At 45.6% G+C, this 53930-nt stretch carries 76 protein-coding genes and 1 pseudogene (1 of these 77 running past the window's edge); 20 read left to right on the top strand and 57 right to left on the bottom strand.

What is annotated here, in order from left to right; translation table 11 throughout:
• Positions 1-1796, top strand: partial view of a formate C-acetyltransferase gene (gene pflB / locus B9T16_RS02805; protein WP_410244047.1) — the 3' portion only. Its footprint begins 496 nt before the window's first position; the window shows 1796 of its 2292 coding nt (coding positions 497-2292); its start codon lies off the left edge, out of view; its stop codon occupies positions 1794-1796.
• 122 nt (positions 1797-1918) lie between these two features.
• A complete protein-coding gene (gene pflA, locus B9T16_RS02800; RefSeq protein WP_006618191.1) occupies positions 1919-2668 on the top strand; it encodes a pyruvate formate-lyase-activating protein in 750 nt (249 codons plus the stop codon).
• A 48-nt stretch (positions 2669-2716) separates the two neighbouring features.
• On the opposite strand, the gene B9T16_RS02795 is transcribed toward pflA, so the two are convergent.
• Together B9T16_RS02795 and B9T16_RS02790 are read right to left on the bottom strand one after the other, a co-directional pair.
• On the bottom strand, positions 2717-3169 hold the full coding sequence (locus B9T16_RS02795) for a DUF3611 family protein (RefSeq protein ID WP_014274140.1): 453 nt from the start codon (positions 3167-3169) through the stop codon (positions 2717-2719).
• Positions 3160-3351 (bottom strand): hypothetical protein, encoded by a 192-nt coding sequence (locus B9T16_RS02790; protein ID WP_014274139.1) that lies wholly within the window; start codon positions 3349-3351, stop codon positions 3160-3162. The genes B9T16_RS02795 and B9T16_RS02790 overlap by 10 nt, the downstream gene beginning before the upstream one ends.
• Before the next feature lie 58 nt (positions 3352-3409).
• Between B9T16_RS02790 and B9T16_RS02785 the strand changes: the two genes are divergently transcribed.
• Positions 3410-4888, top strand: a complete 1479-nt coding sequence (locus B9T16_RS02785) for a bifunctional orotidine-5'-phosphate decarboxylase/orotate phosphoribosyltransferase (RefSeq protein ID WP_062945566.1) — start codon at positions 3410-3412, stop codon at positions 4886-4888.
• 269 nt (positions 4889-5157) lie between these two features.
• Positions 5158-6162: an iron ABC transporter substrate-binding protein gene (locus tag B9T16_RS02780; RefSeq protein WP_006618195.1), complete on the top strand. Its 1005-nt coding sequence runs from the start codon at positions 5158-5160 to the stop codon at positions 6160-6162.
• A gap of 137 nt (positions 6163-6299) precedes the next feature.
• Here the strand turns inward: B9T16_RS02780 and B9T16_RS02775 are convergent, their stop codons facing one another.
• The 5 genes from B9T16_RS02775 to B9T16_RS02755 all read right to left on the bottom strand — a co-directional run bounded on the left by B9T16_RS02775 (position 6300) and on the right by B9T16_RS02755 (position 10866).
• Positions 6300-6758, bottom strand: a complete 459-nt coding sequence (locus B9T16_RS02775) for a hypothetical protein (protein ID WP_231852238.1) — start codon at positions 6756-6758, stop codon at positions 6300-6302.
• Between the two features lie 207 nt (positions 6759-6965).
• A complete protein-coding gene (locus B9T16_RS02770; protein WP_006618197.1) occupies positions 6966-7589 on the bottom strand; it encodes an exopolysaccharide biosynthesis protein in 624 nt (207 codons plus the stop codon).
• Between the two features lie 117 nt (positions 7590-7706).
• On the bottom strand, positions 7707-8987 hold the full coding sequence (gene ahcY / locus B9T16_RS02765; protein ID WP_006618198.1) for an adenosylhomocysteinase: 1281 nt from the start codon (positions 8985-8987) through the stop codon (positions 7707-7709).
• A 123-nt stretch (positions 8988-9110) separates the two neighbouring features.
• A complete protein-coding gene (locus tag B9T16_RS02760) occupies positions 9111-9821 on the bottom strand; it encodes a histidine phosphatase family protein (RefSeq protein ID WP_006618199.1) in 711 nt (236 codons plus the stop codon).
• A 109-nt stretch (positions 9822-9930) separates the two neighbouring features.
• Positions 9931-10866 (bottom strand): hypothetical protein, encoded by a 936-nt coding sequence (locus B9T16_RS02755; protein WP_006618200.1) that lies wholly within the window; start codon positions 10864-10866, stop codon positions 9931-9933.
• Between the two features lie 710 nt (positions 10867-11576).
• On the opposite strand from B9T16_RS02755, the gene B9T16_RS02750 reads away from it, so the two are divergent.
• Positions 11577-12158 carry a hypothetical protein gene (locus tag B9T16_RS02750; RefSeq protein WP_035735237.1) on the top strand — a complete coding sequence of 194 codons (582 nt, stop codon included), beginning with the start codon at positions 11577-11579 and terminating at the stop codon, positions 12156-12158.
• A 109-nt stretch (positions 12159-12267) separates the two neighbouring features.
• Here B9T16_RS02750 and B9T16_RS02745 read toward each other — a convergent pair whose 3' ends face one another.
• From B9T16_RS02745 to B9T16_RS02700, 10 genes are all read right to left on the bottom strand, one after another.
• Positions 12268-12447, bottom strand: coding sequence for a hypothetical protein (locus B9T16_RS02745; RefSeq protein WP_315642791.1), 180 nt, complete (start codon positions 12445-12447; stop codon positions 12268-12270).
• Between the two features lie 18 nt (positions 12448-12465).
• Positions 12466-12681 (bottom strand): hypothetical protein, encoded by a 216-nt coding sequence (locus B9T16_RS02740; protein ID WP_235181420.1) that lies wholly within the window; start codon positions 12679-12681, stop codon positions 12466-12468.
• Positions 12678-12977, bottom strand: coding sequence for a hypothetical protein (locus B9T16_RS02735; protein WP_006616106.1), 300 nt, complete (start codon positions 12975-12977; stop codon positions 12678-12680). Before B9T16_RS02735 ends, B9T16_RS02740 begins: the two co-directional genes overlap by 4 nt.
• Positions 12974-13156, bottom strand: coding sequence for a hypothetical protein (locus tag B9T16_RS02730; protein ID WP_353912551.1), 183 nt, complete (start codon positions 13154-13156; stop codon positions 12974-12976). Before B9T16_RS02730 ends, B9T16_RS02735 begins: the two co-directional genes overlap by 4 nt.
• A gap of 518 nt (positions 13157-13674) precedes the next feature.
• The gene (locus B9T16_RS02725; RefSeq protein ID WP_006615862.1) at positions 13675-14064 is read right to left on the bottom strand and encodes a type II toxin-antitoxin system death-on-curing family toxin; all 390 of its coding nucleotides are present in this window, start codon (positions 14062-14064) and stop codon (positions 13675-13677) included.
• Positions 14057-14242: a hypothetical protein gene (locus B9T16_RS02720; RefSeq protein WP_006615861.1), complete on the bottom strand. Its 186-nt coding sequence runs from the start codon at positions 14240-14242 to the stop codon at positions 14057-14059. Before B9T16_RS02720 ends, B9T16_RS02725 begins: the two co-directional genes overlap by 8 nt.
• Before the next feature lie 298 nt (positions 14243-14540).
• Positions 14541-14666, bottom strand: coding sequence for a hypothetical protein (locus tag B9T16_RS02715; RefSeq protein ID WP_410244046.1), 126 nt, complete (start codon positions 14664-14666; stop codon positions 14541-14543).
• Between the two features lie 586 nt (positions 14667-15252).
• Positions 15253-15417, bottom strand: coding sequence for a hypothetical protein (locus B9T16_RS02710; RefSeq protein WP_006615950.1), 165 nt, complete (start codon positions 15415-15417; stop codon positions 15253-15255).
• 5 nt (positions 15418-15422) lie between these two features.
• A complete protein-coding gene (locus tag B9T16_RS02705; RefSeq protein WP_006615949.1) occupies positions 15423-15662 on the bottom strand; it encodes a hypothetical protein in 240 nt (79 codons plus the stop codon).
• A gap of 193 nt (positions 15663-15855) precedes the next feature.
• Positions 15856-15981, bottom strand: a complete 126-nt coding sequence (locus tag B9T16_RS02700; RefSeq protein ID WP_286131288.1) for a hypothetical protein — start codon at positions 15979-15981, stop codon at positions 15856-15858.
• A 244-nt stretch (positions 15982-16225) separates the two neighbouring features.
• On the opposite strand from B9T16_RS02700, the gene B9T16_RS02695 reads away from it, so the two are divergent.
• The 9 genes from B9T16_RS02695 to B9T16_RS02655 all read left to right on the top strand — a co-directional run bounded on the left by B9T16_RS02695 (position 16226) and on the right by B9T16_RS02655 (position 21878).
• A complete protein-coding gene (locus tag B9T16_RS02695; RefSeq protein ID WP_014274124.1) occupies positions 16226-17053 on the top strand; it encodes a tetratricopeptide repeat protein in 828 nt (275 codons plus the stop codon).
• An 81-nt stretch (positions 17054-17134) separates the two neighbouring features.
• Positions 17135-18355: an RNA-guided endonuclease InsQ/TnpB family protein gene (locus tag B9T16_RS02690; RefSeq protein WP_006617786.1), complete on the top strand. Its 1221-nt coding sequence runs from the start codon at positions 17135-17137 to the stop codon at positions 18353-18355.
• A gap of 66 nt (positions 18356-18421) precedes the next feature.
• Positions 18422-19456: a CHAT domain-containing protein gene (locus B9T16_RS02685; RefSeq protein WP_410244045.1), complete on the top strand. Its 1035-nt coding sequence runs from the start codon at positions 18422-18424 to the stop codon at positions 19454-19456.
• 263 nt (positions 19457-19719) lie between these two features.
• Positions 19720-19968: a hypothetical protein gene (locus B9T16_RS02680; RefSeq protein ID WP_235181418.1), complete on the top strand. Its 249-nt coding sequence runs from the start codon at positions 19720-19722 to the stop codon at positions 19966-19968.
• 202 nt (positions 19969-20170) lie between these two features.
• Entirely contained in the window at positions 20171-20401 is a 231-nt protein-coding gene (locus B9T16_RS02675) for a type II toxin-antitoxin system Phd/YefM family antitoxin (RefSeq protein ID WP_006617784.1), read from the top strand.
• Positions 20398-20574, top strand: coding sequence for a type II toxin-antitoxin system VapC family toxin (locus B9T16_RS02670; protein ID WP_235181417.1), 177 nt, complete (start codon positions 20398-20400; stop codon positions 20572-20574). The genes B9T16_RS02675 and B9T16_RS02670 overlap by 4 nt, the downstream gene beginning before the upstream one ends.
• A 25-nt stretch (positions 20575-20599) precedes the next feature.
• Positions 20600-20788: a hypothetical protein gene (locus tag B9T16_RS02665; protein WP_235181416.1), complete on the top strand. Its 189-nt coding sequence runs from the start codon at positions 20600-20602 to the stop codon at positions 20786-20788.
• A gap of 191 nt (positions 20789-20979) precedes the next feature.
• Complete coding sequence (locus tag B9T16_RS02660) at positions 20980-21213, top strand: DUF433 domain-containing protein (RefSeq protein WP_006617783.1); 234 nt, start codon at positions 20980-20982, stop codon at positions 21211-21213.
• An 8-nt stretch (positions 21214-21221) separates the two neighbouring features.
• Positions 21222-21878 carry a Uma2 family endonuclease gene (locus B9T16_RS02655; protein WP_006617782.1) on the top strand — a complete coding sequence of 219 codons (657 nt, stop codon included), beginning with the start codon at positions 21222-21224 and terminating at the stop codon, positions 21876-21878.
• Between the two features lie 136 nt (positions 21879-22014).
• On the opposite strand, the gene B9T16_RS02650 is transcribed toward B9T16_RS02655, so the two are convergent.
• The 4 genes from B9T16_RS02650 to B9T16_RS02635 all read right to left on the bottom strand — a co-directional run bounded on the left by B9T16_RS02650 (position 22015) and on the right by B9T16_RS02635 (position 25789).
• Positions 22015-22686, bottom strand: a complete 672-nt coding sequence (locus tag B9T16_RS02650) for an alpha-ketoglutarate-dependent dioxygenase AlkB family protein (protein WP_353912550.1) — start codon at positions 22684-22686, stop codon at positions 22015-22017.
• Positions 22687-22759: 73 nt separating this feature from the next.
• The gene (locus tag B9T16_RS02645) at positions 22760-23656 is read right to left on the bottom strand and encodes an ABC transporter permease (RefSeq protein WP_006617780.1); all 897 of its coding nucleotides are present in this window, start codon (positions 23654-23656) and stop codon (positions 22760-22762) included.
• A 310-nt stretch (positions 23657-23966) separates the two neighbouring features.
• Positions 23967-24926 carry an ABC transporter permease gene (locus B9T16_RS02640; RefSeq protein ID WP_006617778.1) on the bottom strand — a complete coding sequence of 320 codons (960 nt, stop codon included), beginning with the start codon at positions 24924-24926 and terminating at the stop codon, positions 23967-23969.
• A 95-nt stretch (positions 24927-25021) separates the two neighbouring features.
• Entirely contained in the window at positions 25022-25789 is a 768-nt protein-coding gene (locus B9T16_RS02635) for a proteasome-type protease (RefSeq protein ID WP_006617777.1), read from the bottom strand.
• A gap of 604 nt (positions 25790-26393) precedes the next feature.
• Between B9T16_RS02635 and B9T16_RS02630 the strand changes: the two genes are divergently transcribed.
• Together B9T16_RS02630 and mutT are read left to right on the top strand one after the other, a co-directional pair.
• Positions 26394-27353, top strand: a complete 960-nt coding sequence (locus B9T16_RS02630; protein ID WP_006617776.1) for an RNA polymerase sigma factor, RpoD/SigA family — start codon at positions 26394-26396, stop codon at positions 27351-27353.
• 75 nt (positions 27354-27428) lie between these two features.
• Positions 27429-27845, top strand: a complete 417-nt coding sequence (gene mutT / locus B9T16_RS02625; protein WP_006617775.1) for an 8-oxo-dGTP diphosphatase MutT — start codon at positions 27429-27431, stop codon at positions 27843-27845.
• Between the two features lie 230 nt (positions 27846-28075).
• On the opposite strand, the pseudogene B9T16_RS02620 reads toward mutT, so the two are convergent.
• Positions 28076-29266: pseudogene (locus B9T16_RS02620) on the bottom strand (RNA-guided endonuclease InsQ/TnpB family protein).
• Here B9T16_RS02620 and B9T16_RS02615 point away from each other — a divergent pair.
• A complete protein-coding gene (locus B9T16_RS02615; protein ID WP_014275231.1) occupies positions 29254-29457 on the top strand; it encodes a hypothetical protein in 204 nt (67 codons plus the stop codon). The pseudogene B9T16_RS02620 and the gene B9T16_RS02615 overlap by 13 nt on opposite strands.
• Positions 29458-29637: 180 nt before the next feature.
• On the opposite strand, the gene rpmE is transcribed toward B9T16_RS02615, so the two are convergent.
• From rpmE to rplC, 31 genes are all read right to left on the bottom strand, one after another.
• A complete protein-coding gene (gene rpmE, locus B9T16_RS02610) occupies positions 29638-29889 on the bottom strand; it encodes a 50S ribosomal protein L31 (RefSeq protein ID WP_006621318.1) in 252 nt (83 codons plus the stop codon).
• Between the two features lie 194 nt (positions 29890-30083).
• Positions 30084-30494, bottom strand: a complete 411-nt coding sequence (rpsI, locus tag B9T16_RS02605; RefSeq protein WP_006618072.1) for a 30S ribosomal protein S9 — start codon at positions 30492-30494, stop codon at positions 30084-30086.
• Positions 30494-30952: a 50S ribosomal protein L13 gene (gene rplM / locus B9T16_RS02600; RefSeq protein WP_126277489.1), complete on the bottom strand. Its 459-nt coding sequence runs from the start codon at positions 30950-30952 to the stop codon at positions 30494-30496. The genes rpsI and rplM overlap by 1 nt, the downstream gene beginning before the upstream one ends.
• 15 nt (positions 30953-30967) lie before the next feature.
• Positions 30968-31804: a tRNA pseudouridine(38-40) synthase TruA gene (gene truA, locus B9T16_RS02595; RefSeq protein WP_006618074.1), complete on the bottom strand. Its 837-nt coding sequence runs from the start codon at positions 31802-31804 to the stop codon at positions 30968-30970.
• A gap of 56 nt (positions 31805-31860) precedes the next feature.
• Positions 31861-32211, bottom strand: coding sequence for a 50S ribosomal protein L17 (gene rplQ, locus B9T16_RS02590; protein ID WP_006618075.1), 351 nt, complete (start codon positions 32209-32211; stop codon positions 31861-31863).
• 103 nt (positions 32212-32314) lie between these two features.
• Positions 32315-33259, bottom strand: a complete 945-nt coding sequence (locus B9T16_RS02585) for a DNA-directed RNA polymerase subunit alpha (protein ID WP_006618076.1) — start codon at positions 33257-33259, stop codon at positions 32315-32317.
• Between the two features lie 140 nt (positions 33260-33399).
• The gene (gene rpsK / locus B9T16_RS02580; RefSeq protein ID WP_006618077.1) at positions 33400-33792 is read right to left on the bottom strand and encodes a 30S ribosomal protein S11; all 393 of its coding nucleotides are present in this window, start codon (positions 33790-33792) and stop codon (positions 33400-33402) included.
• A gap of 89 nt (positions 33793-33881) precedes the next feature.
• Entirely contained in the window at positions 33882-34265 is a 384-nt protein-coding gene (gene rpsM, locus B9T16_RS02575; RefSeq protein WP_006618078.1) for a 30S ribosomal protein S13, read from the bottom strand.
• Positions 34266-34551: 286 nt separating this feature from the next.
• Positions 34552-34665: a 50S ribosomal protein L36 gene (gene rpmJ, locus B9T16_RS02570; protein WP_006618079.1), complete on the bottom strand. Its 114-nt coding sequence runs from the start codon at positions 34663-34665 to the stop codon at positions 34552-34554.
• 502 nt (positions 34666-35167) lie between these two features.
• Positions 35168-35392, bottom strand: coding sequence for a translation initiation factor IF-1 (gene infA / locus B9T16_RS02565; protein ID WP_006618080.1), 225 nt, complete (start codon positions 35390-35392; stop codon positions 35168-35170).
• A 221-nt stretch (positions 35393-35613) separates the two neighbouring features.
• Complete coding sequence (locus B9T16_RS02560; protein ID WP_006618081.1) at positions 35614-36192, bottom strand: adenylate kinase; 579 nt, start codon at positions 36190-36192, stop codon at positions 35614-35616.
• Positions 36192-37508, bottom strand: coding sequence for a preprotein translocase subunit SecY (gene secY, locus B9T16_RS02555; RefSeq protein ID WP_006618082.1), 1317 nt, complete (start codon positions 37506-37508; stop codon positions 36192-36194). The genes B9T16_RS02560 and secY overlap by 1 nt, the downstream gene beginning before the upstream one ends.
• Positions 37509-37560: 52 nt before the next feature.
• Positions 37561-38031 (bottom strand): 50S ribosomal protein L15, encoded by a 471-nt coding sequence (gene rplO / locus B9T16_RS02550; RefSeq protein WP_410244044.1) that lies wholly within the window; start codon positions 38029-38031, stop codon positions 37561-37563.
• A 77-nt stretch (positions 38032-38108) separates the two neighbouring features.
• Positions 38109-38639 carry a 30S ribosomal protein S5 gene (rpsE, locus tag B9T16_RS02545; RefSeq protein WP_006618084.1) on the bottom strand — a complete coding sequence of 177 codons (531 nt, stop codon included), beginning with the start codon at positions 38637-38639 and terminating at the stop codon, positions 38109-38111.
• A 50-nt stretch (positions 38640-38689) separates the two neighbouring features.
• Positions 38690-39052 (bottom strand): 50S ribosomal protein L18, encoded by a 363-nt coding sequence (gene rplR / locus B9T16_RS02540; RefSeq protein ID WP_006618085.1) that lies wholly within the window; start codon positions 39050-39052, stop codon positions 38690-38692.
• Between the two features lie 3 nt (positions 39053-39055).
• Positions 39056-39595 (bottom strand): 50S ribosomal protein L6, encoded by a 540-nt coding sequence (gene rplF, locus B9T16_RS02535; RefSeq protein WP_006618086.1) that lies wholly within the window; start codon positions 39593-39595, stop codon positions 39056-39058.
• A 68-nt stretch (positions 39596-39663) separates the two neighbouring features.
• On the bottom strand, positions 39664-40065 hold the full coding sequence (gene rpsH, locus B9T16_RS02530; RefSeq protein WP_006618087.1) for a 30S ribosomal protein S8: 402 nt from the start codon (positions 40063-40065) through the stop codon (positions 39664-39666).
• A gap of 23 nt (positions 40066-40088) precedes the next feature.
• A complete protein-coding gene (gene rplE / locus B9T16_RS02525) occupies positions 40089-40634 on the bottom strand; it encodes a 50S ribosomal protein L5 (RefSeq protein WP_006618088.1) in 546 nt (181 codons plus the stop codon).
• 129 nt (positions 40635-40763) lie between these two features.
• Positions 40764-41120: a 50S ribosomal protein L24 gene (gene rplX, locus B9T16_RS02520; RefSeq protein ID WP_006618089.1), complete on the bottom strand. Its 357-nt coding sequence runs from the start codon at positions 41118-41120 to the stop codon at positions 40764-40766.
• 3 nt (positions 41121-41123) lie between these two features.
• Positions 41124-41492 (bottom strand): 50S ribosomal protein L14, encoded by a 369-nt coding sequence (gene rplN, locus B9T16_RS02515; RefSeq protein WP_006621334.1) that lies wholly within the window; start codon positions 41490-41492, stop codon positions 41124-41126.
• A 56-nt stretch (positions 41493-41548) separates the two neighbouring features.
• On the bottom strand, positions 41549-41797 hold the full coding sequence (rpsQ, locus tag B9T16_RS02510; protein ID WP_317270163.1) for a 30S ribosomal protein S17: 249 nt from the start codon (positions 41795-41797) through the stop codon (positions 41549-41551).
• A 104-nt stretch (positions 41798-41901) separates the two neighbouring features.
• A complete protein-coding gene (gene rpmC, locus B9T16_RS02505) occupies positions 41902-42117 on the bottom strand; it encodes a 50S ribosomal protein L29 (RefSeq protein WP_006618092.1) in 216 nt (71 codons plus the stop codon).
• Positions 42118-42196: 79 nt separating this feature from the next.
• Entirely contained in the window at positions 42197-42616 is a 420-nt protein-coding gene (gene rplP / locus B9T16_RS02500; protein ID WP_006618093.1) for a 50S ribosomal protein L16, read from the bottom strand.
• Positions 42617-42726: 110 nt separating this feature from the next.
• Positions 42727-43455, bottom strand: coding sequence for a 30S ribosomal protein S3 (gene rpsC / locus B9T16_RS02495; RefSeq protein WP_006618094.1), 729 nt, complete (start codon positions 43453-43455; stop codon positions 42727-42729).
• A 67-nt stretch (positions 43456-43522) separates the two neighbouring features.
• Positions 43523-43876: a 50S ribosomal protein L22 gene (rplV, locus tag B9T16_RS02490; protein ID WP_006618095.1), complete on the bottom strand. Its 354-nt coding sequence runs from the start codon at positions 43874-43876 to the stop codon at positions 43523-43525.
• Positions 43877-43959: 83 nt separating this feature from the next.
• The gene (locus B9T16_RS02485; RefSeq protein ID WP_157888690.1) at positions 43960-44097 is read right to left on the bottom strand and encodes a hypothetical protein; all 138 of its coding nucleotides are present in this window, start codon (positions 44095-44097) and stop codon (positions 43960-43962) included.
• A complete protein-coding gene (rpsS, locus tag B9T16_RS02480) occupies positions 44075-44353 on the bottom strand; it encodes a 30S ribosomal protein S19 (protein WP_006617591.1) in 279 nt (92 codons plus the stop codon). Before rpsS ends, B9T16_RS02485 begins: the two co-directional genes overlap by 23 nt.
• A gap of 47 nt (positions 44354-44400) precedes the next feature.
• Entirely contained in the window at positions 44401-45264 is an 864-nt protein-coding gene (gene rplB / locus B9T16_RS02475) for a 50S ribosomal protein L2 (RefSeq protein WP_006617592.1), read from the bottom strand.
• 213 nt (positions 45265-45477) lie between these two features.
• Positions 45478-45789: a 50S ribosomal protein L23 gene (locus B9T16_RS02470; RefSeq protein WP_014275227.1), complete on the bottom strand. Its 312-nt coding sequence runs from the start codon at positions 45787-45789 to the stop codon at positions 45478-45480.
• Positions 45779-46411: a 50S ribosomal protein L4 gene (gene rplD / locus B9T16_RS02465; RefSeq protein ID WP_006617594.1), complete on the bottom strand. Its 633-nt coding sequence runs from the start codon at positions 46409-46411 to the stop codon at positions 45779-45781. The genes B9T16_RS02470 and rplD overlap by 11 nt, the downstream gene beginning before the upstream one ends.
• A gap of 19 nt (positions 46412-46430) precedes the next feature.
• Positions 46431-47120 (bottom strand): 50S ribosomal protein L3, encoded by a 690-nt coding sequence (gene rplC, locus B9T16_RS02460; protein WP_006617595.1) that lies wholly within the window; start codon positions 47118-47120, stop codon positions 46431-46433.
• A gap of 659 nt (positions 47121-47779) precedes the next feature.
• Between rplC and B9T16_RS02455 the strand changes: the two genes are divergently transcribed.
• Entirely contained in the window at positions 47780-48079 is a 300-nt protein-coding gene (locus B9T16_RS02455) for a putative quinol monooxygenase (RefSeq protein ID WP_006617596.1), read from the top strand.
• On the top strand, positions 48076-49494 hold the full coding sequence (locus tag B9T16_RS02450; RefSeq protein WP_006617597.1) for a hypothetical protein: 1419 nt from the start codon (positions 48076-48078) through the stop codon (positions 49492-49494). The genes B9T16_RS02455 and B9T16_RS02450 overlap by 4 nt, the downstream gene beginning before the upstream one ends.
• An 11-nt stretch (positions 49495-49505) precedes the next feature.
• Here the strand turns inward: B9T16_RS02450 and B9T16_RS02445 are convergent, their stop codons facing one another.
• From B9T16_RS02445 to B9T16_RS02435, 3 genes are all read right to left on the bottom strand, one after another.
• Positions 49506-50948 carry a sensor histidine kinase gene (locus tag B9T16_RS02445; RefSeq protein WP_410244043.1) on the bottom strand — a complete coding sequence of 481 codons (1443 nt, stop codon included), beginning with the start codon at positions 50946-50948 and terminating at the stop codon, positions 49506-49508.
• A 15-nt stretch (positions 50949-50963) separates the two neighbouring features.
• On the bottom strand, positions 50964-51641 hold the full coding sequence (rppA, locus tag B9T16_RS02440; protein ID WP_410244042.1) for a two-component system response regulator RppA: 678 nt from the start codon (positions 51639-51641) through the stop codon (positions 50964-50966).
• A 132-nt stretch (positions 51642-51773) separates the two neighbouring features.
• Positions 51774-52163, bottom strand: coding sequence for a NirD/YgiW/YdeI family stress tolerance protein (locus B9T16_RS02435; RefSeq protein ID WP_410244041.1), 390 nt, complete (start codon positions 52161-52163; stop codon positions 51774-51776).
• 141 nt (positions 52164-52304) lie between these two features.
• On the opposite strand from B9T16_RS02435, the gene B9T16_RS02430 reads away from it, so the two are divergent.
• Complete coding sequence (locus tag B9T16_RS02430; protein WP_410244040.1) at positions 52305-53168, top strand: nucleotidyltransferase; 864 nt, start codon at positions 52305-52307, stop codon at positions 53166-53168.
• 88 nt (positions 53169-53256) lie between these two features.
• Here B9T16_RS02430 and B9T16_RS02425 read toward each other — a convergent pair.
• A partial coding sequence (locus B9T16_RS02425; protein WP_410244039.1) for a JmjC domain-containing protein occupies positions 53257-53930 on the bottom strand: 674 nt, incomplete at its 5' end.

Here is a 53930-nt window from a genome sequence, read left to right as displayed (position 1 = left end):
ACACGCCAGAAATTCTCCTAGCGCGCCATTCTGGACTGGTAACGGGATTACCAGATGCTTATGGTCGCGGTCGCATTATTGGTGACTATCGGCGGGTGGCGCTGTATGGAGTCGATCGCCTAATTTTAGACAAAAAAGAGCAACAAGCGTCTCTGGAATTAGACGCAATGGACTCAGAAACGATCGCGCGGCGCGAAGAAATCTGCGAAGAAATCCGATCGCTCCAAGAACTCAAAGAAATGGCAGCATCATACGGGTTGAACATCGCCAAACCCGCCGCCACCGCCCAAGAAGCCGTACAGTGGACTTATTTTGGCTATTTAGCAGCAGTCAAAGAACAAAATGGCGCGGCTATGTCTCTGGGACGGGTATCTAATTTCTTAGATAWCTACTTCGAGCGAGATTTGCAAAATGGCACTCTCACCGAAAGTGGGGCTCAGGAAATTATCGACCATTTCGTGATGAAATTACGGATGGTGCGGTTCCTGCGGGCTCCTGAATACAACCAACTATTTTCTGGTGATCCTACCTGGGTAACAGAATGTATTGGTGGTATGGGTGAAGATGGTCGCCCCTTAGTCACAAAAAACAGTTTCCGGTTCCTGCACACACTCTACACCTTGGGTGCTGCTCCTGAACCTAACCTGACTATTTTATGGTCGGAACGTTTGCCAGAGAACTTTAAGCGCTACTGTGCTAAGGTCTCCATTGAAACCTGTTCTACCCAGTATGAAAATGACGATTTGATGCGGGCAGAATATGGCGATGATTATGGCATTGCTTGCTGTGTTAGCGCCATGAAAATCGGTAAGCAAATGCAGTTTTTCGGCGCACGGGCGAATTTAGCCAAGGCGCTGCTGTATGCGATTAATGGCGGTAAAGATGAGACAACTGGCGAGCAAATCGGCCCCTCATGGCTTCCAGTTAAGGGCGATTATCTCGAATATGAAGATGTGGCGGAGAAATTCGATCGCTGTTTAGAATGGTTGTCTCGGTTGTATGTCAACACCCTGAATATTATTCACTTCATGCACGATAAATACGCCTACGAGCGGATTGAACTGGCACTGCATGATCGTGATGTATATCGGACGATGGCTTGTGGTATGGCGGGTCTGTCTGTGGTAGCTGATGCTTTCTCTGCTATTAAATATTCTCGGGTGAAAGTGATCCGCAATGACCAAGGTTTGGTAGTGGATTATGAAATCGAAGGCGATTATCCCAAATTCGGGAATAATGACGATCGCGTTGATGATATTGCTGCCAATTTGGTCAAGCAATTTATGAACAAAATCCGTCAGCACAAAACCTACCGGAACTCAGTTCCTACCCAGTCAATTCTGACCATTACTTCTAATGTGGTTTACGGTAAGAAAACTGGTAATACTCCTGACGGTCGGAAAGCTGGCGAACCTTTTGCACCGGGTGCTAATCCTATGCACGCACGGGATACACAAGGAGCGATCGCGGCTTTGGCTTCTGTGGCGAAACTGCCCTATGAGCATTCTCAAGACGGCATTTCTTACACCTTTTCTATTGTACCACAAGCATTAGGAAAACAGGAAGGCGATCGTATTAGCAACCTGGTGGGAATTTTAGATGGTTACTTCGCCGACGACGGCCATCATATTAACGTCAACGTCCTGAACCGGGAAACCTTGGTCGAAGCCATGGAACATCCCGAAAAATATCCACAACTAACCATTCGTGTATCCGGTTACGCCGTCAACTTTATCAAGTTGACCCGCGAACAACAATTAGATGTGATTAATCGTACTTTCCATAGTCGCATCTAGAGATTTATACACCGGGTTAATCTACAGTTAAATGTGATTAACTCGGTGGTTATCCATCATTAGTTAGTCTGTAATAACCCGGTTTTAATCAATCCGGGTTTCTGTTGTCTATTATCATAATTATGTCTGATTCTCAAACTCAAATATCGGGTAACATTCATTCCTATGAAAGTTGCGGAACCGTAGACGGTCCAGGAATTAGATTTGTCGTGTTTACCCAGGGTTGTCCCCTGCGCTGTCTTTATTGTCATAACCCCGACTGTCAAGAAGTAGCAGGCGGTAAACAAGTCACAGTCGAAGAAATCATCCAAGAAGTAGTCAAATATCGCTCCTATATGCGGTTTTCTAATGGCGGTATTACTGTCACTGGCGGCGAACCCTTAATGCAGCCAGAGTTTGTGGCAGAAATCTTCCGGCGCTGTCGGGAATTGGGTATTCATACAGCCTTAGATACCTCTGGTTATATCCCCATTAATGTAGCCAAACCAGTGCTAGATTATACCGATTTAGTGCTTTTAGATATCAAATCTTATCACAGCGAAACCTATCGGAAAGTCACCTGTGTTTCCGTAGAACCAACCCTGAATTTTGCCAAGTATTTACATGAGATTAATAAACCGACATGGGTGCGGTTTGTGTTAGTACCCAATTTAACTAATGACATCAATAATATGGAGGCATTAGCTAAGTTTGTGTCCGGCTTCAGCAATGTAGAAAAAGTCGAGATTTTGCCCTTTCATAAAATGGGAGAATATAAATGGGAGCAAATCGGCTATGAATATAAACTTAAAGATACCGAAGAACCCACCCCAGAAGAAGTCAGCACAGCTATAAATATATTTCAAAAGTATGGTTTGGCGGTGGTCGCTTAACACTTACTCTCAGCCTTGATCACTTAATCTGAAAGCGATCGCTCCTCATTAACCCCCCAAATCAGTCACCCTTTTTTCCCGATTAGATAAACTTTGAGTAATTTGATAGAGCAGAAATAAAGATACAATAATCCCCACCAACTCCGCCGCCATAGCATTAACAGCAGCCTGTAGTGTAATCATATCCATAGGCACAATAATCGGACCGCTGCGACTTAAAATAGCCGCCCCCTCACTCGGATTATAAATCGTGGCGGCTCCCGGTGGCACAGACAGCATTCTAAATAATAGAGCCCCCACCTTCCACATTGCCACAACCATAGCACAAATCATACCCGCTATATTAGTAGCTAACCCAATCCAAAGAGAGCGAGTTACACTAGCCTTACTCGGACGACGGTCTGGGTCAGTCAGTTGATCACCAATTCGGGTATAGTGAAAACACCAATAAATGGTAAACCCTAGAGCCAACAAACAACCATAAGCCAAAACTAAACCCACAAATGATTGTCAAGCCGTCTATTTCTGGCGGGACTGAGAAATAACGCAAACAACAACAGAAAAATGGGTACAACCCCAAAAAAACCCTGCAAACATAAGCCGATTAACCCTCCCTTTCTAAAAGCCAAGGCAATTTGATTAATATGGGACGGAGATGATTGGAAATTAACTTGCTCAGACATTGCCCATAAATTCCTAGTGAATCACAGTATTCTAGCGGTTCGATTAAATGGAGGCAATATGAATTTTTCCGATAAACTAATTAGCAGCATTGACCGCAACCAAAGTTTGCTTTATGTGAACCTCGACCCGGACCCGGAAGTATATCCGCCTAACTTTGAGAATGAGCAGGGTCTAGGGCTAGTTGATGATGGTAAACTCGTGGAGGAGTGGTATCGATGGTTAAAGGCGATCGTACACCAAACCGCCTACTTAGTTTGTGCCTATAAACTAACTTTAAATGCCTATTTAGGGCTTGGCTTGTCCGGGTGGCATCTTTTACAGCAGATTTTAGACCAGATCCCCTCTACAATGCCAGTCATTCTCGATGCTAAACACGCCGACCTCAATAGTGCCAGCCTGTTTGCGCGCATGATTTTTAAAGAATGGGGGGTTGATGCTTGTACCGTATCCCCCTACACCGGACAGGATTTGGTCACACCCTTTCTCCTCTATCCTGATAAAGCAGTATTTGTCCTGTGTGCCACCTCTAACCCCTCCGCTAACCTACTCCAAGAACATCCTAACCCGGCACATCCACTTTACTTAGAATTGGTGCGAGCTACCCAAACCTGGGGAACTCCAGAACAGGTCGGGTTAGAAGTCGGGGTCATGGCTGATGTGTTAGCACGAATTCGTCGTCAAGCCCCAGAACGTTTGATTTTGGTTCAGGGAAATAGTGCTGAGGAAAACGATCTAACCGAACAAGATGATCTGATCCAAATTCTGGCGGCGGGTTTGGGTGCTGACGGTGCGGGTCTATTGCTACCCCTACCACCACGTTTATTACAACGGGGAACTGTGACAGAGGCGGTGCGGTCTTTGCGAGATGCTATCAATGACGAACGCCTGCGGGTTATGCAAGGTAGTCCTAGCTGTGACCTGTGGCTTCCTGATGTCTGTTTCTTGGAAAATGAACCCCACCGCGACCTGATTCTGCAACTTTATGATATTGGTTGCATTATGTTTGGCGACCATGTGCAATCGTCAGGAGAGGTTCTACCCTATTATATTGACTTGCGCCGGATTATTTCCATCCCCCAGATTTTTCATCAAATTGTCGGAGCCTATGGGGAAATTCTCCAAAATCTTAATTTCGATCGCATTGCGGGTATTCCCTATGGGTCTCTACCTACAGCCACGGGTCTATCTCTCCGCTTAGGACGGCCTATGGTCTTTCCCCGAAAGGAAGTTAAAAGCTATGGGGCAAAAAGAGCCATAGAAGGACATTTTCAGCCAGGGGAAGTCGTTGTCGTTGTCGATGATATCCTCATTACCGGCAATAGTGTCATGAAAGGAGCCGCCACATTACAAGCCGCAGGACTCAGGGTTGAGGATATTGTCGTATTTATCGATCATGGTCGCAACGTCATGGAAAGGTTGACAGAAAATGGCTATCGTGGCCATGCGGTATTAAGTCTCGATGAAATTTCCCAAACCTTATATCAGGCTAACCGCATTTCCTCTCAACAATTTGAACTATTACAACAGCACGTTTAGTTGACTATTATAGTCATTTATTCCCCCAGTTTGGCTATATTGACATTACTTATCAATAAACTTAATGCTATCTATTATGATATAATCAGCGGCTCTGTCTTGGTGGCAATGTATTAACACCTATTAACCAGCCTATGACCTGCGGCTCACTCTTCCTTTATTAATAAAAATTCTTGTTTAACTCCCCACAGGGTGATATAGTTTGTCTGGAATTAGATGCAACTAATTCTTAATAACTGTCGCTGACAAAAACTAGATGAGGGTAACAAATGTTCAAACGTAGACATTTTTTGGCGGGGATGCTCACCCTAGCCTTAGTTCTGGGTATAGCCCAAGTTAGCCAGTCTCAGAATCAGACTTTAACTATTTACTCTGGGCGAGGAGAAGCTCTGATTGGTCCATTAATCAAACAAGCGGAACAGCAGCTAGGTATTAATATTAGGGTCCGCTATGGTGATACTGCGGAATTAGCGATCGCTATTCTCGAAGAAGGACGCAATAGCCCTGCTGACATATTTTTTGCTCAAGATGCTGGAGCCTTGGGAGCCTTACAAAAAGCCGGTCGAACTCGCGCCATTCCCGCACAAATGATCAGCAAAGTAGATTCTCGTTTCCGTTCCCCTAACAACCACTGGGTAGGGATTACAGGTAGAGCGCGGGTACTAGCCTACAACACCAACCAGGTCAACCGCAACCAACTACCCAACTCCATCTCTGAACTAACCCAACCCAAATGGCGGGGGAGAGTTGGCTGGGCTCCCACCAACGGTTCTTTTCAGTCCTTCGTTACCGCCATGCGCCTAGTAGAAGGTGATGCTAAAACCCTGGAATGGCTCCAAGCCATGAGAAATAATGGGGCTGTGGTTTACCGGAACAATACCGCTATTGTTGAAGCTGTAGGTCGAGGAGAAGTAGATATGGGGTTAACCAATAACTACTACCTATATCGCTTCTTAGCAGATGATCCTAACTTCCCTGTCGCTCACCACTACACCCGTGGCGATACGGGATCATTAATTAATATAGCCGGAGTAGCTATTCTCGACACAGCCAGAAACGCCCAAGATGCACAGCGATTTATCCAGTTTTTACTGACCAATAACGCCCAAAACTTCTTCGCCCGAGAAACCAAAGAATATCCCCTAGTCGAAGGGATACCAGCCCCAGAGCGACAGTTATCTATTGATCAAATCAATCCGCCAAGAATTGACTTAGCCAATCTAGCTGACTTACAGGGGACCCTGGTACTGCTACAACGGGCAGGCGTGTTATAGAATTAGACTTTAGGGTGCGAACATATTGCTGCTTGACGCACCCTAGCTATTGATGATGAGAGGGCGATTAACTGGTAATTTCGCGATATTTTCGGAAATATGTTGGTAAGTATGATCATTATTGCACTTGCGCTCAGCTATAGCGACCAATATTTCGAGCCCGATTCTGAATCATAACAACTTGAACTGGTAAGCTGGCATAATCTTGATAGGGTTCTCACCTGTTCCCGATGGATAGGGGTAAACCACTGTAAATCAATCACCATAACTTCTAATGTCAATGTAACCGGGTCAAGACAAATTCCCGCCGCCCGTGTTTCGTCGATTTGAGCAGTCCAATATTCAATACCATCGATTTGGTCGGCCCTACCCTGACGAACTAATTCTAACAAAAGCTGTTCTTTGGGATTCCCCCAATTAGCATCGACCATGGACAAAGCGCGATCGATGCGACTTTCGAGAGTTTCAGGTTCCCAATTCTTGGTTTGGGCTAGATGGTAAATCTGTCTAAGTTCTATATTCCCGAATTTGGTGGACAGAGGGAGTTCTGCGAGTGAGCCATCCGGGTTGATATAAGTTTTGGTAGATGTAGTCATCACAATCATATTTCTCTCCAGGACAAGTAAGCGGCCAACCTTTTAGTATCTTCATCATCCCAAAGGTTTCCGAAAATCTCAGTGATTTCTCGGAGTGATTCTGGTGATGTTCATAGTGTTTCTGGGTGAGACTACGCAAATTAACTGATGACGCAATCAACTCAGTTGTGGTGATGGTGATCACTTTTTGGACCAGTGGAGGGGATTTTAGCGACTGATAGACAACCGTAGGTAATTAATCCCGGCTTTCACTGCTTCATAGCCAAACAGTAGAATTAAACCGGAAAGGACTGCTCCCATCAAACAAACTACTAATCCCCCCAAGGTAATGGCCCCATCATCATCTAACAGCCCAAATCCGGTAATAAAAATCCCGATCGCTGGTAGTGTATTAGTTAAGGGAATGGGGAGCATCATGGAGACTGCCATAATGGCGATCGCACAACCAATCACAACCCGTCCCACCGGATGAGTACAAATAAAACTCAAGCGGGGACGACAAACCACCTCAATTTTCTGTAACCAAGGAATCCCCACTTTTAAAATTCCCTGTACCTTTTCCAAAGACATAGGACGGTTGAGCCATGAATTTGGAAACCAAGGCGTTTGTGAACCCCAAATCAATTGAATAGCTAACAAAAATAATAAAATTCCAAAGGGAATCGAATAGCCAGGAGCCGGAATCGGGAGGGCGGAAGGCAGCGCCAGCACCACAAACAAAAACCCAAAAATCCGCTCTCCTGCCAGAGTAATAATATCACCCAGCGTTACCTGAGATGAACGCGACTCTTCCCAAAAATAGCGCTGAAGTTCAACAGAAAGTTTTGCCACAAGCCACAGCAAAGATAAAAAAACTAAGTAGAATCAATCAACCAGAATATAGTTAGGCAACCGTTTCCGGTTGCCATCACAAATACCTAAATTAAATCCCCAGAAAAACTTGACAGATTAATCAGTTCCCATAGTCCAGGAATTGCTATATTCAATCTGTTCTGGGGTCAAGGTATCAATAGCAATACCCATCGCCTTCAACTTCAGGCGAGCAATTTCCTGATCGACATCTTGGGGGATAGAGTGCAGACCGGGTTCAAGTTTGCCTTTATTTTTCACCAGGTATTCACAAGCCATCGCCTGGTTAGCAAAACTCATATCCATAACGGCACTAGGATGACCTTCAGCAGCAGCCAAATTGATCAAACGTCCTTCACCCAAAACGACAACAGATTTACCAGTTTTGAGCTTATATTGTTGGGTAAAGTTACGAACTTCCTTGATTTCTGTAGAACGTTCCGCCAGGGCTTTCAGGTCAATTTCAATATCGAAGTGACCAGAGTTACAAACCATAGCCCCATCTTTCATCACATCGAAATGTTCCCCACGAATAACGTGCTTATTACCAGTTACAGTAATAAACAAATCTCCCACGGCAGCGGCTTGTTCCATAGGCATGACCCGGAAACCGTCCATGACGGCTTCAATAGCCCGGACTGGATCAACTTCGGTAACAATCACATTAGCACCCAATCCACGAGCGCGCAAGGCGGAGCCTTTACCACACCAACCGTAACCGACAACGACGACATTTTTACCAGCGAGGAGAACATTAGTAGCGCGGATAATACCATCAAGGGTAGATTGACCAGTTCCGTAGCGGTTATCAAAAAAGTGCTTAGTATCCGCGTCGTTAACGTTCATAGCGGGGAAAGTCAGTTTCCCATCATTAAACATGGCGCGCAGACGCACAATTCCGGTAGTGGTTTCTTCGGTGGTGCCGATAATTTCAGGTATTTGATGCTGACGGTTTTTAACGAGGGTAGCAGTGACATCACTACCGTCATCAATAATAATATTGGGGCGGTGATCTAGGGCAATCTCGACGTGGCGCAGATAGGTGGCTGTATCTTCCCCTTTCATAGCGAAAACGGGGATGCCATAATCAACCACCAAACTAGCGGCTACATCGTCTTGGGTAGACAGGGGGTTACTAGCAATAAGTATAGCATCCGCGCCCCCAGCTTTGAGAGCGATCGCCAAATGTGCTGTTTCTGTGGTGACGTGACAGCAAGCGACTAAACGAATACCTTCAAAGGGCTTTTCTTGGGCAAAACGTTCTTCAATTTGGCGCAAAACTGGCATTTCACGCCCCGCCCATTCAATCCGTTGTTTGCCTTTTGAGGCGAGTGTTGGGTCTTTAATTTCATATTTGGCTTGGACGGTTGTTGAACTCATGCAGTTATTTCCTTTATAAATCGCGTTTTCACTGCCAAATGTTTGGCAAATTATTAGGGGCACCCAACTTATGGACGATTGGCCTTTCCGATTCTAGCACCATTAACCGCAACATATTATATATCATCGAGGTAATTCGGGCTGATATCGGTAAGCATATCGATAATAGCGGTAATATCTCAGAGCGGCTCTGAGTAGATGAGACTGGGAAGCCACCCCGGCTAGTTCCAGATGGCTAGTATCTCCGGCTAGTTCCAGGTTCCAACCATGATCATCAGCTACTAACTTGACTAGAGAGCAAAGAGAGGTTTTGAGTTTCGCTTTTCTCGTAATTAGTCCTTGGGTGAGTCCTTCGACTGAGGCTGCATGACCTACTAAGAGGAGATTTTGGGGGTATTGTGTGGTTAAGCGTTGGATAGTGCTGGCCATGCGTTGTTGAGCCATTGACCAGGTTTCGGGATACTGCAAACTTTGGGGGGATTGATAGTTAAGATTAATGCGGGGAAAATCTGCTTTGAGTTCTGATGGCGATCGCATTTTCGGCAAATAGGGGAAGGTGTAACCACTTAAAAACTCTCCCAGTCCCGGTTCTAGTTGCACTGGTAAATCGAGAACTTCGGCGACGGCGTGGGCGGTAGCAACGGTTCGCAGAAATGGGGATGCGAAAATGTAGTTAATCTTTTCTTCCCCTAGACGTTGGGCTAGGGCGATCGCTTGCTTCTCGCCTTTGGCTGACAACGGCGGGTCAAAGGGATTGCTACTGCTACGATACCAATTGGAATCGGCATGGTCTTGGCGATCGCCGTGTCGGGCGATCCACAGGGTTTGATTCATCTTAAGGGCAGGTTGTCACGCTTTTCGGGCTATTTCAATCATAACCCGATAGTCATCCCATCACCGACGCTTCCGGCTTTCCTATTACCTAGGTATCGATGAGCGATTATCACTTGTTATCCCTACTGGGAATATCGGTGTCGAGGGTGGGGCGCAACTGAATTAGGCGATCGCCTTGATGACTACGCGGCATCACCACCAACGGCGGGCGGCGGGTTTCATCGGGTTCAGGTAGGGCTGGGAATATATAATAATCCCCATCCACATCAATCAGCAACCGCCAGACGCGATTCTGGCTGGGGTTATTAATCGCCGCACTCAGCAGTTGCTGGTAGCTGCTTGGGTCACCAATAATGCGGATACCTTGAGGATTGCGGATATCATCGGGGTTCACCCCCAAGGGAAAACTATCCTCTCGCACAACCACCGTCACCACCGGGAGAGACGACGTTTCATTCACCGCATCCCGCCACGCATCGGCTTCTCCCTGCCATTGTGCCAGCCAGAAACAGCCCGCCAGCAGCCAACAGATAATCAATGTTTCATCCAGGAGCGATCGTAAAAAGCGCAGAGATTGATACTCCAACAGGTGGAACTCCAGAAACGACTTCAGCAGTTGCAGCAGTCCCCGATACAACCGAAACAGCCCGCGTTTCCAGAGGCGTTGAGGCGGTTGACCCCGGGTTAAACGAGTATTCAGACAATCCACTGTCCGCTGATAGATTTTCTGCATTCCAGCTTGGAACCTTTGGGAGGGTTGCCCTTCCAGTAACCACAGACTGCAATAAACCCCCACCACAATCAAGGCGATGGTTATAATAGTATGGATAATTGCGCGGAAACTGCCGAAAAACACTTGAAAGGCAGCAATATAAAACGACTCTAGGGGTAAAGGGAGCGTCGTCACTTCCAGTTGGAAAAATCCGAAATAGATCCAGCGATAAGTCCAACCCGTGAAGTATAGCACCGCCCCCAACATCACCAGTAAACTGGCAATTCTTCCCAGTGCAAAAGTTTCCGGGGGTAAACGCGGTGACTCACTCATCTCAACCTTATCCCAAAGATGACAACAAACCCTCTCGGGGCTACCTCTTACCGTTTGGCAACTCGGTCCTCATCCGCCCTCACCCCAGCCCTCTCCCAGAGGGAGAGGGAGCAAGAGGGGGAGCCAGATTCAAGGTTTCCGGGGGCAAACGCGGTGACTCACTCATTTCAACCTTCTCCCAAAGATGACGACAAACCCCATCGGGAGTACATCTTACCGTTTGGCAACTCGGTCCTCATCCGCCCTCACCCCAGCCCTCTCCCAGAGGGAGAGGGAGCAAGAGGGGGAGCCAGATTCAAGGTTTCCGGGGGCAAACGCGGTGACTCACTCATTTCAACCTTCTCCCAAAGATGACGACAAACCCCATCGGGAGTACATCTTACCGTTTGGCAACTCGGTCCTCATCCGCCCTCACCCCAGCCCTCTCCCAGAGGGAGAGGGAGCAAGAGGAAGAAGGAGAACCGGATTCAAGGTTTCCGGGGGCAAACGCGGTGACTCACTCATTTCAACCTTCTCCCAAAGATGACGACAAACCCCATCGGGAGTACATCTTACCGTTTGGCAACTCGGTCCTCATCCGCCCTCACCCCAGCCCTCTCCCAGAGGGAGAGGGAGCAAGAGGGGGAGCCAGATTCAAAGTCCCTCTCCCAGAGGGAGAGGGATTCAGGGTGAGGGATACCCCATCGAGTTCTAAACCAGTCTAATCTGTTATGAAACATCCAACTTGCCATATCTTGTCACTGGTTTTAATGGTTTCCTCCCTGGGAATAGCGGGCTGTGGCATGAGCTTTCCGTCCCAAACGGCTGAAGTTACCCCTACTGGGCAACTCAATCCATTACCCTCACCGCCAATTATTCAAGTCATGCTCCCAGTGAGTGTCAAAATTGAGTTAAAAGCGGGGGGGAGTGGCAACCATGAATTACTGGGATTTAACCCAGAAACCCGCCAACTGCAACTGGCGGGACTTTCTGAAGGATTGCCCCTGACGGAAATTGCCAAAATAGAGCGCGATCGCCAGAAAAATCAGGGGGTAGTTCTTGGAAGGGGGCCTAAAATTCGCGGCGAGGATCTCGGCAAGCCAGAAACTTGGCGGGTTCCCTTCTCTGCCATGCAGTCTGGGCAGGAAAACCAGATCACAATTCGGGGTCCAGAGGCTTGGGAGGATGATGATTTACAGGGAAAACTCGAACTCCAGGGCGATTATGATTTTATATTAGATCAGATCATCCCCTTGTCAGAGGATGAGATGGAAATGGTGGTGAGTAAAGTGCGTCGTGACGCGGCGGAGTAAGTCCTAGAGAACCACCATTTCGCTATTTAATGTGATGGGGTTTCTTGGTTCATTCACATCAATAAAGATATTCGTATCCCCTAACCTGACCAACATTGCTCTTGATGAATTATCCCGAGGACGGATGAATAGAAATCACTTTAATACTTTGAGTTCGATGGATAGATTTTAGGGTTTTTTCATTCGTTATAAATTCTGTAGCCCCAACGGAGACTGCCGCAGCAATATGTAAAGCATCCATTGCTCCGAGTCCAAACTGGCTAGATTCTTGATGAGCATTTTCAATCATCCTGTTAATGTCATTGGCTCAATAAGTGACCGCCTGAAAAAAGGTTTCATAAAACTTGATTTCGCTACTTTGCTGGTTATAAATTGCTTTAGGCAAGACCTCTAATTTTACAAAAATACTAGAGGCAAATTCTCGCCGATCATCTTCTAAAACTTGTAAAGCAAGTTCAGCGATTTCATTTTGACCCCGATCCGCATAAATTAGCACTCCCGCATCGATAAAAGTTCGGATCATGAGGGGTTTAGATATCCTCCACGACGTTCGGCTTTCTCCTGTTCGATTTCTTCCGGGGTTAATAATGGGGGTCCCGATTCTATAATTTCTTGGCGGATTTTTCTGAGTTGTTGTCCTAAGCGGGAACTAGATTGAGTCGGTTTTGGGGTTGGATGAATGACCTCAATAAAAGCAAGAACTTGTTGCTGTTGCTCAGGGTCTAAAGTTTTCCATTTTTCTAATAGTTGTTCGGTGGTCATTTTGCTAAATTCCTTAATCGAGTGGAGTTGATATAATCGGCTATCCAATCGGGTCACCGATCATATCCCAACGGCTCTAGTTTGCGACTCGCTGCCAGATACTCACAAGCAACTTGCCAGAGGAGAACAGCAATGGCTTTCTCGCCCGGATTTGAGATTTTAGGCGGAATGAGTCGGGAGGAATTGACCCATAATTCCACTTCCGCGCCTTCGGGCAAATGGCAATCTGTTTTCAAGATAAAGGTCCCGTTGTGATAGACCGCTTTTAAGGGGTGGGGCATGACCAGAGGACTCCTTTCGGGTGAAACCTAGGGCAGTGAAAAACGCCTAGAGAAACAGAGGCAAGTTGTGTCTATGATAGCAAACGCTATCATTCTCAGCGAACCCAAGGTTGAGTTGCTCCGCAATCCGTTGTTCTATTTCTGGGGTGAGGGATAGGTTCATGGCATCAGCAAGAGCGTGATTACCTTGATTATAGTAGTAGAGAAACGGCAGGGGCGATGAGACTCAAATCATGGCTCTGTCAGGACTTACGCATTGGGGAAGGACCAACCATCAATCTGTAGAGGCGAATTTGACCAATCAATCAATGTCACTGTATTTAATTATAGCGATTCTCAGACTCATTAGGTAAAGCCCTCACCCCAAACCCCTCTCCCATACGGGAGAGGGGCTTTAAAAAGTACCTCACCAATCCACCGAACCGCTATAAAGCCCTTCCCAACCCAATATTTATAAAGGGTTTTAACGCATTTTAAAACTTTTCTTGAATATGTTCCGTTAGATAAGCAATAAGCGTATCTTTGTTGATTTTGTGTTCAGCAACTTGAATCATTAAATCATAAGCCTTATCTTGAGAGAGTTGTAGCTGATAATGATTAACCTCCAGAAAGGCGATCGCCGTAGCCAGATCGGTTCGTTTATTGCCATCTAGAAAAGGGTGATTCATACAGATATGGAATAAGTAGGCAGCGGCTTGGGCGGGAATGTTTGGATGTAGATATTGCCCACCAAAGGTTGCTTGAGGTTGGGCTAGGGCAGATTCAAGCAGTTCTTGATCGCGGATGCCATGGAACCCACTAAACTGATCGATCTGAGCCTGATGGATTTTCAGGACGCTAGTCAGGGGTACGAATTTAGGCATCTGCAAGGCGACGATAAACCTCCTCCCATTGCGGCAATGTATCTAAATAGGCTTGGAAGAAGGGGTCTTCCTCAACTTTTTCTTGGGATTTTATTTGGCGAATATTTTCTAAAATAACCTCCAGGGTTGACTCAGGTAATGAGTCTAGTTCTTTGATAATTTGTTCTTTGAGGGTCATATTTTTTTATCGTTAATTCAGTAATAACATTGCCGAATGGTGAAACCTAGGGGGGTGAAAAACGCCTAGGGAAACAGAGGCAAGTTGTGTCTATGATAGCAACCGCTATCATTCTCAGCGAACCCAAGGAAGCCGCCAACAGGGGCCGCTTCACAGACAGAATTGGTTCCCATTATTGACCCGGGTTCGGTTGCTGTAAACGGTTGAAGATGCGATCGCAGACCACTTCTCCATCTATAAGTTGTCCCTGTTCAATTGGAGGGGCACTCATCGCAATTTCCTGACGCAGTTCACTCAGCTATTGCTGGTGTTGGTCCAGGAGTTCTAGGGCGGCTAAGATGACCTCATGGGTGGATTGGTCATGTCCTGGGTTGAGTTGAGCCGCAATCCGTTGTTCTATTTCTGGGGTGAGGGATAGGGTCATGGCATCAGCAAGAGTGTGATTACCTTGATTATAGTCGTGGAGAAACGACAGGGGCGATGAGACTCAAATCATGGCTCTGTCAGGACTTACGCATTTGGGAAGGGCCAACCATCAATCTGTAGAGGCGATTCGCGAATCGCCCCTACATTTAGGGGTCATGTCCTGTCTGTGGCGGTTGGGGCGACTCAATTTCTGCGCCTTCGGGCAATAATAAAGGAGAGGCAGTTACAGGGAGAGTTGAGCGATGACTGGACGTTTAATTCCTAATCTAATTATCAAAAATCTCATCAAAAATTTCTCGCTTGACTCGAAAATTTATTTCTGTGATTTTTTGATACAAAACATCAAAATCTGAAATATTAATCTGACCTTATAAGTGTAATTTGCGAACCACTGCCAAAGTTCCTTTAACATTTAAGCCCAATCTTTTAGCCTCCTTTCTAGCCGCAAAGTCATCAAGAATTATATAATCTGCTTGTAACTCTATTGCCAAAGAGATGGCCTCTGATTCCCCTCGGCCTAGCCTATCATTTAAACGATTCGCCAAAGATAGTAATTTAAGTTCTTGGACTAATAATTGCTGATTTTAAATCAGTCGATTAACGTATTTTGATGCTGAATCTGGTTTGGCATTGATTTCTAATTGCACCCCTAGGGGGATATAAAACTGATGGGCGTCATTGATAAAATTTTCTAGGAAGTCTAATCTAGCCAGGAAAATTAACGGAGAACAATTGAAAACAATTTTCATCGTTTTTACCAAGTTTTTTCCATTTTAATATCTTCAGGGGTAAGATAAGAGAAATCGATACTCATCATTTCAAAAATATTTAAAAGCATCTCCGGTTCCATCTCCATGATTTCTGCTCCTTTCTGAAGGCTAATTAATCGAGAAACTAAAGCACCCACGACGAAAACAAATTTTTCCTTTTGTTCGATATCATTAAAAAGTTGCACTTCGGCAGCAATTTCTTGAAATTGGGTTGTGTTTTTCATGATTTTTTCTGGTTTTTTCAGTGATTATGAATCCGAATACCCATTGATAGTCCGAGCAATATCGATGCTATCGGGTCGAGGAAAAATGATGTAAACGGTTGAGGATGCGATCGCACACCTGTTCTCCATCTATAACTTGTCCCTGTTCAATTGGAGTGGCACTCATCGCAATTTCCTGACGCAGTTCAGTCAGCTATTGCTGGCGTTGGTCCAGGAGTTCTAGGGCGGCTAAGATGACCTCATGGGCGGATTGGTCATATCCTGGGTTGAGTTGATCCGCAATCCGTTGTTCTATTTCTGGGGTGAGGGATAGGTTCATGGCATCAGCAAGAGCGTGATTACCTTGATTATAGTCGTGGAGAAACAGCAGGGGCGATGAGACTCAAATCATGGCTCTGTCAGGACTTACGCATTGGGGAAGGGCCAACCATCAATCTGTAGAGGCGATTCGCGAATCGCCCCTACATTGAGGGGTCATGTCCTGTCTGTGGCGGTTGGGGCGACTCAATTTCTGCGCCTTCGGGCAATAATAGAGGAGAGGAAGTCACAGGGAGAGTTGAGCCATGACTGGACGCTGGGTAAGTTCGCTGTTGACGGTTTCGCTGCTGTTGGGCATGGGGTCTCTGTCGCCTTGGGTGGAGGCACAGACGGTTTTGGTGCAGGGGAGACTGTCGCAAAGGGAGGTTGAGGAACTGTTACAGGAAGCCCTTAAACAGACACGACAGGGGCAACCTGTGCAGGCGATTGAGACGTTTGAGCGTGTTTTAGAAGCGGCTCGACAATGGCAACATCGGCAGTTGGAAGCTGTAGCCCTTTTAGGGATTGGTCGAAATTATAACCGGATCGGACAAAGACAAAAGGCTTTAGAGTTCTATGAACAAGCACTGATTCCTTTTCGAGAGACGAATAACAGATCAGGGGAAGCCACCATCCTCACTAACATTGGCTTGGTGTACAATGCCTTGGGCAACCGGACTAAATCTTTGGACTATTTCAATCAGGCTTTGCCAATTTTCCGAGAAGTGGGCGATCGATCAGGAGAAGCCACCACTCTCAGCAACATAGCGTCTGTCTACCGAGACACCAATCAACCGGACAAAGCCATCACCCACTGGGAAGACTCCCTCAACATCCTCCTCTCCCTGCGTAGTGAACTGCAAAAAGAATTCCGGGAGACTTTCCTCCAAACCAATCGCGGCCCCGCCGTCGCCCTGGTTGACATCCTCATCGACCAAAACCAGCCCCAACGCGCCTTTGAATGGGCGAACCGCTTCACCACCTACGAACTCGCCGATTATAACCGTCTCATCGGTGTGAGAGTCGCCAACCCCGAAGCCCAAGCCGCCCTCGATGACCGAAAAATTGGGTACAAGCCCCGTCCTTTAGCGTAGCGGAGGACGGCTTTTTGGGTTTAACTTTATCATTCTGTCAATTTGGTGTTAGTATTTGATGCAAGAGCAAGCGCTGTCAAAATGTTCGTACTCGAATACAAAGTCAAGCCCAAGCCACGTCAAATTGAAGCCATCAACGAAGCTATTCGGACCACTCAATTTGTTCGCAATAAAGTTTTGCGTTATTGGATGGACAATCGGGGTGTAGGCAAGGTTGAGTTATTTAGATACAACACGAGATTAAGAAAAGAGTTTAATTTTGTTAACGATTTAAACTCCCATGCTTGCCAAGCTGCTGTTGAGAGAACCTTAAGAGCAATTACTCGTTTTTACGAAAATTGTCAAAATAACGTCAAAGGTAAAAAGGGTTATCCTCAATTCAAAAAACACTCTCGTTCAGTTGAGTATAAAGTCTCGGGATGGAAACTATCAGACGATAAACGTCATATTACCTTTACAGATAAAAAGGGTATAGGTCAACTTAAGTTGATAGGTTCTAGGGACATTAATTACTACCAACCTGAGCAAATTAAGCGGGTCAGGATTATTAACCGTGCCGATGGATATTATGTTCAATTCTGCATTAAATTAGACCCTAGAGATACCATAAAACCTTTAAATCCCTCTAAACAAGCAACAGGTATTGATGTCGGTTTAAAATTCTTTTTGGTTGATGCACAAGGAAATCAAGTTGATTGTCCCCAGCTTTATCGTCAATCAGAAAAACAATTAAATCGTCTCAATAGAAGAAAGTCTAAAAAATACCGCAAAGGTCAAAAACAATCCCGGAATTATCACAAAGCTAGACAAGGATATGCCAAAAAGCATTTAAGAGTAAGCAGACAGCGAGAAGAGTTTGTCAAGAGCGTGGCACTCCGTTTAATCCAATCTAACGATTTGGTAGTTTGTGAAGACTTAAATATTCGAGGTATGGTTAAAAATCATCGTTTAGCTAAGTCGATAACTGATGCAGGATGGGCTACTTTTAGACGATGGTTAGAGTATTTTGGGGAGAAGTACGGCAAGTTAGTGATTGCTGTTCCACCTCATAATACTTCTCAAAATTGCTCTAATTGTGGGCAAAAAGTCGAGAAGTCGTTATCTACTCGTACTCATGTATGTCCTAACTGTGGATATATAGATTGTCGTGATAGAAACGCAGCCATCAACATCTTGCAAAAAGGATTAAGTATGGTGGGGCGCACCAAATCTCAAGCTTCAGGAGACTTGTCCTCTAGTTGTGTTGGAGAAATCCTGCTCAATTACGGTGAGTCTGTGAATGAAGAATCCCCCCGCCTTTAGGCAGGGGAGCGTCAAAGCCTCAGCGTCCAGAAAGTCCCCATCGATGCCGATGAATTTAACAACTGGGTGACAGACTATCGCCAGATGCTCCAAAGCCGCAATTCTGGCTATCGTCGGGTTTCCGCCTCCCTCTACGACCACCTGATCCGCCCGGTTGCCCAAGACATTGAGGCACTCAACCCCCAACAACTCGCCATCATCGCCACCGGGTCCCTGCGACAATTCCCCTTTGAAACCCTCCGGGACTCACAAACCGACCGTTTCCTCCTGCAACAGTACCCCATCCATTACCTCACTCGTCTCTCCAGTCGTTCCCTCCTCGCCAATCCTTCCCCCTCCCGGTTTCTCACCTTTCCCCTGTGGACGATTCCCCTCCTCCTGGGAGTCCTGGGCATTGGCGCGMCGGTCAAACACCATTGGAAACTGGGGGGAACTTTGCTCACCGTCGCCCTAGTCACCGCCACCCTTTCCCCCCGCTTCTCTGCGGACTACCGAGTGCTAGGCTTTGCCAATCCCCAACCCCTAGACCCCTTTAACCTACCGGGAACGGAAGCGGAAGTCGATGCCCTCCTCCGCCTCGCCCCAGAGAGTGAGATTTACCGCCACCAACAGGCCACCTTGGAGGTGTTCAAACGTCAATCCCCCCGTCATCGCTATCTGCATCTAGCCACCCACGGCTGTTTTCAGCAATTGGGTTGTTGTTTGCAGGAGAATTGTCCCGATTATAAACCCGATATGAAACCCAACACCCTGTTATTTGCCGATGGAGAATATCCCCTAGCGGATGCGGCGTTACTGGGGTTACAGGATACGCAATTGGTGGCCTTAACCGCCTGTCAGACCGCGTTACAGACCAATATCGATGGAGATGCGATTATGGGGATGGCTTATATTTGGGAACGTGCCGGAGCCCGGGCGTTGATGGCGACCTTGTGGAATGTGGATGACCAGGCGACAGAGGTGGTGACAACGGAATTTTATCGTCTGGTGATGCAGGAGGGGTTAACCAAGGTGGAGGCGTTGCGTCAGGCGAAGTTAAGTCAGTCTCACCGTCATCCGTTTTTCTGGTCGCCCTTGGTGTTGATTGGCGACCCCCGTTAGGGAGTCACCACCAGAACCAGAACTATAGAGTTGACTGGAGACCGTTGGGGTTCCCCAACTCTAAACTAGAAAAGAGTTACCTTGTAAGTTGTGGGTTCTATTTCTGACGAAACCCCATTTCTGGAAACCCTTAAAGATGGGCGCACTTTTCGCGCCTAATAGCTAGAATCTAGGAAGGAGGGCAACCCGACGTCAATTATTTGCTCTCATCGGACCACATTAGTTTTTGGCAAGGAGGGTCTCGACGAGAGTTTTCCCGTTTAATGAATCGGATAAGTCAGCATTCTCTATTGTCAGAGATTCTCCAATGCCTTGCCTCGGCTCCCATTTTACCCTTTGATGTGCAGGCGATCGCAGTTTTCCAGGAGCTACGAAGCGCAAAAAATTCGAGTATCTACAATGGATCTGAGAATGGCGGCGATCGCGGGATAGGGCGATCGGGTTTTGTTAACCCGAAACCTCCAAGATTTCAGGAAAGTCCCAGGCTTAACAATTCAAGATTGGACAGTTGATTAACGCGCCCATCAGGTCATCTCCCACTTATTCACGCATCCTGACCCGAAACCGGGTTTCTGGAACAACGGGTAATGGTTATTTAATCGGATTAGATATGACTTCGGAAATACCGTAGGTCAGGACTCCGGGAATTTCTAATCAGCTAAAATTCAGCGGTGCGACATTTACAAGATTTTTTCACCCTCCAGGAGGTAACCGATGACAGAAATTACGACCCATGAACTGCCTCAAATTCTCCAGAATCTCTTTTTAGAAGTCGAACGCACTAAAACCCCCATTACGGTCATCCATGAAGGCAAACCCTTAGTGATTATCTATCCCGCCACTCCCTCAGATGAACGCCCCGCTTTTGGGGTCATGAAGGGAAGCGGTGAAATTTTAGGAGATATAATTACTCCAGATCCTCAACCCTGGGATGTGCTGCAATGAAACTGCTGCTAGATACCCACATTTGGCTGTGGTATTTACTGGGAAACCAACGCTTATCAAGCCAACTTCAAACTACAATTGTCGCTCCTAATACTGAACTTTGGCTGAGTCCAATTAGCATTTGGGAAACATTGATTTTAGCAGAAAAAAAAACGGATATCTTTACATCCTGACCCGATTACATGGGTTAACTTAGCGTTGAAAACACTGAAAACTCGTGAAGCTGAGATGAATTATGCCATTGCTATTTTAAGTCGCCAGATTTCCCTACCCCATCAAGACCCAGCCGACAGATTTATTGTAGCCACCGCTATGTACTATGGGTTAACACTGGCTACAGTTGATGCTAATATTATCAGCAATTCAGCGATCGAAACCGTTAGTTAAGCAATAGTCTAGCTTGATATTGCGTCAGGCGAAATTAAGTCAGTCTCACCGTCATCCGTTTTTCTGGTCGCCCTTGGTGTTGATTGGCGACCCCCGGTAGTCCAGACGCTGGGTTAGGACTCGGGGAATTTCTAGTAAACTAAAATTAACGACACCGTGAATCGAACCGAATCACAAGGAAACCATCAAGTATGAGCGAACTACTTTCCAGAATTACCGTTAATCCTAGACAATGTGGCGGTCGCCCCTGTATCCGAGGAATGAGAATCCGAGTATCCGATGTCCTGGACTTGTTTGCCTCCGGTTTAAGTCAGGGAGAAATCCTTGAAGAAATGCCTGATCTCGAAGCTGGTGATCTCAAGGCTTGTCTAATCTATGCGGCTCGTAAACTAAACCACCCCCGTTTGAATCTGTTAAGCATTTAAAGATGAGCATGAATCCCCTCTCTAATCTAATCGCCAGTGATACCTGGGTTCCTGCTACCTGGAATGAGTACCTGAGTGCTTTGGATGACCCCGCCCACGCTAAATCCAAAGGCTATTACAGTAATGGGCGAATGCGATTAGAAATGCAACTCTCCGTAGGTTTTGACCACAGCAACAATCATGCAATTATCGCCCTTGCTATTAATCTCTATGGCATTTTGAAACGCATTCCATTCACAATTGTGGGCAACTGTTCTTTCCGCAAAACCGGCTATGTCGAATTTCAGCCGGATTTAGCTTGTTACGTTGGCACCAAAGCCACCGCTATCCCCAGGGGCACTGACATTGTAAACCTGGAAGAGTATCCGGTGCCGGATTTGGTGGTGGAGGTGGCAAAATCATCCCTGTGGGACGATCGCACGGTTAAGCGAGTGCTGTATGAAGAGGTGGGGATTGCTGAGTATTGGATTGTGAACGTGGAAACTGGGGAAGTATTGGCTTATCAAATGAGCGATCGCGGTAGTCAACGAATTGATGTCTCTTTGATGTTTCCAGGACTAGAGATAGCGACCCTAGACCAAGCGCTACAACGGAGTCGCAACCAAGACCAGTCCCAAGTTGGGGCCTGGTTAATGGCACAGTTTCAGTCCCCTGAACATGGATAATGGACATGGGAATAGTCCTGCATCCCAATGAGCCAAAGCCTCTATGCTGAAATTCACACCTAAATCTAGCTTAGGGGTGGGCGCGAGATGGTTTGGGACTAAGGCGATCGCCTCCTAAATATCTGATTTATTGTGATTATTTAACCATTCTAAAAGTTAAATTAATTCGCGGTTCCACAACTTGGGAAGTTTTGGGGATTTGATGTTGCCAAAAGTGCTGAGTCTCCCCTTTCATTAACAGCAGACTACCGCTGGTTAAGTCAATATTAAATTTCCGGTTTTTGTGGATTTTATGCTTCCCAGAAAATCGACGGGTTCCCCCTAAGCTGACTGAGGCGATTATCGGATTTTTCCCTAGTTCTGGTTCATCATCGCTATGCCACGACATACTATCTTTTCCATCCCGATAGAGATTAATTAAAACACTATTAAAAGTCACTTCCGCTATATCTTCAACCTGGGATTTGATTGATTTAAGTGTCGGGTTCCAGGGTTGTGCATGATGTTTGATGCCTGAATATGTATAGGATTTTCCTGCATCTGCATACCAAGCTGTCAGTCTCGGTATGGGTCTGATTTTTCCAAATATTTTAATCTCTTCTTGTCTCCAATTAAGGGATTTATACAACTCCCAAAATAAGCGATCGCTTTCTTTCAATGTCAAAAAATTGCCATACAATATGACCAAACCATCAGTATCAATAATCACTTTTTTGCCTAAATCTTTCACTGAACCAGGATGGCTGATATCTGGTTGATTATCCCACAGTCTCATTTGCTGATACATAATTCCACCAAAATTAATCACTGGGAAATGCTGCTTTTATCTGATTACCCATATTTTAGCATAAACGCCGATTTCTTAGTGCCAACTATCAGGATTAAACATGAGATTTTGGGTCTAGTGCATCTCGTAATCCATCGCCAATATAGTTGATACTAATTACTGTTAAAAAAATGGCTGCACCGGGAAATATAACCATGTGCGGCGCGGTTTCTATGTAGTTTTGGGCATCATATAACATCCTTCCCCAGGTGGGAATATCTGGGGGAAATCCTAACCCTAGAAAACTTAGGGTTGATTCCGTGATAATTGCTGTTCCTACTGATAGGGTCGCTGCGACAATAATCGGAGTCAGAACATTCGGGAGAATATGAACTAAAATTAAACGGTGCGGTTTAGCCCCGATCGCCTTAGCTGCTATCACAAAATCCATCTCTCTCGTTGACCAAAAACTCGCTCGCACTAATCGGGCTACAGACATCCAATTAAGTCCCCCTACTACTAATACAATTAAAATGAAAATTCCCGCTTCTGAACCGGCGATCGCTCTCATCGGTTCCCGAAATAAGTAAATCACTAATAATAATATCGGCAATTGCGGTAACGCTAAAAATAAATCCGTTACTCCCATTAATATACTATCTACAATACCTCCATAAAATCCGGCGATCGCACCTATGAAAGTTCCTAAAGCGATCGCCACTAACATCGCCGCCAAACCCACCGCTAAAGAAATGCGTCCACCCCTCAGAATCCTCGCTAATTGGTCTTGTCCTAAATCATTAGTACCAAAGGGATGCTTCCAACTAGGAGGTAACACAGAATTACCAAAATCAATCCGATCCGTTGGTGTCGTATAAATCATTGGACCGAATATAATAGACACTATAATCAGTAGTAACACACAACTACCAATTACCGCCATTTTATCCCGCCGAAATCTTACCCATATATCTGACAATACACTGCGGGTTTTCAACACATCATTAGTCATATCACCTTTAATATTTTGCCGATTAATTCATTAATCTTGATTTTATCTGATCAAGTTGATGTTTTCATCAATTAAAAAAAAATTGTTCATCCAGATCATGGCTGAGGGTTGACAAGTGCCGGGAGCTAATGATATTATATTGACAAATAGGTTAAATAATTGGGTATTGGCATAAATAAAAATTGTGCAAATATTCCGATTATGTAAAATGATATCACAAGTCAAGCCAAAAAGCCACCACCCCCGCCAAAAAAAAATTTTTTGCAACATTTCTTAACATTTCTTTACATAACTTAACAATCATCCTGAGCTATTTATATTGAACGCGAGGGTCTAAAAATCCATATAGGATATCAGCAATGAGGTTAAAAAACACGACCAAAACCGCATAAACAAAGGTAATACCCATGACGACTGGGGTATCACTACGATAAATAGAATTGACCAAAAGCGCGCCAATTCCGGGGACTCTAAACACCTGCTCTGTAACCAATGCGCCCGTAAAAATTTCCGGGATATTTAAGGCCATTAAAGTGATAACAGGAATTAAAGCATTGCGTAAGACATGAAAGTTAATCACCTGAAAATTAGGTAATCCTTTAGCGTGTGCGGTGCGGACATAATCGCGGTTTAACTCCTCCAAGATGGCCGACCGAATAAATCGCATTAACACGGCTGATTGGAATAATGCCAATACCGAAATTGGCATTATTGACTGTTGAATTTGTTGCCATAATGTGGATAAGTTAGTAACCTGTAGGTTACTATTATAGATAAACGGAAACCAGTTGAGATTAACACTAAAGATAATAATAAATAACAGCCCCGTAAAAAAAGGTGGCAGGGAGAATCCCAAAAAAGCGAAGGTGGTAGCTAGTTGGTCAAATAGTGAATAGCGCTTGATGGCGGAAATTATGCCCAAGGGGAAAGCGATAATGACTGCCAAAAGATACGCAGAACCAGCTATCCAGAGGCTGGTGGGTAGTCGTTGGCTAATTAGTTCACTGACAGGAACCCTGCTGGTAAAAGAGTAGCCCATATCCCCTTGTAAAAATGACCAAGCCCACTTAAAATAGCGAATCCATATCGGCTGATCTAAACCTAGCGATCGCCTTATATTTTCGCGAACTTCCGCCGTAATAGAAGGGTTAGAGGCGAACTCTCCCATGGGGTCGCCGGGGGCTAATGCCAAGACTAGAAATAATACAACACTAATGGCTATCAAAGTAGGAATAGCAGTTAATAAGCGATTAATAATATATCTAGTCATCGGTTAATTTTGATGATGGATTAGATAGATTGAGTGATATGGACAAGGTAAGCCTGGGGTGAGCTTTACCTTGTCTGAGGGATATTTGCTCCAACTCAGTCAATCAGAATATCCTCAGAGGATTGGTCTTCCCGGTGTTGCCAGTTGATGCTGGGAATGTGTTCAAAGGCTTGTTTAAGGGAGTCTTCCCACATTTTCCTAATTTTGGCTAGGTAGGGGTCTCCCAGACGCAGACGCAGCCAGTTATCAATTACAAAAGTATCTCTTTCATACATAGCCAGATTGATAGGGGGACCCACAGAGATATTAGACTTCATGGTAGAGTCAATAGACAAAAGGGCACATTTAGCGGCCGCCTCTAATTGGGTATTAAAACTGAGGGTACGATCTAAAATGGGTTTACCATATTTGGTCTCCCCAATTTGCAGGAAGGGGGTGTCCTTGGTGGCATGGATGAAGTTGCCTTGATTATAGATCAGGAATAGGGCGGGGTCTTGACCTTTAATCTGACCAGCTAAGAGCAAGGTGCAACTAGCATCAATGTTATGCTTTTTGAGGGAGGCTTCATCAAATTCTTGCATTCGCCGCAGTTGACCACCTACATAACGAGCGACATCATACATCGATTCGAGGTTATGGAGATTTTGATTGTCGTGAATTTTGAGGTCTTTCTCTAGTGTGCTGATAATTCCCTGGGTGATAGATAGGTTTCCGGCGGTAGAGAGTAAAATCACCCTTTCCCCAGGATTAGAAAAATCAAATAGTTTGCGATAGGTAGAAATGTAATCAACTCCTGCGTTGGTGCGGGAGTCGGCAGCCATTACAAAGCCGTAAGAAGTAATTATACCGAGACAGTAGGTCATAACCGGAGGAAGTGATAAGGGCATATTGACATTCCCCGCGTTTCATAGAGACGGGGAGATTATTAGGATTAGTAGGGTGGGTCAGATTGAGAAAAATAACCGGATAACCGAAAACTATCCACAACTGACACACCTTACAGACAGACCCAGTTGGCTGAGGATTGATTGCTGGCCACCACTATAGGGTGGGGCTTTACCCCAAATTATTGGTCACTTCTGACAATACCTCACTATTGAACCTAGAAACAATGCACAGTTTGTAGCTGACTATCCCCTGGGACGGATATGGCGAGGGGGCTAAAATTATCCGCTCACGATCCCATTTTGTTTTCCATGATGCAATTGCAGAATTGATTACGGGCTACCCTCAAACCAATTGATTTGGCAAATTATAAAAATTCAATCGAAAAAAGGATGGTCATTTGGTCTCATAAATGTTAACATTCGTAACATAACGTTGAGTAATGTAAACGCCTTGGCGTTGATAGGCGCTGGGCTACTAAGGATGCCTGGCTGCTACATCGGAGAAAAGCGTGATTGCCCGTCGCTTTTATTTCCAGTTCAAGTTATGGGCTTAATTTGTCAGAGCTATCGGGGAGATGCCATGAAAACTGCTAAAACCTCGGACACCGACTCGGTGCGGGCCTACCTGCGAGAAATTGGTCGTGTTCCTCTGCTGACCCATGAGCAAGAAATTCTCTATGGTAAACAGGTACAACAGGCAACTTTATTGCAGGAAAAACGCAATGAGTTGGCTAAACAATTAGGCTATGAACCTACTGAGGCTCAATGGGCTGAATTAGTTAACTTGTCTGTGGCACAATTGCAACATATCTTGCATCAGGGTCAATTAGCCAAGCGTAAGATGGTAGAGGCTAATCTGCGTCTGGTGGTCTCTGTGGCCAAAAAGTATATCAAGCGCAATGTGGATCTGCTCGATCTCATTCAGGAAGGTACTATCGGGATGCAACGAGGAGTTGAAAAGTTCGATCCTACTAAGGGTTATCGGTTTTCTACCTATGCCTATTGGTGGATTCGACAAGCCATTACCCGCGCGATCGCTGAAAAAGGCCGTACTATTCGCTTGCCGATTCATATCACAGAAAAACTTAATAAAATCAAAAAGGCACAACGTCAACTTGCACAACAGTTAGGCCGAGCAGCTACTATGAATGAATTGGCTGCTGAGTTGGATCTCACTCCTAAGCAGATTCGTGAGTATCTCGAAAAATCACGTCTTCCTTTATCTCTCGATCTGCGGGTTGGTGATAATCAGGATACGGAATTGGTTGACCTGTTGGAAGATACTACCAATTCCCCTGAGCAGTTTGCTCTTAATTCTTCTTTGCGATCAGATTTAGAATCTTTGATGACTGATCTTACTGACCAGCAACGACAGGTTTTAGCTCTGCGCTTTGGTTTGGATGATGGACAGACTTTAACTTTGGCTAAAATTGGCGATCGCCTTAATATCAGTCGTGAAAGAGTCCGACAAATTGAACGGGAGGCTTTGACCAAACTTCGTAAGCGCAAACAGGATGTTAATGATTACCTAGCTAGTTAATAATCTACTTTTTTTGATTCTACTCTGGGGAAATTAACTATTTCCCCAGTTGTTTTCACTATTACTCAATCTCTCATGTCTGAAACCTTATCTGCTGTTCCCCATAAATCTATTGGTGTTGCTGTGATCTGGAACGATGACGGACATATTTTGATTGATAAACGTCTTCCTCAAGGTGTTATGGGCGGACTTTGGGAGTTTCCTGGTGGTAAAATTGAACCCGGTGAAACTGTTCAAGATTGTATCCGACGCGAAATTTCTGAGGAAATTGGCATTGCGATCGCTGTCCAAGACCATCTGATCACTGTTGAACACTCCTATAACGATTTTCGGATTACACTTGAAGCCTATAACTGCACTCATCTCTACGGAGTACCTAAAACAATAGAATGTCAAGAAATTCGCTGGGTTACTTTGGCAGAAATTGATCAGTTTTCCTTTCCTCAAGCTAATCAGAAGATTATTGCCGCTCTTCGACAGCTACATTGTTAACTTTTGTAACGAAATTTTAAGAAATGTTAAAATTTTCGCTTTTTTTGGGGGAGGGGTGGCTTTTTCGGTGCAGTTGCGGTACTATTTTAATATAATCGGATGGTTGCACTTTTTTTATTTTTGCAACTATCCCATTATTGAGCGTATTGTCAATATATTACCGCTAATCCTCACCCCTGTCAACCCCTCAAGCGCGAATTTTCCGAAGTGAACTACCCCACCCTGCCGCCCTAGAGGATGGGGCTTCCTGATTCAACGGGAACTGCATCTAACAAAACCGATGTTTTGCCAGGTTGTCTTACATTCCCTCCACAGGCAGTATCGCTGGTTCCCAACGACAATATCCGCAAGGCTTCATTTCTGATATTTTGTGCCGCGTTGACATCTCGATCATGAAAAGTCCCACAATGTTGACATTGCCATTGACGAATATCTAACGACAAACTATCTACTCGGTTGAGGCAAACGTGACAGGTTTTAGAGGATGCAAAGAAACGGTCAACCYCAATATAGGTTTTTCCTTCCCACTCCGCTTTATATTTAAGCATTGTGGTAAACATTCCCCAGCCTACATCACTAATTGCCTTGGCTAGTTTGTGGTTTCTTACCATCCCTTTTACATTCAGATTCTCTACAGCAATAACTTGGTTTTCGTTGACTATCTGGCGGGATAGTTTGTGTAGAAAGTCCTCACGGCAACGGGCAGTCTTGCCATGAACCTTAGCTACTTTTTGTTGGGCTTTAGTTCTATTCTGACTACCCTTTTGCTTGCGGGATAGTTTTTGTTGTTGGCGTTTAAGGTTACGGTGATGTTTGTCGCCATGACGGGGATTATCATACTTTAACCCATCACTGGTAATGGCGAAATGAGTCAATCCAACGTCAATGCCAACCGCTTTACCTTCGGTAGACTGACTCGGAGTTTCTTTCCCATCATCCACCAATACCTAAGCATAGTATTGTCCATCAGAATTTTGGGAGACAGTCACAGTTTTGATTGTCCCTTCAAATTCTCGATGACGATGGCAGTAGACTAGCCCAATCTTCCCAGGTAGTTTGATATAGTCTCCCTCAAACTTAACGTTGGCGGGATAACTTAATGACTGCCGACCATGCTTTGACTTGAAACGGGGCAATTGCGCCCGCTTCTCAAAGAAGTTTTTGTAGGCAATGGAAAGATTGAGAGCAACAACTTGCAAAGACTGGGAATAGGCATCCGTTAGCCAAGGGTATTCCTTTTTTAACCCTGGTAACAGACCCTGGATATATCCACGAGATAATCCTTTGCCTGTCTTGAGATATGTTTCTTGGCATAGGTTGAGTGCAAAATTCCAATACCAACGACAGCATCCAAAGGCCTTGGCGAGAGATGCTTTTTGGTCGTCGGTTGGGTAGATGCGATATTTGTATGCCTTATACATTATCTTTATTTGCTGTTGCCGATAAAATTGTAGCTGCTCATCCGAGGATTCGCGATCGCTCAGTTTGTTTATTGGTTGCTATTCATCCCCTCCCTGCAAGCGAGGAAGGGGAATTCCGCAACATTTTGTTAAATATCGGAAAGTTCGCAGTTTTTTACCATAAAAATAATCCCGTTGATTATTCCCATTAGTAAATATTCAGTAATTCGGGGCGGCGATTATTTACACCAGCCACATAAATCCTTAGTTAATGGGGGTTTACAACTTATTTTACACTGCTCAATATTAGGGATAAACCGGAAACAAAAAAGCGGTCGGTTGCCAGTAGTCAGAAGCTACGGACAACAGACGACAAACAATCAACAACCCGGCTATTTTTTAGATTGATCAGCTTCCGTTCCTGTGGCTTGACTCTCATCAATCATGCCATACTTACGCAGGAAGCGTTCCACTCGTCCTTCTGTGTCAATAATCTTTTGAGTTCCAGTATAGAATGGGTGGATTCCAGACCAGATATCAACGTGCAGTGATGGCTGAGTGCAACCCACTTTCATAACGACTTCGCCGTTACAGATCACTTCAGCTTCAGGATACCATTCGGGATGAATATCAGGTTTAGGCATGGTTTAAGCTACCAAGTCAAAATCAACAAATTTTACTTTCTTTCTATTATAGCCATAATTGGCTCCGGACAAGCCGAGTCACAAAATCTAATCAATTGAGATTCTGCACTCACCTGGGTATTGGCCATAGTACCACCCCCTGTCTAGGATAGTTTACACGATCGCTTAGAGGGTGGATTGATAGCCAAAACTCTCTAGCGTTTCGAGTATTGGGGAGCTTTACGAGCCTTCCGCAGACCGTATTTTTTCCGCTCTTTAGCACGAGGATCACGGGTTAGATAGCCTTCTGCTTTCAGTGGTTGCCGATTATCAGGACTTAACTCGCATAAAGCACGAGCCACCCCTAAGCGGATCGACTCAGCTTGACCTGTCAGACCGCCACCTTGGACATTTACCAGAACATCGTAATCATTTTCTAGCCCTAAAGTTTCTAAAGGTGCTTTAGTCGCCGAAAGATAGCTGCTGTTAAATTGCAGATACAATTCGCCCTCGCGACCGTTAATAATTACCTGGCCACTGCCCGGAACTAAACGCACACGAGCGATCGCTGATTTCCGGCGACCCGTACCCCAGTAAACTGCTTTACCTGTATCTATAGCCTGCATTATTTACCTCCTGTCGGAATTGTGTCAATTTTCAGCACTTCAGGTTCTTGGGCCTGATGCGGATGAGTTGGACCCGAATAAACTTTTAGCTTTGTAAATAGTTGACGGCCCAACGCATTTTTGGGAAGCATTCCCTTAACTGCTTTCTCAATAATTCGTTCCGGGACTCGGCTTTGCAGTTGATCAAAAGTCTCTGTCTTCATCCCTCCCGGTCTACCCGAGTGGCGACGATAGATTTTTTGCTCCCCTTTTTTGCCAGTTACTGCCACTTTGTCAGCGTTAACCACGATCACAAAATCCCCTGTATCCATGTGGGGGGTGTAAGTGGGTTTATTTTTGCCACGAATGATTTGAGCAATTTCCGTAGCCAGGCGGCCCAGTCTTTGATCCGCCGCGTCAATGACGTACCATTTGCGTTCAATGGAGTCAACCGGCGGCAGATAGGTTTTAGTCATCATGATCTTGCAGTTCTCCTAAGTTAATGGTGATTGTGGTTCAGTTTTTCCTAGGATAAATTTAGGAAAAGTATCGAACCAGATATCAGGAGTAAAGGGGAAATTCGGATAGCCTACCCGTAGCAGGCATAACCCCTGGGGAGGGGCTGCCGATTTGACAATTTCCCGACGTTCGTTGACCCAGATATCTTGGAAGTTTTCTAGCGATCGCTCCTTAGCCCCCACCTGTACCAGCAGCCCCACCAGTAATCGCATCATTCCATACAGAAATCCGCTCGCTTGAACTTCAATATGAATAAATGCTTCGCTCCGCCAACATTCCACATCCTGGACATCCACCCAAGCATGGGGGCGACTAGAACCAGCTCGTTGGAATGCTGATAAATGGTGATAGCCCAGTAATGGTTTAAGAGCTGCCAACATTAGGCTTTCATCCAAACGCTGATGATAGTAGTGCCAGGTAAACTCACGGATAAACAAGTTAGGTCGAGCATCCGTGTACAGGCTATAGCGATAGCGTCGCCATTGAGCGTCAAACCTGGCGTGCCAATCGCTGGGCACAGGAGCAGATGCCCTAATCAGCACATCTGCCGGCAATCGGCCATTGAGAATAGTTGCCCACCGATAGGCAGGAATATGGGCTGGGGCATCAAAATGAGCCACCTGCGCTGCTGCATGAACTCCAGAGTCCGTCCGGCCTGCTGCATGGAGGGGGACACGCTCCTGCTTTAACACCTTGCTAATAGCTGTTTCTATGTCCTCCTGAACCGTGCGCTGATTGGGTTGACGCTGCCATCCGTGGAAGTGGGTTCCATCGTATTGGATAATCAGAGCAATGCGCTGTTTATCAGTCATCGACAATCCGCCTTCCCTTGAGTTCAGCTCCCGTCCCCAACTCCCTGACAATCGCTCTAAACCAGCTCAATGATTGCCATTTCCGAGTTATCTCCCCGGCGAGGAACCGTTCGCACAATGCGAGTATATCCCCCTTTACGGGAGCCATAGCGCTGGGCTGCCCCTTCAAACAACGCATGAACCAGTTGTTTGTCATAGATATAGCCCATCGCTTGGCGGCGAGAGGCTAGGGAGCCATCTTTAGCCAGAGTAATCATCCGTTCTACTTCAGAGCGCACAGCTTTAGCTCGTGCTTTAGTCGTAGTTACCCGACCGTGACGGATGAGTTCAGTAGTCAGCGATCGCAAAAGAGCTTTTCGCTGGTCCGCAGGTTTACCAAGTTGATGAATACGACAACGATGACGCATGACAAATTATTTAGATAAGTTACTTAGATTTAGTTCCGAAACCAGCCATAAACAGGCACTCACAACTCACCCCGAGCCGTGAGCCTCTATGGCACTACCAGCCTCAAGATTTAGCAGCTCGCTCTTTAGGTAAAGTAATTCCTAGGCGATTTTGGAGAGCTTCGATCACCTCTTCAGCAGACTTTTGACCGAAATTTTTGATCTCTAGGAGATCTTCCTCCGTATAATCTCGTAAGTCCGCCACCGAGTTGATTTGCGCTCGTTTGAGGCAGTTATAAGCCCTAACCGAAAGTTGTAGCTCCTCAATGGGGATCTGGCTGGTAGGATCGATATCATCCCTTTGATCGCTCGTAATTGATTCTAGGTTGATATCTTTCAGGGCACCGAATAGGTCCACCAAAATCGCCGCCGCTTGACTGATAGCTTCTTGGGGAGTCAAACTACCACTGGTCCAGATTTCCAACGTTAGCCGATCTTTCTCTAAAGATCCGCCATCGCGGGCATCTTCTACAGTGTAGTTTACCTTCCGCACCGGCATGAAAATTGCATCAATTTGGAGAAAATCCAAAGCCGCAGAATCATCCCGATGTCTATCAACCGCTCGATACCCTGTCCCCTTTTCAATCTGACATTCCATCTCCAGAGTTGCCCCCGGGGATAAGGTAGCAATATATTGATTTTTATCGACTACCTCCACTTCCGAGGGTAAATCGAAATGGCCGACTGTTACGGTTGCTGGACCTTGCACCAAGAGACGGCCAATTTGCTTCTGATGGGTATGGCTTTTGAGAACTGCTTCTTTCAAATTCAGCATGATCTCTAGGACATCTTCCCGAGCCCCATCAATCGTTGCAAATTCGTGGTTAACCCCAGCAATTCTGACCGCCGTAATGGCAGTCCCTTCTAAATTTGACAGCAGCACCCGCCTTAGTGCATTTCCAACGGTTATTCCCTGGCCACGATCTAACGGTCCCAGGACAAATTTGCCATACTGACTACGGTCAGTGCTTATATTGGATTCAATACACTCAATCTTAAACTGCGCCACCGATTGACCTCCGTTCGACTCTTACCCCAAAAATTAGACCTAACCCATTACCAATGAAAAATGAAAAGTATCGGGGATGTAACTTCTCATTTTTCCAAACCTGTTACGGCTTTAGTTTGGGCGCACGCCACCAGGCTTTTTTACACCCTACGACGTTTGGGGGGACGACAACCATTGTGAGGAATTGGGGTGACATCACGAATTAGAGTAATTTCTAGTCCCGCTCCCTGCAATGCTCTAATTGCTGTTTCTCGACCTGATCCAGGGCCGCTGACCATTACTTCAATTTGCCGCATACCTTGGTCGGACGCTCGACGGCCAGCACTTTCAGCCGCCGTTTGGGCTGCAAAGGGAGTTCCTTTTTTGGCTCCCTTAAATCCTGTAGACCCGGCCGAGGCCCAAGATATTACTTCCCCGTTTTGATCCGTAATACTAACAATCGTGTTGTTGAACGTAGACTGAATGTAAGCCACCCCGTTGGGGACATTCCGTTTTTGCTTTTTGGGTCCAGTTTTTTTAGTTTGTCGCGCCATAGTTGTCTCTTTAACGACCTATTGAGTTGATTAACTGCCTACTGAATAATTGATTAATACAGTTGGCCCGTGCAAAGCCTCTCCATATACTATTTCTTGGAGGCAGCTTTTTTCTTACCTGCTACAGTTCGGCGAACTCCACGCCTGGTTCTGGCATTAGTTCTAGTCCGCTGACCCCGAACCGGTAATCCCATTCGGTGACGACGACCACGATAAGTACCAATATCCATCAAACGCTTAATGCTCATCGCTTCTAAGCGTCGCAGGTCTCCTTCTACTTGGTAGTTGGTTTGGATTACAGAACGTAAAGCTGCTACGTCCGCATCACTCAAATCCTTAACTCGGGTGTCGGGGTTGACACCTGTCTCCGCTAAGATTTCTTTGGACCGAGATAATCCAATTCCATAGATATAGGTCAGACCAATCTCGACACGCTTATCGCGTGGAAGGTCTACTCCGGCTATCCGTGCCACGTTTTTTTCTCCCTAATAATCGTGCTGTGCCAAAATTAATTACAGTGCTTAGTGACTGAGCTGCCGTGATCGGTCATAATAACAGTCATTAACTTCCTTTGACGAGGGTATCACTGGCTTGGGTTCACGGGATACTTGATTTAGGTTTCCCGCTACTTTCCTTTTTTACCGGTCTGTGTACAATAGACATCAACAGTTAAGATGGGTAGGGTGCGCCAGAAGAATCAATAATAATTGAATATGCGTCATTATGGCTATCTGACGCGCTTTACTACCCTCATCCTAACTATCCTTGTCTTTGCTTATGTTTGGGATTCGAGCAAATCACCATCACTCGCCCTCGACGGCGAATGACGCGACATTTTTCACAAATTTTCTTCACTGATGCTCTAACTTTCATGTCAACCTCATGGGAGTTTGGAAACCACTAGATTTAGCTGGCCGATTACAATTTTATGGATCATGAATTGCTCTAGCCCTACGCGGAAAGAAAGACAGAGGTGCTGTATCTTTCTATCGTTAGCCTGATTTAGGCTCTTTTCAGCACAAAGTTAGTTTGCTACTATGGTGTTACTGGTCGGCGGTACTTTCCCCAGAGTATTATTTGACAACTACGCCCTACGCCCAGGTAGTCCCGTTGTTGATTTTTAACTCTTTGGTTTGAGTGCTTGAGATTAGCGACCCCCCTATACCCTAGGAAATTCAACTATTGTCCATAACTTAGTTCCCCGGAAACATGGCTGTTCAACAGTCATATTTTTACAGGGGGGTGCTGACGCTATATAGAACGACACTAACTACTAATAGTAGTTTACAACAAATTCTTAATTATACCACAGGCTAAAAATTTTCAGCCAGGATTGAGGTAAATCAACCTGGAGCGATTCAGCGATGAGAGGAACCTATTTCTTTTTTAGTCGATAGGTGATCCGACCTTTGCTGAGATCGTAGGGGGTTAATTCTACCTTGACGCGATCGCCCGGTAGAATTTTAATGTAGTTGCGTCGGATTTTACCCGAAATATGTGCTAGTACATTAAAACCATTGTCAAGATCGACTCTAAACATGGCGTTGGGAAGGGACTCGGTCACAGTTCCTTCCATTTCTATTAAGTCTTGTTTAGACAAACTGTTAGTTCCTCAATTCGGTAAATAAACCCCCCAGTAGGCGACTAAAATCATCCAACCAGGTAGAATTGCGTCCGGGCATGGGCCTGAGCGTGTTAACATATCTTATCAAAATCTGGTAATCATCTATGAAATCAACACAAATGACTAAGCCACGATGGGAACCGCCGGGGGGAGATTTTGTTCCCAGATTGGTGAACCTGGATTCTCCATGCCAATAATTAGCTGGTAATTACCTCTTTTAAACTATCGGTTACTTCTTCCATAGAGCGATCGCCATTGATATGATGCAGTTGGTTACGGCTGCTGTAAAATTCAATCAACGGAGCCGTCTGTTCCCGATAAACCTGAAGGCGATGCAGAATCGTTTCTTCATGGTCATCTTCACGACCCCGCACCAGCAATCGTTTCAGGATGACATCATCTGGAACCTCTAAGTTAATGACCCAGACGTGATCTTTATCTGGAATTTTGCCCGTTTTCTCATCAACCGCCAACAAATGCTCTTGGACAAACTGAGCCTGGCTGACATTACGAGGGAACCCATCGAGAATCCAACCCGTTTCAGCATCAGGCTCTGATAAACGGTGAGTCACCATATCCAAAATCAGTTGATCCGGAACCAAATCACCCAGATCCATATAGGTTTTAGCCTGTTGACCTAGGGTAGTTTGCTTAGAGACATGATCCCTCAAAATCTCTCCAGTAGAAATGTGAGGAATTTTCATAATCTGAGCCATACGAGCCGCTTGGGTTCCCTTTCCCGAACCAGGCGGCCCCAAAAAAATCAATTCCCGCATTATTTTTTCACCATCCCTTCATATCTTTGAGAAATTACATAGGTCTGAACCTGCTTGGCGGTATCAATAGCAACCCCAACCAGAATCAGTAGAGAAGTAGCACCAAAGCCTCGGAAAGTAGGAACTCTGGTAGCGCTTTCCACGACAGTAGGAATAATTGCTACTAAACCCAAGAAAACCGCTCCCAAAAAGGTTAAGCGATTCAGAACCCGCTCAATATACTCACTGGTGGCGCGACCTGGACGAATTCCGGGGATACTAGCTCCCATTTTCTTCAAGTTCTGAGCCATATCTACGGGATTCATAATTAAAGAAGCGTAGAAATAGCTAAAGAACAGAATCATCAGCAAGTAAAAGGCAATATAGACCCAAGGAGCAGGTCCTCCGGGACTCAGATAAGTAGAAATTTGTACCAGAATCGGATTATTAGCAAACTGGGAGATAGAAGCCGGAAGAATCAAAACTGCCGAAGCAAAGATAATCGGCATCACCCCGCCTTGATTTAGACGCAAAGGCAGATAGCTACTTTTTTCGCGATAGAGTTTGCGACCCACTTGGCGGCGAGCCGAAACAATAGGAATACGACGGGTTCCCTCTTGTACAAAAACAATCCCAACAATCATGGCTAGGAAAATCAATAACAAGATCACAACTCGTCCTACAATAGCGCTATCACCACTTTGAGCCAATTCAATGGTACTGCCCAAGGATTGGGGTAGAACTGCCACAATGTTGATAAAAATGAGCAGGGAAGCGCCATTACCGATACCCCGTTCTGTAATCAGTTCCGATACCCACATGACAAACATAGACCCAGCGGCTAGAGCCAGGACTACTTCAGCCATAACTATGAACTGTGGTTGATTGGGATTTTGAGCAAAGGGACTGACCCAAATGGCAATACCAATACTTTGCAATATCGCCCACCCCAAAGCCACATAGCGGGTAATTTGGGATATTTTCCGCCGTCCGGCTTCCCCTTCATTTTTTTGCAAATCTTCTAAAGTGGGGAGAGCCGCCGTCATCAATTGCATGATAATGGAGGCGTTAATATAGGGTAGAATTCCCAGGGCAAAAATACCCAGGGCTGAAAATCCACCCCCGGAAAATAGGTCCAGAAAACCGATAAAGGGGGTGTTTTGAATGTTTTGGCTAAATGCTTGCCGATCAATGCCTGGGATAGGCAGGAACACGCCCAAACGGACTAGAATAAGCAGACCAATGGTTACGAGAATACGACCCCGTAAACCAGCAGCCTGAGCCATCTGCATAAATGTTTCCTGTGCAGTTGGCGTTTTTTCTCGACTGACGACCATGAAGGACTACCTCTTGAAAACACTATTGGGAATGTACAGAGCAAGCTAATGCTTAACCTTCCGGGCTGGTGTTTCTGGCTCCTAAGACTTCACAACTTCCCCCGGCTGCTTCAATTTTAGATCGAGCGCTTTGGGTGAAGCCTGCTGCTTTAACCTGAAGTGCCACATTTAGTTCTCCATCTCCCAAAATCTTGAGCGGTCCACGGTCAGTGGTAATAATTCCGGCCGCAATTAGAGAGGATAGAGTTACTTCGCTGTTGGCACTCAGAGAATCCAGACGACCCACATTAATGGTAGTGTACTGTTTTCGGTTGATCAGAGGAAAGCTTTTTAATTTAGGTAGTCGTCGATAGAGGGGGTTTTGACCTCCTTCAAATCCGGGTCGGGTGCTGCCACCGGAACGCGATTTTTGACCACGCATTCCTTTTCCACAACTAGCACCTTGTCCGGCAGAAACCCCACGACCAAGGCGACGGCGACGTTTTTGGGAGCCAGCTTTGGGCTTGGCATCTTGTAATCTCATGGTTGTCTCAGTGCAGTGTAATTAATGGGTTATCAGTGAGAGGCAATTTAGGAATTGCCCCGATAGTCCAATTCAGATTAAGCATAAAGCTGTTCGATGGGGATACCCCGTTCTTTGGCCACATCGGATAGAGTCCGCAATCCTGATAAAGCGTTAATGGTGGCGCGGGCGTTATTAAGGGGATTACTAGAGCCTAGCTGTTTAGCTAGAACGTTTTTAACCCCGGCTAGTTCTAGCACGGTGCGGACAGCTCCCCCAGCGATTACCCCTGTACCTGGGGCAGCAGGTCTAACAATAACTTGAGCGCCACCTCCCACACCATTGGCGGGGTGAGGTAGAGAGTTAGATTTGGTTAGGGGAATCTCGACGACATTTTTGCGGCCATCGGCGACACCTTTTTTAACGGCTCCGATAACATCTGCTGCTTTTCCGACACCGACACCAACCTGACCTTTTTCGTTACCAACGATAACAATGGCACGGAAGCTCAGTTTTTTACCGCCTTTAACTACTTTAGTTACACGGCGAATTTGAACGACCCGTTCTTGCCATTCGGATTCTTTTTCTTTGGTGCGAGTATTTTTTTTCCGACGTTGCTGTTCTGCCATACTTTTAGTTCCTGATTGTTAAGGGCAATTATAAATTGCCCGTCAGCTTATTAAAATTCTAACCCGGCCTCTCTAGCTGCGTCTGCCAAGGCTTTAACGCGGCCATGATAGATGTAACCTCCCCGGTCAAAGACGACGCGCTCAATTCCTTTGGATAAGGAGCGTTGAGCGATTAGTTGACCAACTTTAACAGAAGCATCACAGGTGGCCCCGGTTTTCAAGTCAGCAGTTATTTCGGGGTCTAAGGTAGAGGCGGCTACTAAGGTATGTTGCTGGCTATCGTCAATCACCTGCACATAGATGTGCTTGTGAGAGCGAAACACAGCCAATCTAGGACGCTCTGAAGTTCCTAGGACTTTGCGCCGAACTCGACGGTGACGGCGCTGACGGGAATCGTTACGAGTAAGTTTCATGATCTATTTTTTCCCTGCCTTACCAGCTTTACGTCTGACTTGTTCTCCGGCGTAGCGAATGCCTTTACCTTTATAGGGTTCTGGGGGTCGCACGGCGCGAATTTTAGCGGCCATGTTGCCGACAAGTTCTTTATTAATTCCGCTAACAATGACATTGGTGTTATTTTCAACGGCTACGCTGCAACCTTCTGGGGGAACCATTTCCACCGGTTTGCTGTAGCCGACATTTAAGATCAGGTTTTTACCTTGAACCTGAGCCCGATATCCCACGCCTTGGATTTCCAGTCGCCGTTCAAATCCTTGGGAAACTCCATCCACCATGTTGGCTACCAGGGTGCGACAGAGACCATGACGCTGACGGGCGACGAGGGATTCATCCCGACGCTTAACGATTAGTGTGTCTCCTTCGAGGGAGAGGATAACTTCGTTGGGTAATACGCGGGAAAGCTCCCCTTTTGGTCCTTTGACGGTGACTTTTTGGCCGTCTAAGGTTAGGGTAACTTTGGCGGGAATCGGAATTGGACGCTTACCAATTCTAGACATAATCCTTGTTTAATGGTCGATGAGCAGTGTTTAGGGGTGCAGGAGATAGGTGGCTGTGGGTAATGGATTTACCACACATAGCAAAGCACTTCTCCGCCTAAGCCCTGAAGGCGGGCTTCTCGGTCGGTCATTACCCCACGGGAGGTAGAAATGATCGCAATTCCAATTCCACCTAAAACGCGGGGGAGTTCTTTGCGGTTTTTGTAAACGCGCAAACCTGGACGGCTAACTCGTTTAAGGGTGCGGATAGTAGGGGTGCGGGTTTTGGTGTTGTATTTTAGTGAAACCACTAAATGCTTTTTGACCCCAGCACCTGCTTCTTCAAAGTTGGCAATAAAGCCTTCATCCTGAAGGACTTTGGCAATACTGCGGGTCATTTTGGTGGATGGAATTTCTGTGGTTTGATGCCGCGCCATGCAAGAGTTGCGGATGCGCGTTAACATATCTGCAATAGTGTCGTTCGTCGCCATAGTTGTCTCGTTATTTTACTGCCTCAGTTCTCCCGGAAGGGCATTCCCATTTCTTTAAGTAAGGCACGCCCTTCTTCATCTGTCTGGGCTGTGGTAACAATTGAAATATCCAGACCTCGAATTTGATCGATGCGATCGTAGTCGATTTCAGGGAAGATCAGTTGTTCTTTGACTCCCAGACTGTAGTTACCCCGACCGTCAAAACTTTTGGGACTAATGCCACGAAAGTCTCGAATGCGAGGTAGGGCTAGGTGAATTAGACGTTCCATAAAGGCATACATCCGATCGGAACGAAGTGTCACCATTACCCCTACGGGCATTCCTTGACGGATTTTAAAGCCGGCGATCGCTTTTTTAGCGCGGGTCACTACTGGTTTTTGTCCGGTAATAATCGCCAATTCATTAACTGAAGATTCTAGGGCTTTGGCATTTTGGGATGCTTCACCCAGTCCTCGGTTAATCGTAACTTTAACAACCTTGGGAACCTGATGGATGTTCTCATATTTGAACTGTTCCATCAATTTAGGAACGATGGTTTCCTGATAGGTAGTTTTGAGTGGAGATGTCATAGTTGCTGTCTGTCCTAGATACATTCCCTGGGCTTGGTCAGGGATAATAAAAACGAGTTTTTAACAGAGTCCACCTGTCCAGTCAGGGCGGTTTTTCAACCTACCCCGGGGGAGAAAGTGTGCTATTGATTAATCAATAACTTCCCCGGTTTTTTTGAGCATTCTGACCTTGCGCCCGTCTTCCGTAAAGGTGTAGGAAACACGACTGGCGACTTTTTCTTTGGTCGAATACAGCATCACATTAGAACTGTGAATAGGAGCTTCAAAGTTGACAATACTGCCGCCCTCACCCTCTTGTTGAGGTTTAACGTGCTTGGTACGGACATTAACATCTCTGACAACCACTTTACTTAATTTAGGTAAAGTGGATATCACCTCTCCAACTTTTCCTTTATCTCGTCCAGCAATTACCTGAACAGTATCCCCTTTTTTGACGTGCATTTTGTAGCCCCGGGGCGGAGCCAATTTGCGCTGACGCTTGGGCATAGTTTAGAGTACCTCCGGTGCAAGGGAAACAATTTTGGTGAAATTTTTGTCCCGCAGTTCCCGTGCTACAGGTCCAAATACACGGGTTCCCCTGGGGTTGCCATCCTGGTTAATGATCACGGCTGCATTATCGTCAAAGCGAATACTCATACCGCTATCTCGGCGTAGTCCTTGGCGACTGCGAACAATCACAGCTCGAACGACATCGGATTTTTTGACGGCCATGTTGGGAATTGCATCTTTAACGACAGCGATGATCACATCACCAATAGTGCCGTAGCGACGATTCCCCCCACCCAGGACGCGGATACACATAAGTTTGCGTGCGCCGCTGTTATCTGCCACATTAAGTATGGACTGCTGTTGAATCATGGTATTGTCTCTGTAAGCGTAATTTGGGGTTCAAGATAAACAGAAACCGGTGAGAATTACTGGTTATTTTTGTTGATAATTTCAACTACGTTCCAGCGTTTAGTGCGACTCAGGGGGCGGGTTTCCCGAATCCGAACCCGATCGCCTTCTTGACAAGTATTTTCCTCATCGTGGGCTTTATACCGTTTGGTATTCACCACAATTTTTCCATATTTAGGGTGAGGGGAGCGGTTTTCAATAGCTACCACCACAGTTTTTTGCATTTTATTGCTGACGACTACGCCAACTCTTTCTTTAACTGCCATGATTGTGAGAAATGAAAGATCAATGATTGTTGCTGATACATGAGAAAGGCTCTATTAAGAGTCATAAACAAGGGCGATCGAATCTACTTAGGAATTAGGGATAACTAAGCCGGATTCTGATTTTTGAGTTGTCGTTCCTTTTCCACGGTCAGTAACTGTGATAATCGATGTCGGGTGTGTCTAATTTCATGAGGTTTTTCCAAGCGTCCTGTAGCTTTCAGGAGGCGCAGATTAGCGAGTTGTTTTTTAATTTCCAGGATTTGCTCAGACAGGTCATCATCATTTAACTGTCGGGCATCTTCAATTTTAGGAAGAGCCATAATTATTTCCTCGGTACAATTAGCGGGCAGTTTTGCGGGTTAATGTGATTAGTAGAGGCAGGAGCCGAGCCAGACCTTACTAGGATTGTGAATCTTCCCGTGTGAGAAACTTAGTTTTAATCGGGAGTTTAAAGGAGGCTAGGCGCATAGCTTCGCGGGCGACCTCTTCAGAAACACCGGCAATTTCAAACATGATGCGTCCAGGTTTGACAACAGCGACCCAGTATTCTGGGGCACCTTTACCGGAACCCATACGGGTTTCTGCGGGACGCATAGTGACAGGTTTATCAGGGAATACACGAATCCAGATTTTCCCACCCCGGCGAATATAACGAGTCATTGCCCGACGGGCTGCTTCAATTTGGCGGGAGGTAATCCAAGAGGGTTCAAGGGCTTGTAGGGCAAAATCACCAAAGTTGATATTGTTGCCGCGAGTTGCCTGACCCCGCATTCGACCCCGCTGTTGTTTGCGGAATTTAGTTCTTCTTGGGCTTAACATGATCGCAAATAGTAGTGAGTGGAGTTAATGGGACAGAGGGCTACCCGACAGGGAGATAAGTCTTAGGGTGTGGGTTATCAACCTACCCAGATCGCGCCTACTAGAACTTTTTATGTATCACTAGAGCGGTCATCATACTTTTGCCGTCTGGGTGTACGGCGGCTTTTCGGCGCTCTTGTATTAGGTGCGGGGGTTTCTTCCTGACCGGGAATAATTTCTCCCTTAAACACCCAAACTTTGACACCGAGGATGCCGTAAATAGTGAGAGCGGTGCAATAGGCATAGTCAATATCAGCTCGTAAGGTGTGTAGGGGAACACGACCTTCACGGGTCCACTCAGTCCGAGCAATTTCCGCTCCGTTTAAGCGGCCACTGACCTGGATTTTAATGCCTTCAATGCCAGCTTTTTGGGCGCGAGTAATAGCTTGGCGGACAACTCTACGGAAGGAAACCCGTTTTTCAAGTTGGGCTGCGATATTTTCAGCAATGAGGGTAGCATCGGCATCAACGCGGGACACTTCCACAACGTTAATGCGGATCTGGCGATTACTGCCGAGTTCTTTCTGAAGTCCTTGGCGGAGGGAGTCAATTCCGGTACCACCACGGCCAACGACCACACCTGGTCTAGCGGTTAGCACTTCCAGGTCAATTTGATCAGCTTTGCGTTCAATGCGAACATCTGAGATGCCAGCATTGCTGAGATTTTTCTGAATGTACTGACGGATAGTGTAGTCTTCCTGCAAAAGTTGCGGATACTGACCAGCATCAGCAAACCAGCGAGATTTGTGTTCTTGGGTAACTCCAAGGCGGAAACCAATTGGATGTATTTTTTGTCCCATAGCAGCTTAATAATTTAGTCTGTACGACAGGTAATGGGTAATGGGTAATGCTAATCTTCCCTATTCCCTATTCCGCAGGGGCGACTGTCACGGTAATGTGACAGGTAGGTTTGCGAATGGGATAAGCTCGACCTTGGGCGCGAGGGCGGTAGCGTTTCAGGCTTGGTCCCGCGTCGGCGAAGGCTTGGGAAACGATCAGAGTGGCCGGGTCTAAACCCTGGTTATGTTCAGCGTTAGCAACAGCCGATCGCAGAACTTTCAAGACAGGAGTACAGGCGCGGTAGGGCATAAACTCCAGGATAATCAGGGCTTCGCGATAGCTACGTCCGCGAATTTGATCAAGTACCCGCCGGACTTTCAAGGGGGACATTCTTATGTAACGAGCGATCGCTTTTACTTCTGATGTAGTGCTAACTGCCATAGGTTTCTCCTTGATTCAGGCGTGATGTAGGTGTGGGGGGGGGTCGGTCAACAATGCGGGCGCTTTCTCCCTTCGCAAGTTTTTCAAAACACTGGTGGGGAATTAGGTTTAACAAAAGAACCCGCCCCTACTGTTTTTTCGTCAAAAACCGCAGAACCCGCCGCCACTCCACCGTCAATCAGGCGAGGGATGCGCCACTTATCGGCGGGCTTTTTTATCACTTTTAGCGTGACCCCGGAATGTCCGAGTGGGAGCAAATTCTCCCAATTTATGTCCCACCATTTGTTCATTGACAAATACGGGGACGTGCTGACGGCCGTTATGAACAGCGATAGTATGACCAACCATTTGGGGAACAATGGTGGAGGAGCGCGACCAAGTTTTGATCACTTCCTTACGATTGTCAGCGTTGAGTTTTTCGATTTTGACCAGCAGATGGTCGGCCACAAATGGACCTTTTTTTAGCGATCGAGACATGGTATATGTTTAGGATTGCAATGATTCGCTCTTTAGTCGGCGGTTGATTAGCTCTGACGGCCACCTTTGCCTCGTTTCGAGGATTTCCGACGGCGGCGGACAATTAAAGCTGTGCTGCGTTTTTTCTTGTTTCTAGTTTTAGCTCCCAGGGCTGGTTTACCCCAAGGCGTAACCGGACCACTGCGACCAATAGGGGCGCGTCCTTCACCACCACCGTGGGGGTGATCAACCGGGTTCATGACACTACCGCGCACGGTGGGACGTTTACCGAGCCAGCGATTACGTCCAGCCTTACCAATGCTGATATTTCTGGCATCCACATTGCCCACCTGTCCAATGGTGGCATAGCAACGGGCGGGGATTTTCCGTTGTTCACCCGATGGCAGTTTCAGGGTGACATAATCCCCTTCTTTAGCCATAACCTGAGCGGAGGCTCCGGCTGCTCTTACCATTTGTCCACCCTTACCGGGAATCATTTCCACGTTGTGGATTGATGTTCCCAAGGGAATTTTGGATAGGGGTAGGGCGTTGCCCACTTCAATGGGGGCATCAGGTCCAGATACAATCACCGTCCCGACAGCCAAGCCTACAGGGTGGAGAATATAGCGTTTTTCGCCATCCACATAGTTAAGTAGGGCAATTCTAGCGTTACGGTTGGGGTCGTATTCAATCTCAGCGACTTTAGCGGGCACATTATGTTTATCCCGGCGAAAGTCAACAATCCGATATAGTTTTTTATGTCCACCACCCCTATGGCGGCAGGTAATGACACCGCGATTATTACGACCTTTAAGGCGGTGTTTAGAGAGGGTTAGAGATTTTTCTGGCTCGGATCTAGTAATTTCTGTAAATTCCGAGACAGTATGTTGGCGTGTGCTTGGAGTATAAGGTCGGTAGAAACGAATTGCCATATAGTCGATCCTCTGTCTGTTTCTGTGGAAGTTAGAGATCTAGATTTCCGGATAGGGCCAGAAAACTCGATCGCTGTAATGTCGGTGTTCAAGAATTACCCGGGTCAAGGTGGGTCACTATGTACCCGATATGTGCTACGCACAGGGGCGCAAGCGATCGCATTTTTTTATAGGTATTCAGAATGCGGCCAACCCCCGTTGTACCCGACACCATTAGACTTCAGGGAAGAGGACTTTTCTCAAGGCTTCCCCGTCTTCGAGGGTAACGATCGCCCTTTTATAGCGGGGTTTATACCCAACGAAACGGCCGACCCTACGTTGTCGCCGGGGAGGATTCTGGGTATTAACACTCAGAACCTTAACCGGAAATAGCAGTTCAACTGCCGCTTTAATAGTTGGTTTATCCGCCCTAGGATCGACATCAAAAGTAAACTGATTTAGCTCCATTTGAATTGTGGCTTTTTCAGTTACAATTGGTCGTCGGATCACATCAGCTAAATCACGGGTTTGAAACTCAGTCACCATAAACCTCCTGAATTTTCGCCAGGGCATTAGCAGTGGTTACTATTTTGTCTGCTGCCAGAACATCATAGACATTCAAGCTATCTGCCAGACAAATTCTCATTTTCTCCACATTCCGACCCGACAAATAGACATTTTCCTGTTTTTCAGGTAGTACCAGCAGCACTTTAGCGGATGATGAAACTCCCCAACGTTCCAAAGCCGCCGTCAAGTCTTTAGTTTTCGGGCGTGGCAGTTGGGTAACAAATTCTTCCACCACCACGATATCGTCTACCCGACTCTGAAACGCCGTTCTCAAAGCCAACCGACGTTCTTTGCGGTTCATTTTAACGCTGTAATCTCTCGGCTTCGGCCCAAAGATCACACCACCACCGCGCCATAGTGGAGAACGAATCGAACCTGCCCGCGCCCGTCCTGTTCCTTTTTGTCTCCAGGGTTTACGGCCACCGCCCCGCACTTCCGAGCGAGTTTTAGTGCTGGCTGTTCCCTGTCTAGCTGCTGCCTGCTGACGTACTAAGGCTCTATGGACGATGTGGGAGGCATTTTCTTCTTTAGCAACTTTCAGTTCCAGGGTCGTCTGTCCGACTTCTTCCCCGTCCCAGTTGCGAATTATACAGTCAACCATTTTTCCCCCTGTCTTCTCTCTACTTGCCACCCACCAGGTTGGCTGGTTTGATATTAAGCAAGCCACCGGTTTTGCCGGGGATTGATCCTTTAATTAGCAACAGGTTCCTTTCTAGGTCAACCCGCACGATTGTCAGTTTCCTAGTGGTAATCTGTTTCCCGCCATAACGTCCGGCCATTTTTTTGCCGGGATAAACGCGGCCTGGTGTGGTTCCGGGTCCGATGGAACCTGGTAGGCGGTGGTTTTTGGAACCGTGAGCCATTGGTCCGCGTCGGAAGTTATTACGTTTTTGGTTTCCCGCAAAACCTCGACCCATGCTAATGCCTGTCACATCGACTATTTGTCCGGGTTCAAAGGCATCTACCTTGACTTGCTGACCTAGTTCAAAGTTATCGGTACTTTCTAGCCGATATTCTTTAAGGTGACGAACTAAGGGGCTGTTGGATTTGGTTAGGTGTCCCTGTTCAGCATGGCTGAGGTATTTATTAACCTCTTTATCTGGGGATTTGCGGGTGTTTAATTTGCGGGTTTTGTTAGGAACTTCACCATAACCTAGCTGGATGGCCGTATAGCCATCGGTGGCTTCGGTCTTCACTTGGGTGATTGTGCATGGCCCGGCTTGAACTACGGTGACGGGAATCGCTTTTCCGGTCTCTGTGTCAAATACCTGAGTCATGCCTAGCTTGGTGCCGAGGATACCTACAGACACTTAAACTGGCCTCTCTTTTCTACGCATTACAATAGGGCGGAATTTTCCACTGACTAAATCATGGTTAACCCGCCAGTTAACGATGCTTGTGGCATCATAATTTAAACCCGATTTTGGGCAGACAAACCCACCGTCTCTCCGGCTTAGGCGCTAGGATAGACGTGCGTGGTTGCCTGGAAGTATATTCAGGCTATCAACTTGTTTAAGCTGTTCCCAGACTGAAGCCTAAGCCTCAGTGCGGCCCGATGTCGCTAGGACTTGAGCAGATATCTACTCAGTATCCGTTGATTTTGTTGCTCAGGGTCAAACTAGCATCAGGTTTGACCGAGTTTACTGTTAGCGCTTGGCAATTTCGGCGAAGCTGCTGTAGCTTAGAGCCATTGATGTCATAGGAGAAGTCCTAACTAAGTAGTTGCCTATGCTTGGCAAATCCTATAGGTTAGCTATCCTTACGCCAACAGTTATACTGCAATTTGATCACGATTCTTGATTGTATGTGATATCTGTGCTTTCGTCAAGTCTATTTTTAACATTTATGTTTTGGCTCAATCGGCGATCGCCTGAAAGGGGAATGGTGGGAGTTATGGTGGTGATGGGTTGTTGCGGAAATTAAACTAAGGAAGTAGGGTAGGGTAGTTCACGGATTGGGGACGCTGGCCATGAGTCAATTAACAGTTGTAGCGAGAATCAAAGCTAAAGCCGGAGTACAAGAGAAAGTTCATCAGGAGTTACGGAAACTCATTCCGCTGACTTTAGCTGAAAGTGGATGTCTCAATTATGATTTACATCGGTCGATTGATGATCCGACTTTATTTTTGTTTTATGAGAACTGGGAAAGTCGTTTGTTGTGGGAACAACACATGGCGGCGGATCATATTAAAACATTCCGGGAAAATACAGAAGGTTTAATCGAAAAGCTGGATATTGATTTATGGACGCTGGAGGGTAATCTAGGATGAAGTCGTTTAAATCTGTTTTGGCTAGTTGTCTAATTCCCGCCATAGCCTTGTTGACGGGAGATGTGGCGATCGCTCAGACTGTAGAACCGGAGCAATTGACCATTGCTGGCGATCGCACATCAAAACAAGTCCGCCAGCTTTACATTAGAACCGATAGCGCCGTCAGAGATTTACAGGTGCTTCCGTTTGACCTCAGTGGAACTAATGGGGTGTCGGTGTTTCCTGGGGAGGCGATCGCCGCTGGGGAAATGCAGCCAATTCTGGGTAAGGCGAATGAGGTGATTGTACCCGTGGTGTTTAACTTACGCCAGGCTCCTGATAGTGGTGAATTTGTGGGAACTGTGCGGCTAAGTTACTCTGGGGGACAACTGGCGATTCCGGTGACGTTAAGGGTTAAAGACCATTGGTTTTTACCCCTGGTAATGCTGGTATTTGGGACAGGATTAGGAATTGTCATCTCTGCTTATCGCGACGAAGGACGACCGAGAGATCAGATTTTGATGCGGGTAGGACAGCTTTATGCTCAGATGGAAGAAGATCCAGATATCGATAAGGCTAAGGAGTTTAAGGGTCGCATCAATGCTTATTTAGTTGAAGTGAAGATGGAACTTCAGGGGGAACGCTGGGAAGAAGCGGCGCTGATTATTGATCGCGCTGAGGGAACTTGGCGGCGTTGGGTGATGGGAAGGTCTGATTGGTTGGCGCAGTTTGAATATAGCGATCGCCTCAAACAGAAGTTAGAGGATTATGATGCTACCACTACCTTTGTGCGGATGGTAACTTGGGATTTAGATGATGCTCTGAACACTGCGCCAGAGTTGGAAGGTCCGCCTCAATTGCGTCAGAAGTTGGAGGAGATCGCCAAACAAATTAACAGTTATGCTCCTTTAAAAAAGGATATTGAGGAACTACAAAAACGCCTCCCCGTTGAAAGTGATGATGACCAAAAACCTCTGGCTGCAATTATTCGCCAACTCGATCGCCAGGTTGACCGTTTAACCCCCATGGAGTTACAAAAAGATGAAACTGTCGGTCGTCAGTTAGAACAGCTCAAAGTTCAGGTCGATGAACAAAGTCTGGCTGAGTCAGATTTAGTTTCTAAGGGATTAGGGTTTATGTCCGGTTTGTCTTTAGTGGCTCTCCCTCCGGCTACTCATTACAACGCTTCTTGGAGTGAACAAGCAGCCTCGGCTAATTTGCGGATTAGAGCCTTTGTTTGGACCAGTTATGCGTTGGCGGTGGTGCTGTTAGCCGGAGCCGGTTTTACTGAGTTATATGTGGCTAATTCGACTTTTGGCGCTAACCCTTCTCGGGACTATTTTACTCTCATGGCTTGGGGTTTTGGAGCCGAGGCGACCAGGGATGCGATCGCTAAGGTGGTTCAGAGTTGGGGTTTACCTGGCTTGAAGTCTTAGGAGTTACTCAATTAGTGAATCAGGGGCAATTTTATCGTAAATTTAGTACCTTTGTTTAGGGTACTAGCTACGTTAATTTCGCCCCCATGAGCTTTGACAATTTGTTGGGCGATCGCCAATCCTAACCCCCAACCACCAGAGGCTTTAGAACGCTTTAGATCCGCTCGATAAAATCGCTCAAACACATGGGGCAATGCTTCAGCAGCAATGCCAATTCCAGTGTCTTCTACTTCCAATATAGCATATTTTTCCGAGTTGTGCAAGTTAATTTTAATCATTCCTCCGGGGGGAGTGTAGCGACCGGCGTTGCTGAGAAGGTTGGTGATCACTTGTTTTAACAAACTGCGATCGGCTAATACCCAAATGGGGGTTAATGGTAGGTTAGTTATTAATTCTAAGGATTGACTTTTCAGGGGAGTTATCCACTCCGAAGCGATCGGGAATATCAGTTGAGTTAAATCAAGTTTTTGTATAGACTCAGGCGCTAGTAAGCCTTCATGTCTCGCGAGAAATAATAAATCACTGACTAAGGAACTCATCTGTTTAGTAGTTTTGACAATGTTTTCTAGTCTTCGATGCAATGATGGGGGGATTTCATCCAAATCCTCTAATTCTAGTAAAGCCACCTGACCATTACTTAATACAGCCGCTAAAGGCGCTCTTAATTCATGGGAAGCATTAGCAGTAAATCTTTGCAGTTGGTCACAGACATTTTCTAACCGTTGATTAGTGATTTTTAAGTTAATCTGACGCTGGGACAATTCTTGTTCTAATTGATAAAACAGATGAATAGTGAACATAGTAGCGATCGCACTAATCACCCCAGAAAAACCTAGGAAAATCCAGGTTAATTGTCGATATTCATCTCGATGTTGGATGCGTTCAATTAGTAGTTTTTCTTCATTTTCAGCAAAGATATCAATAGCTTGACGTGCTTGATTCATCGTTTCTTGACCTTTAGCCAGCCAATCATATAAAGACTCGATGGGTACTAAAGTATCATTTTGTCCGCGAATCCTAATTAATTCTTGTTGGAGGATGAGTTTTTGTTCAAAATTAGCGATATTTTCATCAATATAAAACCTGACATCTTCTAAGTATTCCAATTGTTCAGCATTGTCTTGTACCAAATCTTGTAAAGTGTCTAAAACTCGAGGAATTATACTTTGAGCATGATGATAACGCTCTAAAAACTCATCTCGTTGAGTCAGTCCATATCCTCTCACTCCAGTTTCTGCATCAAGTAAAGCGTTTAAAAGTTGTTTAGTTTCTAATCTAACATTCTGGGTATGTTGTACCCAAGCCTCGTCTTCAATTATGTTAAATTTTAACCAAGAAAAAGCTAATAATACTACCAATAAAAAACTCACTGGAATCGCTATAATTGCCGTACCTCGCCATCTAATCGGTAGAGATATCCAACGTTTTTGGAGTTTATTAATTAGCTTAACCATAGATATTTGTAATGTTTAATTATTCGGAGGTTCGAGGCGATAACCCATGCCATAAACAGTTTTAATCCAACTGTCAACTTCTATGGCTGTCAGGGTTTTGCGGAGTCGTTTAACTCTCGCTACTACCGCATTGCTTTCCGGTTCTTCTCCCCATTCCCAGAGTGCTTGTTCTATTTGATTATGAGTGAGAACTTGGTGGGGATGACGCATCATATATTCTAATAGTTGAAAGTCGCGGCTTTTCAGCTTTAAGCTATCATTACCCCATGTTAAAATCATAGTATCGAGATTTAATGATAATCCTTGTACTGCTAAGATATCCCCCACCCAAAGAGGCGATCGCCTTCTTAAAGCTCTAATTCTAGCTAACAATTCTTGTAAGTCTACTGGTTTAACTAAATAATCATCTGCGCCAGCGTCCAGTCCCATAACTTTATCAGCCGTCGTATCTTTAGCTGTCAGCATTAACACTGGTGATTTTTTCCCCATTTGGCGATAATTTTCACATAAAATAATACCATCTTCTCCCGGTAACATCCAATCTAAAATCAACAGATCATAGTCAGTTTCATTCATTAACCACAAGGCGGTTGTGCCATCTTCTACCCCATCAACAATATGTCCATAACGAGTTAAAGCTGCATGAATTGGCTCCCGTTGTTCTGGGTCGTCTTCTACCAATAAAATCCGCATTTGTACTTATACCAAAATAGACTATATATAGTTATTATATTAATAGCTAAATTTTGGCAGCCATGTCAAGCCATCCCCTTCCGGTGAGGGAGAGGACAGGAATTGACGGTAATTAATGCTTATGAACTGCTGTTATCGAGAGTTTTGGGAAGCAGAATTTCGTCTTCTGTAACCACCTGACCAAGGTGGGGGACCCTGTGGATCGCGAATAAAAATCACTTCGCCATTACTGCGAGTAATAGTGAAAGCATCAAAGTCATAGTCATCATATTTACCTGTGACTGTGACCTGTTCTCCGGGTTGTAAATTCAGTTGATGATGGCGCATGGGTCCAGCATCAACAATAATTTGTCCGGTTCCGTCGTCTAAGATAAAGTCATTACCTACCACACTGCGAATTGTACCAGATATAGTAACTCCTGAATGACGCTGTAAATTTTGAATAGAAACTTGTGCATTCGCGGCTGGAACGCCTATAGTTAATAGTGCGGAAGTTAGTAAGGCTGTAATAGTTGCTTTCATAAAGTTTGATGGTGACTGCACTCCCCTACATAGTAAACTGCAAATATGACCAAAAAATGACAGCAGCTAATTGGTGATCAGCATTACAGTTATGATTAACTTGGGTGATAATATTAACTCTAACGACGGGATGATTTAACTATGGCTAAAATTGCTCAAATTGGCTCGGTTTTGGGAGTTGATGAACAAGGCTTTATTATTCGGAAAGCTAATATTGACAAAATTGTGGAACCTTGGCGATCGCTAGTTGATGAAATTGTCACAGCTTATCTTAATCATTGGTATGACCAAGTTCATAGCATTTATATTCGCGGATCGGTCGCCGTAGGACAAGCTATTCCCTTGATTTCTGATGTTGATAGTTTCGCCGTCGTTTCCGGGAATTATAAACACTGCGATCGCGCTTGGTTTGATGCTTTTAATCAGCAAGTTAGCCAAAAATATCCCTTCTGTAAGGGAGTCGAATTGTCACCTATTTCAGGCGATCGCTTACGGGATTTTGAGGATTATGGTTATGGGGGTTTGCGAATGCTAATTGTCACTCAAGCCGCCTGTGTTTACGGACAAGATATATCCCCAGAATTGCCAAAGTTTAAGCCTGATATCGATGCGGTTAGTCATGCTTTTGATTTGTCCGAAGATATCCAGGAAGTCAGTTTTGACCTATTATATACAACCCCTCAAAAGCCACCTAATGAACAAACTGCTTATGTTCATAAACTCGGTCAGTGGATTCTGAAAAGGATCCTCCGGTCTGGCTTAGAAATCGTCATGGAACGTCATCAATGTTATACCCGTGATTTATATCCTTGTTATCAGATTTTTTCCGAATATTATCCCGCACAACAAACACTCATGTATCAAGCCTTAAATTGGTCAATTAATCCCCTTGATTCACCCCAGCAAATTGTCGATTTTTTGGCAACTTTTGGTTCTTGGTTGGTCGCCGAAATTGATCACGTTTATCCTCCCCAAATTTCTGATGATTTCCTCTTGACAAACTAACCGACTTGCTCTATTATATTATCATGGGAAAATGTGCCGACATATATAATAGCTTTTCAACCTAAAAGCTGTGATTAATAAACGCCGTTTATGGATGGGAGATAACCAGCAAAATTCCAGCTTTAACCAAACGCGACAGTAGGGGAACAATTTCTGTATCCCAGTCAAAATCTTGTAACCATTGTTGTATGTCTAAGCCACTAAATTCTGTGGATGTAAAAATTTTCTCTAATATATCTTGGTCAAGTCCGATCAGAGATATTTTCTTACCCCCAGTTTTAATTTCAAATTTACCCGTGGGAGTTAATTGAGTAATATCGACGGGTTGCTGAGGACGATAGAATTTAGTCTGCTTACCTTGGGGGAAGATATCATAGCCAATTTGACTGGGAAAGCCTAATTGTAAGTCAGGTTGTCCTTGTAAAAGTTGTTCATCTAAGTAGCGATTAATTAAATCCTCTGACTCCAATATCTCTAGCCAGTTTTGGACTAGGTTTTGTAGGTGGTGGCGGCAGTTTTCTCGATGGGATTTATTTAACACAGGTAAATTTTTGCGCCATTGTGGATGTTGTTGCAATTGACTGGTTAACCAATCACTAAAATCAATACCAGTTTGACAGTCAATTCCCAGGGTTAAATGCAAAGAAGGTTCATCAATTGCTATAGCATAATGCCAATGTCCACGGGGTATATAGAGCAGATCGCCAGGGTTAATAATTGCGTCTATATAGGGTTGAGTATCAGGGGGAGAAAACTGGGAAG

This window comes from Arthrospira sp. PCC 8006, from assembly GCF_046480465.1.
GTDB classification, from domain to species: domain Bacteria; phylum Cyanobacteriota; class Cyanobacteriia; order Cyanobacteriales; family Microcoleaceae; genus Limnospira; species Limnospira platensis.
The sequence above is the reverse complement of the archived record's forward strand: the minus strand, read 5'-3'. Positions and strand labels throughout refer to the sequence as shown.

What these genes read in the sequence shown, in the direction of transcription:
- pflA (WP_006618191.1), top strand. Translation starts at nt 1,919, where the DNA reads ATGTCTGATTCTCAAACTCAAATATCGGGTAACATTCATTCCTATGAA.
- B9T16_RS02790 (WP_014274139.1), bottom strand. Translation starts at nt 3,351, where the DNA reads ATGTCTGAGCAAGTTAATTTCCAATCATCTCCGTCCCATATTAATCAA.
- B9T16_RS02785 (WP_062945566.1), top strand. Translation starts at nt 3,410, where the DNA reads ATGAATTTTTCCGATAAACTAATTAGCAGCATTGACCGCAACCAAAGT.
- B9T16_RS02780 (WP_006618195.1), top strand. Translation starts at nt 5,158, where the DNA reads ATGTTCAAACGTAGACATTTTTTGGCGGGGATGCTCACCCTAGCCTTA.
- B9T16_RS02775 (WP_231852238.1), bottom strand. Translation starts at nt 6,758, where the DNA reads ATGACTACATCTACCAAAACTTATATCAACCCGGATGGCTCACTCGCA.
- ahcY (WP_006618198.1), bottom strand. Translation starts at nt 8,987, where the DNA reads ATGAGTTCAACAACCGTCCAAGCCAAATATGAAATTAAAGACCCAACA.
- B9T16_RS02760 (WP_006618199.1), bottom strand. Translation starts at nt 9,821, where the DNA reads ATGAATCAAACCCTGTGGATCGCCCGACACGGCGATCGCCAAGACCAT.
- B9T16_RS02755 (WP_006618200.1), bottom strand. Translation starts at nt 10,866, where the DNA reads ATGAGTGAGTCACCGCGTTTACCCCCGGAAACTTTTGCACTGGGAAGA.
- B9T16_RS02750 (WP_035735237.1), top strand. Translation starts at nt 11,577, where the DNA reads ATGAAACATCCAACTTGCCATATCTTGTCACTGGTTTTAATGGTTTCC.
- B9T16_RS02745 (WP_315642791.1), bottom strand. Translation starts at nt 12,447, where the DNA reads ATGATTGAAAATGCTCATCAAGAATCTAGCCAGTTTGGACTCGGAGCA.
- B9T16_RS02740 (WP_235181420.1), bottom strand. Translation starts at nt 12,681, where the DNA reads ATGATCCGAACTTTTATCGATGCGGGAGTGCTAATTTATGCGGATCGG.
- B9T16_RS02725 (WP_006615862.1), bottom strand. Translation starts at nt 14,064, where the DNA reads ATGCCTAAATTCGTACCCCTGACTAGCGTCCTGAAAATCCATCAGGCT.
- B9T16_RS02720 (WP_006615861.1), bottom strand. Translation starts at nt 14,242, where the DNA reads ATGACCCTCAAAGAACAAATTATCAAAGAACTAGACTCATTACCTGAG.
- B9T16_RS02715 (WP_410244046.1), bottom strand. Translation starts at nt 14,666, where the DNA reads ATGACCCTATCCCTCACCCCAGAAATAGAACAACGGATTGCGGCTCAA.
- B9T16_RS02710 (WP_006615950.1), bottom strand. Translation starts at nt 15,417, where the DNA reads ATGAAAATTGTTTTCAATTGTTCTCCGTTAATTTTCCTGGCTAGATTA.
- B9T16_RS02705 (WP_006615949.1), bottom strand. Translation starts at nt 15,662, where the DNA reads ATGAAAAACACAACCCAATTTCAAGAAATTGCTGCCGAAGTGCAACTT.
- B9T16_RS02700 (WP_286131288.1), bottom strand. Translation starts at nt 15,981, where the DNA reads ATGAACCTATCCCTCACCCCAGAAATAGAACAACGGATTGCGGATCAA.
- B9T16_RS02695 (WP_014274124.1), top strand. Translation starts at nt 16,226, where the DNA reads ATGACTGGACGCTGGGTAAGTTCGCTGTTGACGGTTTCGCTGCTGTTG.
- B9T16_RS02690 (WP_006617786.1), top strand. Translation starts at nt 17,135, where the DNA reads ATGTTCGTACTCGAATACAAAGTCAAGCCCAAGCCACGTCAAATTGAA.
- B9T16_RS02680 (WP_235181418.1), top strand. Translation starts at nt 19,720, where the DNA reads ATGAATCGGATAAGTCAGCATTCTCTATTGTCAGAGATTCTCCAATGC.
- B9T16_RS02675 (WP_006617784.1), top strand. Translation starts at nt 20,171, where the DNA reads ATGACAGAAATTACGACCCATGAACTGCCTCAAATTCTCCAGAATCTC.
- B9T16_RS02670 (WP_235181417.1), top strand. Translation starts at nt 20,398, where the DNA reads ATGAAACTGCTGCTAGATACCCACATTTGGCTGTGGTATTTACTGGGA.
- B9T16_RS02660 (WP_006617783.1), top strand. Translation starts at nt 20,980, where the DNA reads ATGAGCGAACTACTTTCCAGAATTACCGTTAATCCTAGACAATGTGGC.
- B9T16_RS02655 (WP_006617782.1), top strand. Translation starts at nt 21,222, where the DNA reads ATGAATCCCCTCTCTAATCTAATCGCCAGTGATACCTGGGTTCCTGCT.
- B9T16_RS02645 (WP_006617780.1), bottom strand. Translation starts at nt 23,656, where the DNA reads ATGACTAATGATGTGTTGAAAACCCGCAGTGTATTGTCAGATATATGG.
- B9T16_RS02640 (WP_006617778.1), bottom strand. Translation starts at nt 24,926, where the DNA reads ATGACTAGATATATTATTAATCGCTTATTAACTGCTATTCCTACTTTG.
- B9T16_RS02635 (WP_006617777.1), bottom strand. Translation starts at nt 25,789, where the DNA reads ATGACCTACTGTCTCGGTATAATTACTTCTTACGGCTTTGTAATGGCT.
- B9T16_RS02630 (WP_006617776.1), top strand. Translation starts at nt 26,394, where the DNA reads ATGAAAACTGCTAAAACCTCGGACACCGACTCGGTGCGGGCCTACCTG.
- mutT (WP_006617775.1), top strand. Translation starts at nt 27,429, where the DNA reads ATGTCTGAAACCTTATCTGCTGTTCCCCATAAATCTATTGGTGTTGCT.
- B9T16_RS02615 (WP_014275231.1), top strand. Translation starts at nt 29,254, where the DNA reads ATGCCTTATACATTATCTTTATTTGCTGTTGCCGATAAAATTGTAGCT.
- rpmE (WP_006621318.1), bottom strand. Translation starts at nt 29,889, where the DNA reads ATGCCTAAACCTGATATTCATCCCGAATGGTATCCTGAAGCTGAAGTG.
- rpsI (WP_006618072.1), bottom strand. Translation starts at nt 30,494, where the DNA reads ATGCAGGCTATAGATACAGGTAAAGCAGTTTACTGGGGTACGGGTCGC.
- rplM (WP_126277489.1), bottom strand. Translation starts at nt 30,952, where the DNA reads ATGATGACTAAAACCTATCTGCCGCCGGTTGACTCCATTGAACGCAAA.
- truA (WP_006618074.1), bottom strand. Translation starts at nt 31,804, where the DNA reads ATGACTGATAAACAGCGCATTGCTCTGATTATCCAATACGATGGAACC.
- rplQ (WP_006618075.1), bottom strand. Translation starts at nt 32,211, where the DNA reads ATGCGTCATCGTTGTCGTATTCATCAACTTGGTAAACCTGCGGACCAG.
- rpsK (WP_006618077.1), bottom strand. Translation starts at nt 33,792, where the DNA reads ATGGCGCGACAAACTAAAAAAACTGGACCCAAAAAGCAAAAACGGAAT.
- rpmJ (WP_006618079.1), bottom strand. Translation starts at nt 34,665, where the DNA reads ATGAAAGTTAGAGCATCAGTGAAGAAAATTTGTGAAAAATGTCGCGTC.
- B9T16_RS02560 (WP_006618081.1), bottom strand. Translation starts at nt 36,192, where the DNA reads ATGCGGGAATTGATTTTTTTGGGGCCGCCTGGTTCGGGAAAGGGAACC.
- secY (WP_006618082.1), bottom strand. Translation starts at nt 37,508, where the DNA reads ATGGTCGTCAGTCGAGAAAAAACGCCAACTGCACAGGAAACATTTATG.
- rplO (WP_410244044.1), bottom strand. Translation starts at nt 38,031, where the DNA reads ATGAGATTACAAGATGCCAAGCCCAAAGCTGGCTCCCAAAAACGTCGC.
- rpsE (WP_006618084.1), bottom strand. Translation starts at nt 38,639, where the DNA reads ATGGCAGAACAGCAACGTCGGAAAAAAAATACTCGCACCAAAGAAAAA.
- rplR (WP_006618085.1), bottom strand. Translation starts at nt 39,052, where the DNA reads ATGAAACTTACTCGTAACGATTCCCGTCAGCGCCGTCACCGTCGAGTT.
- rplF (WP_006618086.1), bottom strand. Translation starts at nt 39,595, where the DNA reads ATGTCTAGAATTGGTAAGCGTCCAATTCCGATTCCCGCCAAAGTTACC.
- rpsH (WP_006618087.1), bottom strand. Translation starts at nt 40,065, where the DNA reads ATGGCGACGAACGACACTATTGCAGATATGTTAACGCGCATCCGCAAC.
- rplE (WP_006618088.1), bottom strand. Translation starts at nt 40,634, where the DNA reads ATGACATCTCCACTCAAAACTACCTATCAGGAAACCATCGTTCCTAAA.
- rplX (WP_006618089.1), bottom strand. Translation starts at nt 41,120, where the DNA reads ATGCCCAAGCGTCAGCGCAAATTGGCTCCGCCCCGGGGCTACAAAATG.
- rplN (WP_006621334.1), bottom strand. Translation starts at nt 41,492, where the DNA reads ATGATTCAACAGCAGTCCATACTTAATGTGGCAGATAACAGCGGCGCA.
- rpsQ (WP_317270163.1), bottom strand. Translation starts at nt 41,797, where the DNA reads ATGGCAGTTAAAGAAAGAGTTGGCGTAGTCGTCAGCAATAAAATGCAA.
- rpmC (WP_006618092.1), bottom strand. Translation starts at nt 42,117, where the DNA reads ATGGCTCTTCCTAAAATTGAAGATGCCCGACAGTTAAATGATGATGAC.
- rplP (WP_006618093.1), bottom strand. Translation starts at nt 42,616, where the DNA reads ATGTTAAGCCCAAGAAGAACTAAATTCCGCAAACAACAGCGGGGTCGA.
- rpsC (WP_006618094.1), bottom strand. Translation starts at nt 43,455, where the DNA reads ATGGGACAAAAAATACATCCAATTGGTTTCCGCCTTGGAGTTACCCAA.
- rplV (WP_006618095.1), bottom strand. Translation starts at nt 43,876, where the DNA reads ATGGCAGTTAGCACTACATCAGAAGTAAAAGCGATCGCTCGTTACATA.
- rpsS (WP_006617591.1), bottom strand. Translation starts at nt 44,353, where the DNA reads ATGTCTCGATCGCTAAAAAAAGGTCCATTTGTGGCCGACCATCTGCTG.
- rplB (WP_006617592.1), bottom strand. Translation starts at nt 45,264, where the DNA reads ATGGCAATTCGTTTCTACCGACCTTATACTCCAAGCACACGCCAACAT.
- B9T16_RS02470 (WP_014275227.1), bottom strand. Translation starts at nt 45,789, where the DNA reads ATGGTGACTGAGTTTCAAACCCGTGATTTAGCTGATGTGATCCGACGA.
- rplD (WP_006617594.1), bottom strand. Translation starts at nt 46,411, where the DNA reads ATGGTTGACTGTATAATTCGCAACTGGGACGGGGAAGAAGTCGGACAG.
- B9T16_RS02455 (WP_006617596.1), top strand. Translation starts at nt 47,780, where the DNA reads ATGAGTCAATTAACAGTTGTAGCGAGAATCAAAGCTAAAGCCGGAGTA.
- B9T16_RS02450 (WP_006617597.1), top strand. Translation starts at nt 48,076, where the DNA reads ATGAAGTCGTTTAAATCTGTTTTGGCTAGTTGTCTAATTCCCGCCATA.
- B9T16_RS02445 (WP_410244043.1), bottom strand. Translation starts at nt 50,948, where the DNA reads ATGGTTAAGCTAATTAATAAACTCCAAAAACGTTGGATATCTCTACCG.
- rppA (WP_410244042.1), bottom strand. Translation starts at nt 51,641, where the DNA reads ATGCGGATTTTATTGGTAGAAGACGACCCAGAACAACGGGAGCCAATT.
- B9T16_RS02435 (WP_410244041.1), bottom strand. Translation starts at nt 52,163, where the DNA reads ATGAAAGCAACTATTACAGCCTTACTAACTTCCGCACTATTAACTATA.
- B9T16_RS02430 (WP_410244040.1), top strand. Translation starts at nt 52,305, where the DNA reads ATGGCTAAAATTGCTCAAATTGGCTCGGTTTTGGGAGTTGATGAACAA.